General features: G+C 38.0%; 66 protein-coding genes, 1 pseudogene and 1 riboswitch (1 of these 68 only partly in view). Of the genes and pseudogenes, 39 read left to right on the top strand and 28 right to left on the bottom strand.

The features are described from left to right. Positions 1-1,239 carry the 3' portion of a sodium-dependent transporter gene (locus tag N178_RS07400; RefSeq protein WP_045291599.1) on the top strand. Its footprint begins 276 nt before the window's first position, so 1,239 of the gene's 1,515 nt are visible here — the last part of the coding sequence; its start codon lies off the left edge, out of view; the stop codon is at positions 1,237-1,239. Further along, positions 1,239-1,355, top strand: coding sequence for a methionine/alanine import family NSS transporter small subunit (locus N178_RS25790; protein WP_016765823.1), 117 nt, complete (start codon positions 1,239-1,241; stop codon positions 1,353-1,355). The genes N178_RS07400 and N178_RS25790 overlap by 1 nt, the downstream gene beginning before the upstream one ends. A 29-nt stretch (positions 1,356-1,384) precedes the next feature. On the opposite strand, the gene N178_RS07395 is transcribed toward N178_RS25790, so the two are convergent. Beyond that, a complete protein-coding gene (locus tag N178_RS07395; protein WP_045291597.1) occupies positions 1,385-2,386 on the bottom strand; it encodes a M23 family metallopeptidase in 1,002 nt (333 codons plus the stop codon). A gap of 316 nt (positions 2,387-2,702) precedes the next feature. Here N178_RS07395 and lipA point away from each other — a divergent pair, with 316 nt between their 5' ends. Continuing rightward, on the top strand, positions 2,703-3,602 hold the full coding sequence (gene lipA / locus N178_RS07390) for a lipoyl synthase (RefSeq protein WP_045291596.1): 900 nt from the start codon (positions 2,703-2,705) through the stop codon (positions 3,600-3,602). 344 nt (positions 3,603-3,946) lie between these two features. On the opposite strand, the gene N178_RS07385 is transcribed toward lipA, so the two are convergent. Then, positions 3,947-4,588, bottom strand: a complete 642-nt coding sequence (locus tag N178_RS07385; RefSeq protein WP_013085333.1) for a YhcN/YlaJ family sporulation lipoprotein — start codon at positions 4,586-4,588, stop codon at positions 3,947-3,949. A gap of 196 nt (positions 4,589-4,784) precedes the next feature. On the opposite strand from N178_RS07385, the gene N178_RS07380 reads away from it, so the two are divergent. Further along, positions 4,785-5,060 (top strand): YutD family protein, encoded by a 276-nt coding sequence (locus tag N178_RS07380; RefSeq protein WP_013059635.1) that lies wholly within the window; start codon positions 4,785-4,787, stop codon positions 5,058-5,060. Positions 5,061-5,107: 47 nt separating this feature from the next. Here the strand turns inward: N178_RS07380 and N178_RS07375 are convergent, their stop codons facing one another. After that, positions 5,108-5,374, bottom strand: coding sequence for a DUF3055 domain-containing protein (locus tag N178_RS07375; protein ID WP_013059634.1), 267 nt, complete (start codon positions 5,372-5,374; stop codon positions 5,108-5,110). Positions 5,375-5,536: 162 nt separating this feature from the next. Between N178_RS07375 and N178_RS07370 the strand changes: the two genes are divergently transcribed. Next, the gene (locus N178_RS07370) at positions 5,537-5,974 is read left to right on the top strand and encodes a DUF86 domain-containing protein (RefSeq protein ID WP_013085332.1); all 438 of its coding nucleotides are present in this window, start codon (positions 5,537-5,539) and stop codon (positions 5,972-5,974) included. Positions 5,975-6,048: 74 nt separating this feature from the next. After that, complete coding sequence (locus N178_RS07365; protein WP_013059632.1) at positions 6,049-6,819, top strand: TIGR01457 family HAD-type hydrolase; 771 nt, start codon at positions 6,049-6,051, stop codon at positions 6,817-6,819. Between the two features lie 36 nt (positions 6,820-6,855). On the opposite strand, the gene N178_RS07360 is transcribed toward N178_RS07365, so the two are convergent. Continuing rightward, positions 6,856-7,356 carry a phosphatidylglycerophosphatase A family protein gene (locus tag N178_RS07360; protein ID WP_013059631.1) on the bottom strand — a complete coding sequence of 167 codons (501 nt, stop codon included), beginning with the start codon at positions 7,354-7,356 and terminating at the stop codon, positions 6,856-6,858. A 176-nt stretch (positions 7,357-7,532) separates the two neighbouring features. Between N178_RS07360 and yutH the strand changes: the two genes are divergently transcribed. The 5 genes from yutH to thrB all read left to right on the top strand — a co-directional run bounded on the left by yutH (position 7,533) and on the right by thrB (position 13,153). Next, on the top strand, positions 7,533-8,534 hold the full coding sequence (yutH, locus tag N178_RS07355) for a spore coat putative kinase YutH (RefSeq protein WP_045291595.1): 1,002 nt from the start codon (positions 7,533-7,535) through the stop codon (positions 8,532-8,534). 117 nt (positions 8,535-8,651) lie between these two features. After that, positions 8,652-9,641, top strand: coding sequence for a 2-hydroxyacid dehydrogenase (locus N178_RS07350; protein WP_045291593.1), 990 nt, complete (start codon positions 8,652-8,654; stop codon positions 9,639-9,641). A 241-nt stretch (positions 9,642-9,882) separates the two neighbouring features. Beyond that, a complete protein-coding gene (locus N178_RS07345; protein WP_013059628.1) occupies positions 9,883-11,184 on the top strand; it encodes a homoserine dehydrogenase in 1,302 nt (433 codons plus the stop codon). After that, entirely contained in the window at positions 11,184-12,245 is a 1,062-nt protein-coding gene (thrC, locus tag N178_RS07340; protein WP_045291685.1) for a threonine synthase, read from the top strand. The genes N178_RS07345 and thrC overlap by 1 nt, the downstream gene beginning before the upstream one ends. Continuing rightward, on the top strand, positions 12,239-13,153 hold the full coding sequence (gene thrB / locus N178_RS07335; RefSeq protein ID WP_045291592.1) for a homoserine kinase: 915 nt from the start codon (positions 12,239-12,241) through the stop codon (positions 13,151-13,153). The genes thrC and thrB overlap by 7 nt, the downstream gene beginning before the upstream one ends. A gap of 89 nt (positions 13,154-13,242) precedes the next feature. Here thrB and N178_RS07330 read toward each other — a convergent pair whose 3' ends face one another. Beyond that, positions 13,243-13,473, bottom strand: a complete 231-nt coding sequence (locus tag N178_RS07330; protein WP_013059625.1) for a NifU family protein — start codon at positions 13,471-13,473, stop codon at positions 13,243-13,245. 193 nt (positions 13,474-13,666) lie between these two features. On the opposite strand from N178_RS07330, the gene N178_RS07325 reads away from it, so the two are divergent. Then, complete coding sequence (locus tag N178_RS07325; protein WP_028412620.1) at positions 13,667-13,993, top strand: YuzD family protein; 327 nt, start codon at positions 13,667-13,669, stop codon at positions 13,991-13,993. Positions 13,994-14,036: 43 nt separating this feature from the next. Here N178_RS07325 and N178_RS07320 read toward each other — a convergent pair whose 3' ends face one another. Then, on the bottom strand, positions 14,037-15,101 hold the full coding sequence (locus tag N178_RS07320; RefSeq protein WP_045291684.1) for an NAD(P)/FAD-dependent oxidoreductase: 1,065 nt from the start codon (positions 15,099-15,101) through the stop codon (positions 14,037-14,039). A gap of 381 nt (positions 15,102-15,482) precedes the next feature. Here N178_RS07320 and N178_RS07315 point away from each other — a divergent pair, with 381 nt between their 5' ends. The 4 genes from N178_RS07315 (at position 15,483) to N178_RS07300 (ending at position 17,988) form a co-directional block, all read left to right on the top strand. After that, the gene (locus tag N178_RS07315) at positions 15,483-15,722 is read left to right on the top strand and encodes a YuzB family protein (protein ID WP_045291589.1); all 240 of its coding nucleotides are present in this window, start codon (positions 15,483-15,485) and stop codon (positions 15,720-15,722) included. A gap of 302 nt (positions 15,723-16,024) precedes the next feature. Further along, a complete protein-coding gene (dapF, locus tag N178_RS07310) occupies positions 16,025-16,879 on the top strand; it encodes a diaminopimelate epimerase (RefSeq protein WP_045291683.1) in 855 nt (284 codons plus the stop codon). Positions 16,880-16,954: 75 nt separating this feature from the next. After that, complete coding sequence (locus N178_RS07305; RefSeq protein ID WP_045291588.1) at positions 16,955-17,320, top strand: HesB/IscA family protein; 366 nt, start codon at positions 16,955-16,957, stop codon at positions 17,318-17,320. A gap of 149 nt (positions 17,321-17,469) precedes the next feature. After that, positions 17,470-17,988: a hypothetical protein gene (locus tag N178_RS07300; RefSeq protein ID WP_045291586.1), complete on the top strand. Its 519-nt coding sequence runs from the start codon at positions 17,470-17,472 to the stop codon at positions 17,986-17,988. Between the two features lie 27 nt (positions 17,989-18,015). Here N178_RS07300 and N178_RS07295 read toward each other — a convergent pair whose 3' ends face one another. Further along, on the bottom strand, positions 18,016-19,008 hold the full coding sequence (locus N178_RS07295) for an NAD(P)/FAD-dependent oxidoreductase (RefSeq protein ID WP_045291585.1): 993 nt from the start codon (positions 19,006-19,008) through the stop codon (positions 18,016-18,018). 493 nt (positions 19,009-19,501) lie between these two features. Here N178_RS07295 and N178_RS07290 point away from each other — a divergent pair, with 493 nt between their 5' ends. From N178_RS07290 to N178_RS07280, 3 genes are all read left to right on the top strand, one after another. Further along, positions 19,502-20,716: an NAD(P)/FAD-dependent oxidoreductase gene (locus N178_RS07290; RefSeq protein ID WP_045291584.1), complete on the top strand. Its 1,215-nt coding sequence runs from the start codon at positions 19,502-19,504 to the stop codon at positions 20,714-20,716. Positions 20,717-20,839: 123 nt separating this feature from the next. Beyond that, positions 20,840-21,163: a YuiB family protein gene (locus N178_RS07285; RefSeq protein ID WP_013059616.1), complete on the top strand. Its 324-nt coding sequence runs from the start codon at positions 20,840-20,842 to the stop codon at positions 21,161-21,163. Between the two features lie 81 nt (positions 21,164-21,244). Next, on the top strand, positions 21,245-21,892 hold the full coding sequence (locus tag N178_RS07280; RefSeq protein WP_045291582.1) for a 3D domain-containing protein: 648 nt from the start codon (positions 21,245-21,247) through the stop codon (positions 21,890-21,892). Between the two features lie 42 nt (positions 21,893-21,934). On the opposite strand, the gene N178_RS07275 is transcribed toward N178_RS07280, so the two are convergent. Then, a complete protein-coding gene (locus N178_RS07275; protein ID WP_045291581.1) occupies positions 21,935-22,411 on the bottom strand; it encodes a divergent PAP2 family protein in 477 nt (158 codons plus the stop codon). 245 nt (positions 22,412-22,656) lie between these two features. Here N178_RS07275 and N178_RS07270 point away from each other — a divergent pair, with 245 nt between their 5' ends. Continuing rightward, entirely contained in the window at positions 22,657-24,150 is a 1,494-nt protein-coding gene (locus N178_RS07270; protein WP_045291579.1) for a leucyl aminopeptidase, read from the top strand. A gap of 267 nt (positions 24,151-24,417) precedes the next feature. Further along, positions 24,418-25,737, top strand: coding sequence for a Na+/H+ antiporter family protein (locus tag N178_RS07265; RefSeq protein WP_045291578.1), 1,320 nt, complete (start codon positions 24,418-24,420; stop codon positions 25,735-25,737). Between the two features lie 52 nt (positions 25,738-25,789). Here N178_RS07265 and N178_RS07260 read toward each other — a convergent pair whose 3' ends face one another. The 3 genes from N178_RS07260 to N178_RS07250 all read right to left on the bottom strand — a co-directional run bounded on the left by N178_RS07260 (position 25,790) and on the right by N178_RS07250 (position 27,179). After that, positions 25,790-25,981: a hypothetical protein gene (locus N178_RS07260; protein ID WP_013059611.1), complete on the bottom strand. Its 192-nt coding sequence runs from the start codon at positions 25,979-25,981 to the stop codon at positions 25,790-25,792. A gap of 116 nt (positions 25,982-26,097) precedes the next feature. Next, a complete protein-coding gene (locus N178_RS07255; protein ID WP_013059610.1) occupies positions 26,098-26,634 on the bottom strand; it encodes an HD domain-containing protein in 537 nt (178 codons plus the stop codon). A 176-nt stretch (positions 26,635-26,810) separates the two neighbouring features. Continuing rightward, positions 26,811-27,179, bottom strand: a complete 369-nt coding sequence (locus N178_RS07250) for a YuzC family spore coat inner layer protein (protein ID WP_033580462.1) — start codon at positions 27,177-27,179, stop codon at positions 26,811-26,813. Between the two features lie 106 nt (positions 27,180-27,285). Here N178_RS07250 and N178_RS07245 point away from each other — a divergent pair, with 106 nt between their 5' ends. After that, a complete protein-coding gene (locus tag N178_RS07245; protein WP_033580463.1) occupies positions 27,286-27,669 on the top strand; it encodes a hotdog fold thioesterase in 384 nt (127 codons plus the stop codon). Between the two features lie 346 nt (positions 27,670-28,015). Beyond that, a complete protein-coding gene (gene kapD / locus N178_RS07240; RefSeq protein WP_013085312.1) occupies positions 28,016-28,630 on the top strand; it encodes a 3'-5' exonuclease KapD in 615 nt (204 codons plus the stop codon). Between the two features lie 36 nt (positions 28,631-28,666). Here the strand turns inward: kapD and kapB are convergent, their stop codons facing one another. Next, a complete protein-coding gene (gene kapB, locus N178_RS07235) occupies positions 28,667-29,047 on the bottom strand; it encodes a kinase-associated lipoprotein KapB (RefSeq protein WP_045291577.1) in 381 nt (126 codons plus the stop codon). Positions 29,048-29,132: 85 nt separating this feature from the next. Here kapB and N178_RS07230 point away from each other — a divergent pair, with 85 nt between their 5' ends. Together N178_RS07230 and N178_RS07225 are read left to right on the top strand one after the other, a co-directional pair. Beyond that, positions 29,133-29,330 (top strand): hypothetical protein, encoded by a 198-nt coding sequence (locus N178_RS07230; RefSeq protein WP_045291575.1) that lies wholly within the window; start codon positions 29,133-29,135, stop codon positions 29,328-29,330. Between the two features lie 103 nt (positions 29,331-29,433). Then, entirely contained in the window at positions 29,434-29,958 is a 525-nt protein-coding gene (locus tag N178_RS07225) for a superoxide dismutase family protein (protein ID WP_045291574.1), read from the top strand. Between the two features lie 35 nt (positions 29,959-29,993). Here the strand turns inward: N178_RS07225 and N178_RS07220 are convergent, their stop codons facing one another. Further along, positions 29,994-31,166 (bottom strand): MalY/PatB family protein, encoded by a 1,173-nt coding sequence (locus N178_RS07220; RefSeq protein ID WP_045291573.1) that lies wholly within the window; start codon positions 31,164-31,166, stop codon positions 29,994-29,996. Between the two features lie 167 nt (positions 31,167-31,333). Next, positions 31,334-32,182: an alpha/beta fold hydrolase gene (locus N178_RS07215; RefSeq protein ID WP_045291571.1), complete on the bottom strand. Its 849-nt coding sequence runs from the start codon at positions 32,180-32,182 to the stop codon at positions 31,334-31,336. A gap of 158 nt (positions 32,183-32,340) precedes the next feature. Between N178_RS07215 and N178_RS07210 the strand changes: the two genes are divergently transcribed. From N178_RS07210 to yugI, 3 genes are all read left to right on the top strand, one after another. Beyond that, positions 32,341-32,841 (top strand): Lrp/AsnC family transcriptional regulator, encoded by a 501-nt coding sequence (locus tag N178_RS07210; RefSeq protein ID WP_013085306.1) that lies wholly within the window; start codon positions 32,341-32,343, stop codon positions 32,839-32,841. After that, the gene (locus N178_RS07205) at positions 32,841-34,001 is read left to right on the top strand and encodes an aminotransferase (protein WP_045291570.1); all 1,161 of its coding nucleotides are present in this window, start codon (positions 32,841-32,843) and stop codon (positions 33,999-34,001) included. Before N178_RS07210 ends, N178_RS07205 begins: the two co-directional genes overlap by 1 nt. Positions 34,002-34,208: 207 nt before the next feature. Beyond that, entirely contained in the window at positions 34,209-34,610 is a 402-nt protein-coding gene (yugI, locus tag N178_RS07200; protein ID WP_013059599.1) for a S1 domain-containing post-transcriptional regulator GSP13, read from the top strand. A 43-nt stretch (positions 34,611-34,653) separates the two neighbouring features. Here the strand turns inward: yugI and N178_RS07195 are convergent, their stop codons facing one another. Next, a complete protein-coding gene (locus tag N178_RS07195; RefSeq protein WP_013059598.1) occupies positions 34,654-34,884 on the bottom strand; it encodes a DUF378 domain-containing protein in 231 nt (76 codons plus the stop codon). Positions 34,885-35,104: 220 nt separating this feature from the next. On the opposite strand from N178_RS07195, the gene N178_RS07190 reads away from it, so the two are divergent. Continuing rightward, positions 35,105-36,268 carry an iron-containing alcohol dehydrogenase gene (locus tag N178_RS07190; RefSeq protein WP_042991836.1) on the top strand — a complete coding sequence of 388 codons (1,164 nt, stop codon included), beginning with the start codon at positions 35,105-35,107 and terminating at the stop codon, positions 36,266-36,268. 44 nt (positions 36,269-36,312) lie between these two features. On the opposite strand, the gene mnhG is transcribed toward N178_RS07190, so the two are convergent. The 7 genes from mnhG to N178_RS07155 are packed head-to-tail and all read right to left on the bottom strand — an operon-like array spanning position 36,313 to position 42,066. Beyond that, a complete protein-coding gene (gene mnhG, locus N178_RS07185; protein WP_045291568.1) occupies positions 36,313-36,675 on the bottom strand; it encodes a monovalent cation/H(+) antiporter subunit G in 363 nt (120 codons plus the stop codon). Beyond that, positions 36,659-36,943 (bottom strand): Na(+)/H(+) antiporter subunit F1, encoded by a 285-nt coding sequence (locus N178_RS07180; protein WP_013059595.1) that lies wholly within the window; start codon positions 36,941-36,943, stop codon positions 36,659-36,661. The genes mnhG and N178_RS07180 overlap by 17 nt, the downstream gene beginning before the upstream one ends. After that, positions 36,944-37,420: a Na+/H+ antiporter subunit E gene (locus tag N178_RS07175; RefSeq protein WP_045291567.1), complete on the bottom strand. Its 477-nt coding sequence runs from the start codon at positions 37,418-37,420 to the stop codon at positions 36,944-36,946. A gap of 6 nt (positions 37,421-37,426) precedes the next feature. Further along, a complete protein-coding gene (locus tag N178_RS07170; protein ID WP_045291566.1) occupies positions 37,427-38,911 on the bottom strand; it encodes a Na+/H+ antiporter subunit D in 1,485 nt (494 codons plus the stop codon). Then, positions 38,901-39,242: a Na(+)/H(+) antiporter subunit C gene (locus tag N178_RS07165; protein WP_013059592.1), complete on the bottom strand. Its 342-nt coding sequence runs from the start codon at positions 39,240-39,242 to the stop codon at positions 38,901-38,903. Before N178_RS07165 ends, N178_RS07170 begins: the two co-directional genes overlap by 11 nt. After that, a complete protein-coding gene (locus tag N178_RS07160; RefSeq protein WP_013085301.1) occupies positions 39,242-39,664 on the bottom strand; it encodes a Na(+)/H(+) antiporter subunit B in 423 nt (140 codons plus the stop codon). The genes N178_RS07165 and N178_RS07160 overlap by 1 nt, the downstream gene beginning before the upstream one ends. Further along, positions 39,661-42,066, bottom strand: a complete 2,406-nt coding sequence (locus N178_RS07155) for a Na+/H+ antiporter subunit A (RefSeq protein WP_045291564.1) — start codon at positions 42,064-42,066, stop codon at positions 39,661-39,663. The genes N178_RS07160 and N178_RS07155 overlap by 4 nt, the downstream gene beginning before the upstream one ends. Before the next feature lie 213 nt (positions 42,067-42,279). Here N178_RS07155 and N178_RS07150 point away from each other — a divergent pair, with 213 nt between their 5' ends. The 3 genes from N178_RS07150 (at position 42,280) to N178_RS07140 (ending at position 44,628) form a co-directional block, all read left to right on the top strand. Next, positions 42,280-42,528, top strand: coding sequence for a hypothetical protein (locus N178_RS07150; protein WP_080890159.1), 249 nt, complete (start codon positions 42,280-42,282; stop codon positions 42,526-42,528). A gap of 245 nt (positions 42,529-42,773) precedes the next feature. Further along, complete coding sequence (locus tag N178_RS07145) at positions 42,774-44,123, top strand: glucose-6-phosphate isomerase (RefSeq protein ID WP_045291561.1); 1,350 nt, start codon at positions 42,774-42,776, stop codon at positions 44,121-44,123. A gap of 100 nt (positions 44,124-44,223) precedes the next feature. Next, the gene (locus tag N178_RS07140) at positions 44,224-44,628 is read left to right on the top strand and encodes a YugN-like family protein (RefSeq protein WP_033580473.1); all 405 of its coding nucleotides are present in this window, start codon (positions 44,224-44,226) and stop codon (positions 44,626-44,628) included. A gap of 9 nt (positions 44,629-44,637) precedes the next feature. On the opposite strand, the gene N178_RS07135 is transcribed toward N178_RS07140, so the two are convergent. The 3 genes from N178_RS07135 to cdaS all read right to left on the bottom strand — a co-directional run bounded on the left by N178_RS07135 (position 44,638) and on the right by cdaS (position 46,601). Further along, a complete protein-coding gene (locus N178_RS07135) occupies positions 44,638-45,426 on the bottom strand; it encodes a potassium channel family protein (RefSeq protein ID WP_045291560.1) in 789 nt (262 codons plus the stop codon). 67 nt (positions 45,427-45,493) lie between these two features. Next, the gene (locus tag N178_RS07130) at positions 45,494-45,877 is read right to left on the bottom strand and encodes a VOC family protein (protein WP_045291558.1); all 384 of its coding nucleotides are present in this window, start codon (positions 45,875-45,877) and stop codon (positions 45,494-45,496) included. A 97-nt stretch (positions 45,878-45,974) separates the two neighbouring features. Continuing rightward, positions 45,975-46,601: a sporulation-specific diadenylate cyclase CdaS gene (cdaS, locus tag N178_RS07125; protein WP_045291556.1), complete on the bottom strand. Its 627-nt coding sequence runs from the start codon at positions 46,599-46,601 to the stop codon at positions 45,975-45,977. Between the two features lie 312 nt (positions 46,602-46,913). After that, positions 46,914-47,016: riboswitch (SAM riboswitch) on the top strand. A 254-nt stretch (positions 47,017-47,270) separates the two neighbouring features. On the opposite strand from cdaS, the gene N178_RS07120 reads away from it, so the two are divergent. The 7 genes and pseudogenes from N178_RS07120 (at position 47,271) to N178_RS07090 (ending at position 53,141) form a co-directional block, all read left to right on the top strand. Next, positions 47,271-47,984: a phosphoadenylyl-sulfate reductase gene (locus N178_RS07120; RefSeq protein WP_045291555.1), complete on the top strand. Its 714-nt coding sequence runs from the start codon at positions 47,271-47,273 to the stop codon at positions 47,982-47,984. Positions 47,985-48,003: 19 nt separating this feature from the next. Beyond that, positions 48,004-49,084: pseudogene (locus N178_RS07115) on the top strand (inorganic phosphate transporter). A 52-nt stretch (positions 49,085-49,136) separates the two neighbouring features. Next, entirely contained in the window at positions 49,137-50,288 is a 1,152-nt protein-coding gene (sat, locus tag N178_RS07110; protein WP_014457931.1) for a sulfate adenylyltransferase, read from the top strand. A gap of 12 nt (positions 50,289-50,300) precedes the next feature. Beyond that, positions 50,301-50,900, top strand: a complete 600-nt coding sequence (cysC, locus tag N178_RS07105) for an adenylyl-sulfate kinase (protein WP_045291553.1) — start codon at positions 50,301-50,303, stop codon at positions 50,898-50,900. Positions 50,901-50,991: 91 nt separating this feature from the next. Continuing rightward, positions 50,992-51,771, top strand: coding sequence for a uroporphyrinogen-III C-methyltransferase (gene cobA / locus N178_RS07100; RefSeq protein WP_045291552.1), 780 nt, complete (start codon positions 50,992-50,994; stop codon positions 51,769-51,771). Positions 51,772-51,784: 13 nt separating this feature from the next. Beyond that, on the top strand, positions 51,785-52,552 hold the full coding sequence (locus N178_RS07095; RefSeq protein WP_045291551.1) for a sirohydrochlorin chelatase: 768 nt from the start codon (positions 51,785-51,787) through the stop codon (positions 52,550-52,552). Continuing rightward, on the top strand, positions 52,533-53,141 hold the full coding sequence (locus N178_RS07090) for an NAD(P)-binding protein (protein WP_045291550.1): 609 nt from the start codon (positions 52,533-52,535) through the stop codon (positions 53,139-53,141). The genes N178_RS07095 and N178_RS07090 overlap by 20 nt, the downstream gene beginning before the upstream one ends. A 27-nt stretch (positions 53,142-53,168) precedes the next feature. Here the strand turns inward: N178_RS07090 and N178_RS07085 are convergent, their stop codons facing one another. The 3 genes from N178_RS07085 to N178_RS07075 all read right to left on the bottom strand — a co-directional run bounded on the left by N178_RS07085 (position 53,169) and on the right by N178_RS07075 (position 55,990). Next, the gene (locus N178_RS07085; protein ID WP_013059577.1) at positions 53,169-53,846 is read right to left on the bottom strand and encodes an MgtC/SapB family protein; all 678 of its coding nucleotides are present in this window, start codon (positions 53,844-53,846) and stop codon (positions 53,169-53,171) included. Between the two features lie 119 nt (positions 53,847-53,965). Next, on the bottom strand, positions 53,966-55,552 hold the full coding sequence (locus tag N178_RS07080; RefSeq protein ID WP_045291549.1) for an AMP-binding protein: 1,587 nt from the start codon (positions 55,550-55,552) through the stop codon (positions 53,966-53,968). Between the two features lie 243 nt (positions 55,553-55,795). After that, a complete protein-coding gene (locus tag N178_RS07075) occupies positions 55,796-55,990 on the bottom strand; it encodes a hypothetical protein (protein WP_013059575.1) in 195 nt (64 codons plus the stop codon). Between the last annotated feature and the right edge of the window lie 278 nt (positions 55,991-56,268).

Raw genomic sequence — 56,268 nt, 5'->3', positions numbered from 1 at the left:
ATTTCCTTTTTTATTTCAGTTTACTATTCCGTTATTATCGCGTGGGCGATGTCGTATTTTATCTTTTCATTTAAGTTAAGCTGGGGAAAGGATACAGAAGCGTTTTTATATGGAGATTACTTAAAATTAGCTGAAGCACCAGGACAAACAGGAAGCATCGTATTACATGTTTTAATTCCGCTTGTACTTGTATGGATTGTCACGTTAGGTGTGTTATTAAAAGGAATCAAAAAAGGAATTGAAGCGGCAAACAAAATCTTTTTACCAACACTAATTGTTCTATTTTTAATCATCGTCATTCGAGCAGTAACATTAGACGGAGCAATGGAAGGTCTGCACGCTTTCTTTAAACCAAACTGGAGCGCAATTGGAGATGGAAAGGTTTGGATTGCGGCATATGGTCAAATTTTCTTTAGTTTATCTGTTGGTTTTGCTATTATGATCACTTATTCCAGCTACCTTCCAAAAAAATCTGATTTAACTAATAATGCGTTTATTACTGGATTCGGTAATTCCGCTTTTGAATTACTAGCAGGAATCGGTGTGTTTAGCGCACTTGGTTTTATGGCTACTCAGCAAGGTATCCCAATCGATAAAGTGGTTCAGGGAGGGGTAGGACTAGCCTTTGTTGTTTTCCCGCAAATTATTAATGAATTTCCGGCCTTTAAACAGCTGTTTGGAATGCTATTCTTTGCTTCCTTAACATTAGCAGGATTAACATCGCTTATTTCAATTATTGAAACCTTTGTAGCAGGCATTCAAGATAAATTTACTATCTCACGTACAAAATCTGTATTAATAGGCGGAGGAATCGCTTCAATTTGCTCGCTGTTATTTGCAACACAAGGCGGACTTTATTTCTTAGATGTGGTCGACTATTTCATTAATAACTTCGGAGTTGCTTTAGCAGGCTTAGTAGAAGTTGTATTAGTTGCTTGGGTATTTAAAAAGCTGAGCAGCCTTCAGCAGCATGCAAATGAAGTCTCTGATATCCGAATCGGATCATGGTGGAAGATATGTTTAGGAGTCGTTACACCACTTGTACTTGGGTATATGATGTTTGATAACTTCCGGAAAAATATTTCGGAAAATTACGAGCAGTATGCAACGACTTTTGTAGGTCCTTTTGGTTGGGGCGTGGCAGCTCTGGCTGTTATTTTAGGAATTGTTTTCTCTTTTGCACGATGGAAAGATGGGACGATCCGTTTGTCAGTTAAAGAGAAGGGGGTTTCTAAATAATGGATGGAAGTTCAATTACAATGATGGTTGTAGGGATGGTCATCATATGGGGCGGCTTGGCCGCGAGTATTGCTCATGCTGTGAAAAAAGCAAAAGAAAGCAAAGCATCAGGATAAAAAACAGGAAGCGTCGGCTTCCTGTTTTTTTATTTTTTCTTTAGTTCTAAACGATCATTTCTTTCCCACGTTCTTAACTGAGGATATGGGTCAAACGACCACTCATTTTTGCCGTTATCTTTATACATTCCATAATGCAAGTGAGGAGGGAATTTCCCAGAAGTTCCAGGAGGTCCATAACCGGAACTTCCTACTCCGCCAATGAGTGTTCCTGGTTCTACAATTTGCCCTACTTTTAAATTTTTTGCAAACCCGCTTAAATGAGCTAAATAATGATAGTTATTATGAAGGTCACGAATACCGATTCGCCAGCCTCCATATTTATTCCATCCTTTAAGCTCAATAATGCCATAGCAAGGGGATTTTACTGGAACTCCGTAATTTGCAAAAATGTCTGTTCCTTCATGGATTCGTTTTCCACCCCAGCCGCGCGCATCTCCCCATGTACTGCGATAACTGTAGTTCGCACGGAGAGGCACAGGAAATGAAGAACCTTTTAAATCAATGCGACCGTAATGGCGAAAAATTTTAGCATTCCCTAAAATAATATCAACCGCTTTAGCCCGGTGATAATAGTTCCAAAGCGCAATTTTAATATAGTCTTCGGATACCCCGAACGTCCGAATATAATCTGCCATGGTAAAAAGCATATCTTCATCATTAAATTGGTCTGCTTTTTTGTCTCCATTCCCATCTTTACCTATTCCCCCGAGGAGAGAAATAGTTAGTGGGTTTGTATCTTCCAAATTTGGATTTAGAGAACCTGACCATTTTTCTGGAGGATAATAAATGGCGATCGCACCTTTTTCTCTTGGAATATCTTTATGAGAGCGTCGAATATTTCGTTCATACTGGTCAATTCCAGCAAAGTAATACCAAGGAATTGTAGTAGCGGCTTCCATTTGTTTATACAGCTCTAATCTCTTTTGAATAAGCATTTTTTCTTGATCTGCTGAAGATTCAGCTGTTACGTGGTGCCATCCTGTGAATATAGACATGAACATAAAAAGTAAGATAATCGTTTTGCGCATCGTGTTTCCCCCTTTCTAAAAATAGTGTGTAACCCTAGTTTGCAGCGAGAAAAAAGATTTCATAAATATTAATTAATGGAAATCGCTTCAAAACTTTTTTAAAGAATTTTATTCAGAAGATAAATGGAAATTATACGGAGGATGAAAACGCACACATTCGGATGGAAAATAGAAGAAAACTCAGGAAAATAAAGAGCAGACAACTTGTCGAATCTCACTTTTTTATGATAAAGTGACATATAGTTATGTTTTTAATATGTAGTTAAAATTAAGCATATAGGTTATAGACATTTTCTAGATTGGTGGAGTTGATAATATGGCAACAAAAGAAGAGCATGTCCGCAAACCCGAGTGGCTGAAGATTAAGCTAAACACAAACGAAAATTACACAGGCTTAAAGAAAATGATGCGTGAAAAAAACCTTCATACAGTTTGTGAAGAAGCAAGATGTCCGAATATTCATGAGTGTTGGGCTGTTCGTCGTACGGCAACTTTTATGATTTTGGGAGAAGTATGTACACGTGCCTGTCGTTTTTGCGCGGTTAAGACAGGTTTACCAACAGAATTAGATTTAGAAGAGCCAGAACGCGTAGCGGATTCTGTTCAGCTAATGAACTTAAAACATGCGGTTATTACAGTAGTAGCTCGCGATGATTTAAAAGACGGAGGAGCAAGCGTATTAGCTGAAACAATTCGTGCGATTCGTCGTAAAAATCCATTCACAACAATTGAAGTATTGCCTTCTGATATGGGCGGTGTGGAAGAGAACTTACGTATTGTAATGGACGCACGTCCTGATATTTTAAACCATAATATTGAAACAGTACGCAGCCTTACGCCTCGTGTTCGTGCTCGTGCTAAATATGAGCGTTCTCTTGAGTTCCTTCGCCGTGCAAAAGAAATGCAGCCGGATATCCCTACAAAATCAAGTATCATGCTTGGTCTAGGAGAAACAAAAGAAGAAATTATTGAAACGATGGATGATTTGCGTGCGAACAATGTAGATATTATGACGCTAGGCCAATATCTACAGCCAACTAAAAAGCACATAAAAGTTCAGAAATATTACCATCCAAATGAGTTTGAAGAGCTAAAAGAAATTGCATTATCAAAAGGATTCAGCCATGTCGAAGCAGGTCCTCTTGTACGTTCTTCTTACCATGCAGATGAGCAAGTTAACTCTGCTGCAAAAAACAAAGCACAAGAAAGCAAGTAAGGTAAAAAGAGGCTGGAACAAAAGTAGTTTAGCCGAAGTGAAAAACGAACCACTAATCAAACTGTTTGATTAGTGGTTCGTTTTTTTTTTGTTACGGTTAACGTAAAATTTATCTGTTTTGTTCCTTCTAGCAGTTGATTGGAGGGCAAGGCGAAGACTCCTGCGGGAACAGCGGAACAGGTGAGACCCCACAGGAGCGCAAGCGACGAGGAGGCTCAGCGCCCGCCCGCGGAAAGCGAAGCCTTGCACGGAAATCAACTGCGGTGTCACAAGCGGTTCAGCTCATGTGTCTCATTTCTTCGTCTTTTGATTACATTCTTTTAGTTACGTCTCAACTTTTTTGTTTATTCCACCATATCTTTGTCCGTCATCGGTTCATTCAATTCGTTTTTCTCTCTTCCATTTGCATCTTCTCCGCCGTTCATTTTACGCCCTTGGGGAGATTTTAGCATTTGTTGAATAACGGCATCGATTCGTTTTCTAGCATCATTTGTTTGTGTATTCATTTCACTAATATTTTCGATTTGGTCCATATGTTTCGGATTATCTGAGACGTATACATGATAATAACGAGGGACTACAGACATAGCTGTACGTTTTACCTGATCGGCTGCGTTATTCCTATTTTTAGCATCTGTTTTATAAGCAACAAGCACATCTTTATCTGTTACTAGCGTAGCGGCTTGTTTAATATTTGGGATAGCGGTGCTCAGTTTACTAATATTGTCGGCTGCTTCTTCTCGATTAAATGTTCCTACTTGGTTCATATTGGAATTTTGTTCATTTGTGTTTTTAGTGTATCGGACATATCCATAATTTGTGCCGCTATTATTATTTGGATTATAATAATGATTAGGCTCGTTTACATTAATGGCATCTGGGTTGTTTGGTGATAAATTTTCATTTTCAGCTGTGTTTTTATTTTGACAGCCAATGGTTAAAATACTTGTTATCAAAGCGATTCCAAGAATAGATTTCTTCACCATTTCCACCTCCTGTAGTTAAATATCGTACGCCAGGTAAACCGGCGAACCTTCATGTGGAGCATAAAAGATCAGTAGGTATACCGATAAAACTCCTACAGGATTAGAGTGCTGCTTATACGTGAAAAATTTCATGTTAATTGATGGTTTCATCATCATAATTATGGTATGGTAAATTTTAAGAGAAGAGGTGTGAGCAATGGTCTGTATCAATAATATTTGTTATGAAGTATTAAAAGATGAGCGCGAAGCATTTAATGAAGAGGCGTTTAGAGGTCGCTTTATTGACGTGCTGAGCCGCTATGACTATATTGTGGGAGATTGGGGATACAATCAGCTTCGACTGCGAGGCTTTTTTGATGACCGAAATCAAAAGGCAACGTATGATACGAAGATTAGTACGCTTCAAGACTATTTACATGAATATTGTAATTTTGGCTGTGCGTATTTTGTCTTAAAAAAAGTCCATAAGTAAAAAAAGGCAAGCCGAAGACACTAATTGTCCTTCACGCTGCCTTTTTTTTAGATGATTTCATATAAAAATTCGCGAAGTTCCTGACCGTCTTCACTGTTTAATTTAAATACTTCTTCAAGATAGTTTGGTTCTTCAAGGTCATCTTGTCCAATGATGGCAAAGCGTCCTCCTTGAATATCAAGAACAACTTGTTTGCCATAATAGCGGTCGGTTTGGATAATAGCTAAATCAAATCGTTGATTTTCGCCCATAAAGCTGACAAACCGGGTCTTTGTAGATACGACATCGTCATATAGATAAAAGCGTTCGCTCATAGGTATACTCCTTTCATAGGTTGTATTTGTATCATATCAAATAAGGTCAAAAACAAAAATCAATTTATCAAATGGATAATGGGTCATGATAAAATAGAACAGGAACCCCGTTTGTTTATGAAAAAAGATTTATAGAGAGCTGACAACTAGGGAGGAAATAATATGTACTTTGTAGATCGTGAAAAAATAGAAGCCACGCTTGTTTTTTTTGATGAACATGTTCGTTTGTTTGCTGAGCATTCGAGCTGGAACACAGAAATAGAGAAAAAGGCATTAGAGAGAATTGTACATCTTTTAATTGAAAACGTTTTAGATGTAGGAAATGCAATGATTGATGGATTTATTATGAGAGATCCAGGCAGTTACGACGATATCATTGACATTTTAGTTGATGAGAAAGTGGTTAAAAAAGAGGAAGAAACGCCATTAAAAGAGATCGTTCAATTGCGTAAAAGCCTTGTCCAAGAATATGTGGATGTTAATCATCAGGATATTTATCAAAAAGTGATGCAGCATAAAGACGTACTGGCAGCATTTTCAGAGCGCGTAAGGACATATCTAGAGACAGAGTTAGGGCCTGTGTCTGCTTTTCGTAATTAAAGGCAAGCAAGTTGTAGTTGTATAAAAAATAAGCTATGATTTCAAGTATGACACTTGAAAGGAGATCACACAACATGAAGGAATATAAAGGATATTTGATTGATTTAGACGGAACAATGTACAAAGGAACAGAGCTAATTGCCGAGGCGCGTGATTTTGTTATTAAATTAAAGGAAAAAGGAATTCCTTATTTATTTGTAACAAACAACTCAACAAAAACGCCCGATAAAGTAGCTGAAAAGCTAGAGGCATTTGGCATTCCTGCAACAGAAGAGCAAGTTTTTACAACGAGTCAGGCAACAGCTAATTATTTGCATGAACGAAAAGCAAACGCTTCAGCTTATGTAATTGGTGGAGAAGGAATTCGACATGCGCTGCTTGAAAAAGGATTTACCATTGAAGAGGAAGATACGGATTTTGTAGTTGTTGGTTTGGATCAGGAAATTACATATGAAAAATTAGCAAAAGCATGTTTAAACGTTCGAAACGGCGCCTTTTTTGTTTCAACGAACGGAGATATTGCGATTCCTACTGAAAGAGGCTTACTGCCTGGTAATGGCTCTATCACGTCCGTTATTACGGTTTCTACTCAAACAAATCCAGTATTTATTGGCAAGCCAGAAAGTATTATTATGGAGCAAGCCCTTGAAGTCATCGGTACGCCAAAAGAAGAAACAATCATGATTGGTGATTACTATGATACAGATATTTTAGCAGGGATGAATGCAGGCTTAGATACATTATTAGTCCATACAGGGGTAACAACAAGAGAGTTACTAGAAGGATATGAGAAAAAGCCAACTTATACGGTAGATTCACTAAAAGAGTGGATGGAGCGAATTTAAAAAGCTGTCAATTGACAGCTTTTTTGTTTTTAAAGGCTATTCTTGGCTAGCAGCCCGATGCGCTAACCGGCTAGAAGCAGCGGCAGCAATTGCGCCTACTAAATCATCTAAGAAAGTATGGCACTCTCCAGTCGATTTATCGTTTAATCTTTCTAAAATACCCGGCTTTTGTTTATCAATATACCCGTAATTGGTAAAGCCGATTGATCCGTAAACATTTACAATCGATAATGCTAAAATCTCGTCGATACCGTATAAACCTTCGTCTTTCTCAAGAATGTCCAACAGAGGCGGCTCAATCACTTTTTTTTCCGTGAGGACATCTAGTTGAATACCCGTTAAAATAGCATTTTGAACTTCTCGTTTAGAAATGACGCGCTCAACGTTATATAAACAGTCTTCGATTGTTAAGTTTGGGTGATACTTTTTTTGCAAGTAATAGACCAGTTCAGCAATGTCCGTAAGAGCCACGCCGCGTTCTATTAACCATTCTCTTGCTTTTTTTTCTAACTCACTTTGTGTATGTTTTTTCTCCAAGTATCATCACCTGTTTTCTATATATTTTTAAGTCTAAAGTTGTTTCATACTACTAACCCGGAGTAAATAACTATAAATGGTGTATTTCTAATCTATTCATTCCTCCGTAAATATTATGACAAGTAATGTTGTTTTCCATCATATAATTTCTTGAATGAATGAAGAGAGGGATTAAAATGATACAAACCATTTATGAGCATTACGGATTACGTCCAAACGAATTTATGCCCGTTGGTAAATTTGAAGGTTTTCAGTATCGAGATATTTTATATACGATCATTAATGTAAAGCAAATGGAACAAGACGAGTTAAATGAACTATATCAAATGAGTCAATTTCTAATGGGGCAAGGTGATCGCCATGTGGCAACATTTATGCCTAATTTGAATGGTGAAATGATTACAGAAACTGAAACTGAAAAATTTATCATTTGCCGCTGTCTTGCGGAAGAGAAAAACCCCAATTTTTCACCTGGGCACGAGCTAGCTGTTTTTCATCAAAAAGGGAGGCTGTTTCCTTATGAAGTGGAACAAGCAAACCGGCTAGGGCAATGGAAGTCCATGTGGGAGAAGCGTCTCGACCAGATGGAGCAATTTTGGTATGGAAGATTACGTGCTTTACCTAATCAAGAGATGGAAAAACGTTTTTTAGAAACGTTTCCTTATTACCTAGGATTAACGGAAAATGCTATTCAATACCTAGTAGACACGGAAATTGACGATTTGCCCCGGTCAGTTGACGCTGCGACGATTTGTCATCATCGGTTCGGCCAAAAAACATGGGGGGAAGACTACGTTTACAAGCTCCCGGCAGACTGGGTCTTCGATCACCCTAGCAGAGATATAGCTGAATATATAAGGGAACAATATTTATTAACATACGCTGTCGATGAAAGGCACATGCATCAGTTTTTAAGTGAATATGAAAAGGTAAATCCACTTTCTTCTTTTTCATGGAGACTGTTATATGCTAGACTTCTTTTTCCTGTTCATTATTTTGAGGTCATTGAAGGATACTACAGTGTACAAGATGAGCGGCAAAAACAAAAGTATTATGAGAAGCTGGAAGGAGTATTAGCTCATTCTTCTCACTACGAAGCGTTTCTCAAGCGCTTTTATCAGTCGGTGGGCATTTCAACGTCTCGTTATCACATTCCTGAATTAACATGGATTCATTAAAAAGCGATTACTATAGAATATGATAAAATAGAAAAATAGGTGTTGGATAATCCAAACCCGTTTTTCTATTTTGTTTTTGTGCATGCAGTTTAAAAAGAATAAAGAGGTGGCGTACATATGGACAAGCCGTTTGTATTTATTGCGAGAAAAATACCCAATGAATTAATTGAACCTTTACAGGCAGTAGCGAATGTGGAAATGTGGGATAAAGAAGATGAGGCAGTCCCTCATGAGCTGCTTTGTGAAAAAGCTAAGCACGCACATGCTCTATTAACAATGCTTTCAGACCGTATTGACAGTGAATTGCTTACGCAAGCTCCTCATTTAAAGCTTGTAGCTAACTTGGCGGTTGGATTCGATAATATTGATATAGAAGCGGCAACTGAACGCGGAGTGATCGTTTCTAATACGCCCGATGTTTTATCTGATACAACAGCGGATTTAACGTTTGGTTTGTTAATGAGTGTAGCTAGACGTTTAGTAGAAGCTGCTGAATACGTGAAAGAAAATCAGTGGAAAAGCTGGAGTCCATTTTTGTTAGCGGGTAGAGATGTTCACCATAAAACATTAGGTATTGTTGGAATGGGGAAAATTGGAGAGACGCTTGCGAAACGTGCTACAGGTTTTGATATGGAAATTCTGTACCACAACCGGAGTCGCAACCTTCAAGCAGAACAAAAGCTCGATGCAGTTTACTGTGAGTTAAATGAGCTGCTTGAACGATCTGATTTTATTGTTTGTTTGACACCATTAACGGACGAAACCAAACATTTATTTAATGCTGAAGCATTTGAACAGATGAAAACAACAGCGATTTTTATTAATGCTTCAAGAGGAGCAGTGGTTGATGAGCAAGCACTGTTACATGCAATTGAATCCGGTGAAATTGCTGGAGCTGGCTTGGATGTATTCGATCAAGAGCCTGTTTCCGCTTCTCACCCTCTTCTTCAACTGCCTAATGTTGTAGCGCTGCCTCATATCGGCAGTGCGAGTATTGAAACGCGTACGGAAATGATTTCTTTATGCGTAAAAAATATTAAAGCAGTGCTCACAAACGAGTCTCCTACTACAATTGTAAATAAAGAAGCGTTTGCGAAAAAATCATAATGAAAAAAGGCAATTTCATTTCGGTGAAATTGTCTTTTTTTTATTAAAAAACAGTGGTAGCCATGTTATGATAATAAAATGAAATATTTTAAAAATTTACATTTATCTTTATATACCAATTTTTTTAACAAGTTTACGAGAAAAGATGGCAAGTAAACCTTGTAAAAAAGAAAAATAAGGTCTATAATGTCCTCTATAAGAGAACAAATGTATACGTAGAAAGAACACAGAGGTGAGGAATATGACAAAAAGTATTTCAGTAGGATTATTAGGATTAGGAACGGTAGGAAGCGGAGTAGTCAAAATTATTGAAAATCATCAGGATAAATTAAGTCATCAAGTCGGGTGTCCTGTAGAAGTTAAAAAAGTAGTAGTTAAAGATATTGATAAGAAACGTGACGTGGAGATCAGTGAAGATAAATTAACAACGAATGTTGAAGACGTTTTACATAACGCGGAGATTGACGTTGTCATTGAAGTAATGGGTGGCGTTGAAGAAACAAGAGATTATATCTTAACAGCCCTTCGTAATAAAAAGCATGTTGTGACGGCAAACAAAGACTTAATGGCGGTTTACGGCTCAGAATTGTTAACAGTAGCTTCTGAAAATAATTGTGATTTATTTTATGAAGCAAGTGTAGCTGGCGGTATTCCAATCCTTCGTGGATTAGCAGATGGGTTAGCATCTGATCGTATTACGAAAATGATGGGAATTGTAAATGGGACAACAAACTTCATTTTAACGAAAATGACAAAAGAAGGAAGCGCCTATGATGAAGTGTTAAAAGAAGCGCAGGATTTAGGGTATGCTGAAGCGGATCCCACTTCTGACGTAGGTGGTTTAGATGCTGCTCGTAAAATGGCAATCTTGGCTACATTAGGATTTTCAATGAAAATTGACTTGGATGATGTTCGTGTTCAAGGTATTACAGAAGTAACGGAAGAAGACTTGCAATATAGTAAACAACTAGGCTATACGATGAAACTGATTGGATATGCACATCGTGACGGTGACAATGTAGAAGTTAGTGTTCAGCCAACTCTTTTAGCAGATACACATCCTCTCGCTTCAGTAAGCGATGAGTACAACGCTGTATATGTATACGGAGAAGCTGTTGGAGAGACTATGTTCTATGGACCAGGAGCGGGAAGCCTGCCAACTGCAACTGCTGTCGTATCCGATTTAGTAGGCGTTATGAAAAACATGCGTTTAGGTGTAAATGGTAAAAGCGCGGTAACACCTCAGTATCCAAAACAGTTAAAAGCAGAAGATGAAATGTTCTCGAAGCATTTCTTGCGTATTCATGTAAAAGATCAGGTTGGAGCATTTGCAAAATTAACAACGCTATTTTCAGAGCGTGGTGTGAGCTTCGAAAAAATTATCCAACTTCCTGTGAAAGGAAGCGAATTAGCTGAGATTGTTGTGGTTACACACAAAACATCTCAAAAAGATTATGAGGAAATCCTTCAGCAGCTTCGGGATTTACCAATTGTAGAAAATGTAAAAAGCAGTTACCGCGTAGAGGGAGTTGGCACAGTATGATGTGGAAAGGTCTATTAGCTGAATATAAAGAATTTTTACCTGTAACAGATAAAACACCTATGCTTACACTACATGAAGGAAATACGCCTTTAATTCATCTTGCTCAGTTATCAAAAGAGCTAGGCATTGATTTACATGTGAAAGTAGAAGGGTTAAATCCAACGGGGTCATTTAAAGACCGCGGAATGGTAATGGCTGTAGCAAAAGCAAAAGAAGAAGGAAGCAATACGGTTATTTGTGCATCTACAGGTAACACATCCGCAGCTGCCGCAGCCTATGCATCACGCGCTGGCATGCGCTGTATCGTTGTTATTCCAAATGGAAAAATTGCGATGGGGAAATTAGCTCAAGCTGTTATGTATGGTGCAGAAATTGTAGCGATTGAAGGAAACTTTGACCAAGCGCTTTCTATGGTTCGTAAGCTAAGTGAAACATCACCGGTTGCACTTGTAAACTCCGTGAACCCATACCGTATTGAAGGGCAAAAAACAGCTTCTTTCGAGATTTGTGAGCAGCTTGGAAAAGCGCCGGACGTTTTAGCTATCCCAGTGGGGAATGCAGGGAACATTACAGCTTACTGGAAAGGATTCAAAGAATACAGTGAGCGTCACCAAACGTCTCTTCCTCATATGCATGGTTTTGAAGCAGAGGGTGCAGCGGCGATCGTGCGTAATCAAGTTATCGAAAATCCAGAAACAATTGCAACCGCTATTCGAATCGGAAATCCAGCAAGCTGGGATTATGCTGTAAACGCAGCAAAAGAATCAAACGGAAAAATTGATGAAGTGACAGATGAACAAATCTTAGAAGCATATCGTACAATTGCACGCAAAGAAGGCGTATTTGCAGAGCCAGGTTCTTGCGCTTCAATTGCTGGTGTATTCAAAGATGTAGCTTCTGGTAAAATTGCAAAAGGTTCAACGGTTGTAGCTGTACTAACAGGTAATGGATTAAAAGATCCAAACGTAGCAATCGATGCTCATAACGTAAAGCCAGTGGTTTTACCAAATGATGAAGAAAAGGTATTTGAGTATATCCAAGGTGTCGTTGCTTCATGCTAGAAAATGAGCGTTTTGTCATTACGGTCCCAGCTAGCTCTGCTAATTTAGGGCCAGGGTTTGATTCTATTGGAGTGGCTTTATCCCGCTACTTAAGATTAACAGTAGAGCGTTATGATGAATGGATTTTTATCCCTGAGACAAAAGAAGTGCAAAGCATTCCGACAGGTACAGATAATTTAATGTATGAAGTGGCACAAAACGTAGCTCGTCAATTTAACATTGACCTTCCAAGTGCGAAGGTATCTGTTTGGAGCAACATTCCGTTAGCAAGGGGACTTGGAAGCAGCGCATCGGCTATCGTAGCCGGAATCGAGCTGGCAAATGTATTATGTGGCTTGCGTTTATCTAAAAGAGAAAAGCTTCGCATCAGCAGCTTGATGGAAGGACATCCCGATAACGTCAGTCCTTCTATTTATGGAGGAATCGTTGTTGGTTACCACCATGAAAATGAAACATATATTGCTCAAATACCTGAATTTGATGTCGATATCGTGATGGCTATTCCAGAATATGAATTAAAAACAACGGATGCCCGTGATGTGCTGCCTTCCGATATTAATTATCGCCATGCAGTAGAAGCTGGAGCCATCGGCAACATGCTAGTAGCAGCCCTGTTGAATAAAGATTTGCCTCTGATAGGCGAATTTATGGAGAAAGATTTATATCACGAACCTTATCGCATGAGACTCGTGCCAGAGCTTTCTCTTGTGCGAAAAGAAGCAAAAGCTCTCGGCGCATACGGTGTGTCACTAAGCGGAGCCGGTCCGAGTGTATTATGTTTAGCACCAAAAGGAAAAGGAAAAGCGATTGCTGAACATATGTATGCTTTACTGCCGAACTGCGAAATAGATGTTTTACAAATTGACCGCAAAGGTGTATTTGTAGAAGCTGAAGTCACAACGAGCTAATAAAAAAATCCTCATTCAGTTGAATGAGGATTTTTCATTCGCAAGCCCCAATAAAATGGAAGGTTGCTTTTATAATAAAATCAAAGAGATTAGAATACTTGTTCTACTTCAACTACACCAGGTACTTCTTCTAAAAGGGCACGTTCGATACCAGCTTTTAGCGTAATTGTTGAACTTGGGCAGCTTCCGCAAGCGCCTAAAAGACGTAATTTTACAATACCATCCTCTACGTCTACTAGCTCACAGTCTCCACCGTCGCGAAGTAAAAACGGACGAAGTTTTTCTAATACTTCTTGAACTTGCTCGTGCATTTCTGACATAACTATCGACTCCTTTCTTCTACTCTTATTATAAACGGTCTTTCATGAAAAATCTATCGGAGTATACATCGTAATGTTACCTTAAAAGAAAAAGATGTGCAATGAATCAGTTTTGTGTAAAATAGTATTCATAATGAAGTAAAAGTGTGAATAATCTTACAGTTTATATGTAAAGATTCAAGGGGGATGTGCTATGCAGTCAACTGAGGTAGAAGTGTGTATTTATGGAGCTGAAATTGTTTGTGCAAGCTGTGTTAACCTGCCGTCTTCAAAAGACACCTATGATTGGCTAGAGGCAGCTATTTCTCGCAAATATCCGAATCAACCGTTTGCTATCACGTATGTAGATATAAACGAGCCGCATACGGATCCAGAAAAAGCAGCTTTTGCCAAACGTGTGATTGAAGAAGATTTATTCTATCCTGTAGTGGTCATTAATGGAGAAATTGTTGGTGAAGGCAATCCGAAATTAAAGCGCGTATTTGAGGAAATGGAGAAGTATGGTTTCCGCGCATCATAACGAAAAAAGCCGTTAGATTGTCAGTCATCTAACGGCTTTTGTTTTATCCACTGTGGTGTTTATACATCCAAAGAATACCTGATTTCAATAATCGGGCTACGCGTCCTGTAATCGGACGTTCGGCAACTAAGCCAAATCCATGCTTTTTGCCTAATGAACCAAGTATGCCTTTTAATTTAATAGTTGGCAATTCATCTGGAAGCGCTTCGCCTTTCCAGCGGTGAAGAAGCACTTGCACAATTTGTTCAGCCTGACCTTCTGCAAGCTGAGCACTTGGTGCATGCGGTAGGCTTGCACAGTCACCTAAAATGTAGACATTTTCATCGTCAGGCAAGTTATGGTATTTTGTCAATACGACGCGTCCTTGAGGATCTTTTTCTACGTCTAAATCGCGTACCACTTTATTTGGCTGAATGCCTGCTGTCCATACGATTGCATCGCTTTGAATGGGCTCATCATGATTATAAAGAATGTTAGGTTCTACTTTTGTAATATTAGCACTATTTACAATTTCGACACCGTTTGAAGTAAACCAAGTTTGAACGTAATTGCTTAAACGTTCTGGGAAAGCAGATAAAATTAATTTACCGCGGTCAAATAAGATGATTTTTAAATCCGGGCGGCTTTCTCTTAGTTCACTTGCCAGTTCTACTCCGCTTAATCCAGCTCCGACAATTGAAACAGTAGCGTGGGCCGGCAAGTTGTTTAATGTCTGATAAGTTGCTCGTGAAGCATCAATGGATTGAATGCTGTATGTATGCTCAAGAGCTCCGGGAACTCCATGATATTTATCTTCACATCCGAGTCCTACAATCAGGTCATCGTAAGCAATCATTTGATCATCCACATAGACGCATTTCTCTTTCAAGTCTATGCGTTTTACACAGCCGTAGCGGATTTTTAAACGAGGGTGTTCAGGAAAAGCAACACGGACATGCTGATCAGAGATTGTTCCAGCTGCAAGTGCATAGAATTCAGTTTTCAGTGAGTGATAAGGTGCTTTGTCAATAAGCGTTACTTCTACATCGTTAGGCAATTGATTCGGAAAAAGGCGCTGCAAAATGCGCATACCACCGTATCCGCCGCCCAGTATGACAAGGTTCTTCATGTGAATTTCCCCTTTAGCTTCATGCATTTTTGTTTTCTCTCTATTATTCTTGCTTTTAAGAATAGGAGGGTACAAATTACCGTTAATAAGGATGGTTGCCAAAAAGATATGAAAGGCTATATAAGATAACATATTTTACTTAAATAATAATTTAATATAACCTCGTTTGGTTTTCTATACATAAAAGTATAACTAAATTAATAAAAAACCACAATATGTTTCAACATAATTTCAAGCTATCCACGTAATAAAGCTTATTTATGCGTTTTTGAAAAAAGTCTATAAAGCTAAAAAGCGTGCGCGAAATGAACGTGAATTTCTAAAGTTGACGTTGAAAATGAAAGGAGATAGGATAAACTAATAGTAGAGAGGTGAAAAAACGTGATACAGCCAATTATTGAATTTTGCGTTAGCAATTTAGCCAGCGGTTCTCAAAAGGCTTTAGAAAAGCTTGAAAAAGATCCAAATCTAGATATTATTGAATACGGATGTTTAGGTTATTGCGGGAAATGTTCACAATCTTTATTTGCCTTGGTAAATGGAGAGATTGTTACGGCGGAAACACCTGAACAGTTAGTAGATAATATCTACATTCATTTAGAAGAAAATCCAATGTTTTAAACTATCCCCGCTGTCGTATCCCTTTTTATCAGGAGAGTGACATGAGGCTAATAGAATAGATGATGTAAGCACGGGCTAGTTTTGCCGTGCTTATTTATGCGTTTTTGAGCAAATATATGCGCTTTAATCATCCTCTTTGCAATCATAATGCTTATTTTGTTTTTTAATACTTCAAAGGAGGACAAAATAAAAACCCCTTAATCTTTATGATTAAGGAGCTAAAAAAACGGGGGATGATATTATTGTGTACAAAAGAGAATCACTTTATACTAGAGCTACATAAAAAAATAATGGGTGATAATATGAAAAAATTTCAGTTTACAAAAATGCATGCGCTTGGCAACAACTATATCTACGTAAATATGTTTGAAGAACATATAGAAGAGCAAGAGTTAGCACCGCTTGCTGTAAAAGTCTCAAATGTTTATACGGGAATCGGATCGGATGGAATGATTCTTATTTGTCCATCTGAACGTGCAGATGTGAAAATGCGCGTATTTAATAATGACGGCTCGGAAGCAAAAAACTGCGGAAACGGTTTAAGATGTGTAGCTAAATATGCATATGAACATAATTTAGTAACAAGCGAAAGATTTTTTATCGAAACGCTTTCTGGAGTTGTAGAAGCAACGGTGCATCCGCAGGGAAATGAAGTTCCAGAAGTAACAATCGATATGGGAGAGCCTATTTTAGCTAGAGAACAAATTCCAATGATGGGAGCAAGCCAGCACCAAGTTGTTGATGAAGAGATGGAATTTGGAAAAGAACGGTTAAAAGGGACGGCTGTATCGATGGGAAATCCTCACGTCGTCTTTTATGTAAATGATATTGAACAAGCGCCTCTTACTACATTAGGCCCTGTGGTTGAAAAAGATTCGCGTTTCCCAGAAGGAGTGAACGTTGAATTTGTTGAGGTAGTGAACGAAAGAGAGCTGAACTTTCGCGTATGGGAACGAGGTTCGGGCATCACTCAAGCATGTGGGACAGGAGCATGCGCTGCTGTTGTTTCTTCCGTGTTAAATGAGAAGACGAAAAAAGATGTTCCTACTGTCGTACACCTCGCTGGAGGAGATTTAACGATTGTTTGGCAAAATAAAGGCAATGTGTTAATGACAGGTCCAGCCAATGTGATTTGTGAAGGCACGTATTATTATTAAAAAATGAAGAAGCAGACGATTTGTCGTCACAGACATTTCGTCGTATACTAAACAAAAAAGGAGGTCTGTTTAAAAATGAGTCAAGATATCCTAACAATTACAGAAGCTGCAAGCTTTCAAATAAAAGATATGATGAAAGAACATGAAGAAGAAAATGCTTATTTACGTGTTAATGTAAATGGAGGAGGCTGCTCAGGTCTTTCTTACGGCATGGGTTTTGCACACGAAGTAAATGAAAACGATACGCTGTTTGAACAACATGGCATTAAGATTCTTGTAGATAGTGAAAGTGCTCCAATTTTAAGAGATGTAAAAATTGATTACAAGCAATCTATGCTAGGCGGAGGGTTTACAATTGATAACCCGAACGCCATTGCAGCATGCGGCTGCGGCTCTTCTTTCCGTACAGCAAGCAACGCAGGTGCTCCTGAAGAGTGCTAAGTATATGTTTATAGGAAAGCTTTCTTCACCTCATCTGATGAAGAAAGCTTTTTTAGTGGGAAATTTTTGTATGTTACATCATCTATCAAATGTGTTGACTGAATAATCAGTCTTTTTTATACTCAATAAAAAAGAGGAGATGAACGGATTTGATAGATGCGACTCATTACGACAGGGAACAAGTAAGAGGTTACGGAAGTTTTCGCAAAAAAAACACCCTGCCTATTCTATGGAAGGGGTTTATAAACTGGTTAAAAATTGAAAGTAGGAAAATGGAGTCTAAGGATGCAAAAAGTATTCACTTTAGTGAATCGCATTTATTTGTTCAACATTTGCCTTTTTCCGCAGGTGAAGCCTGTCATCAAAACTCGTCCTCTGCGCCTCTTAACCATTCTGAACCTTACATTCGCTATTATGAAAATGCTAACGCATCTCTGGCTGAAACCTACGGAGCAGTTGAAGGAGAGCATATTTTACTTATTGAACGTATTGTCGGTCAATCAGAGGTAGTAAAATATTTAAGCAAGCTCGAAGGTTTGAAGGCCTACAGAATGAGCATAACTAGTCAAGAAGGAAACCATTCCTTTTATGAAATCTGTTTAATAAGCAGTGATGCAGAAATGATGAGTGAAATCATTCATCGAATGGTCACACCAATCCAGCAATGAAAAAAAGCAGGCGAGAGCCTGCTTTTTTTATGAGAACATTGACGTACTGTGCATAGGCTGTAAGCGAGCCTTTGGATCAATGTATGCTTTAGCGTTATTAACGGCAGTCGGACCTTCTCCAAATCCTGCCACAATGAGTTTTACTTTTCCATCATATGTGCAGACATCACCTGCTGCATAGATGCCAGGAATATTTGTTTCTTGCTTTGAGTTAACAACAATTGCATTTTTCTCTAAATCTAAGTCCCATTCTTTAATCGGACCTAGAGAAGAAACAAATCCAAAGTTTACAATAACATCATCTACGTCTACTATTGTCTTTTCTTCACCTTTTGTATTTTCTAACACAACTTGTGTAATACGGTCATCTCCAATAAATTCAACCGGTACATATGGTGTTTTAATATCAACTGATGAGTTATGCAAGTTTTCTACGCTATGTTCATGAGCGCGGAACTTATCTCGGCGATGCGTTAACGTTACTTTTTCTGCGATTGGCTCTAACATAAGAGACCAGTCTACAGCAGAATCCCCGCCCCCGCATACTAATACTTTGCGGCCTTTGAATTTATTCATATCATCCACAAAATAATGAAGGTTCGTTTGCTCGAACTGTTCTGCATTTTCTAGCTCGATTTTACGGGGCTTGAAGGCACCGTTTCCAGCCGTAATAATAATTGTTTTTGAATAGTGGACTTCAGAATTAGTAGTTAATCGAAATACGCCGTCCGCTTGTTTTTCTACCTTTTCTACGGCTTGCTCTAGCGCAACTGCAGGTTTAAATTGATCCATTTGCTCTTTTAGGTTATTGACTAATTCTTGAGCGCGTACTTTTGGAAAACCAGCTACGTCATAAATATATTTTTCAGGATATAAAGCAGAAAGCTGTCCACCAAGCTGTGGTAAGCTTTCAATAATTTTTACGCTCGCTTGACGCATACCGCCATAAAATGCTGTAAATAAGCCTGTAGGGCCGCCTCCGATGATGGTAATATCATATACTTGTTTATCTTCTTTCATTTATAATCACCTCTAGATTGTTCTGTGCCAATGCATATTCTACTTTATGATAGCATAGTAAATTATAAAATATCATTAAAACACGCTGGAATGTTTGAGAAACTTTCTCAACTTAAAGATCAGTATTTGCAATCATTAACATAACCACACGTTTTGGTCAAATATAAAACTGGGTATACAGGAAAGTAATTGAAAATTTAAAAGCTTGTAAATACAAAGTGAAGGGTTGAAAAACCGATGAAAAAAGCATAAGATGTTTGTGTAAATCAAGCTAGGACTTATGCTTACATTTTTTTGAAAAAGAAAAAATGTATTTTTTTAAAAAAGAACGTGAAGTGATTCACATTGTTTTTCTTATATGAATAATAAATGGATAGCGATGATCGTTCTTGCTCAAACTAACATAAAAAAGCAAACTAAATAAAATTGCTCTTATCATTATATTTGTAAGACATACTTGTGACTATAACTAAAAAAGGTGGATGACATTCCTATGAAAAAGCCTAAAATCGTCATTTTGGGTGCCGGGTATGGCGGCATTATGACAATTGTTAATTTACAAAAGAAACTGGGTGCTAGTGATGCGGAAATTGTTTTGGTAAATAAAAACGATTACCATTATGAAACGACATGGCTTCATGAAGTATCAGCAGGTACAATTCATCAAGATCGCTCTCGTGTTCCTGTTAAAAATTTAATTAACACAAATAAGGTTACATTTATTAAAGACACGGTCGCAGATATTAAGTTAGATGAAAAGCGTGTTCTTCTTGAAAACAGTGAGCTAACATACGATTATTTAGTTGTTGCTTTAGGATATGAAGCAGAAACTTTCGGAATTAAAGGTTTAAAAGAACATGCATTTACCATTACGAGCATTAATGCAGCACGTCAAATTCGTGAACATATTGATTATGTATTTGCGACGTATAACAATGAAGTGGAAAAAAGAGACGAACTTCTGACAATTATTGTTGGAGGTGCTGGCTTTACCGGCATTGAATTTGTGGGAGAACTAGCAAATCGAGTCCCTCAGCTTTGCAAAGAGTTTGATATTCCGCGTGAAAAAGTACGCGTTATTTGTGTAGAAGCAGCGCCTACGGCTTTGCCGGGTTTTGATCCAGAACTTGTAGAATATGCGGTAACACAGCTAGAACGAAAAGGAATCGAGTTCAAGATCGGAACAGCGATTAAAGAGTGTACAGAAGAAGGAATTATTGTATCAAAAGATGACCAAGTGGAAGAAATCAAATCAGCAACAGTTGTATGGGCTGCAGGTGTTCGAGGCAGTCACGTGATTGAAAAGGCTGGATTTGAGAACATGCGCGGACGCGTAAAAGTAAGCAATAGCTTGCTGGCACCAGGGCATGAAGATGTGTTTGTTATTGGAGATTGTTCACTAATGATTAACCCAGAAACAGAACGCCCTTATCCTCCAACAGCTCAAATCGCTATGCAGCAAGGCGGTACCTGCGCTGAAAATATTAGCCGTTTGATGAAAGGTCAAAAAGAATTAAGCGAGTTCAAGCCAGATATTAAAGGAACGGTATGTTCGTTAGGGCATGATGACGCAATTGGTGTTGTATATGGTCGAAAACTATTTGGTTCAAGCGCATCTTTTATGAAAAAAGTTGTTGATAATCGCTCACTTTTCCTTCAAGGCGGAGCAGGTCTTGTATTGAAAAAAGGAAAATTTAATTTCTTTTAAAACAAAAAGCAAAAGGTCTTTGAACCTTTTGCTTTTTTTGGTATTAACTTACTTTTCTGTGATTGACGCCTTGATTACTCTTAAGTAAACTGAGAGTATAAAGAGTAACGGAGGCGAAAAGCAATGGAAATGAGTGTGCCTGTCCTAATTATCTCCATCTTGTTGTTTTTTGTTTTGTTTTTTGGAATCGGTTTCTTGTTGAATATGCTGCTTCGCATGTCTTGGATTATGGCCATTATTTATCCCGTGATTTTTATTTTTATTATTGATGATGTAAGAGCGGTTGATTACATTCAGCATCCCGCTCACTCCTTTCAGCAGCTAGGTACAAAAGTGCTATCTTTAGCCACAGCTGACATTGCGATTTTAATGGCTGGTTTTATAGGTGCACTAGCTTCAGGCATTACCATTAAATCTTTACGAACAAGAGGGTACCAAATGTTTTAAATGTAAATTCTTCTCGCAAACGAATAATTTGTTTTTATGTTGGAAACAAATAGATTCGTGAGAGGAGTTGTGGAAATCACAATGATTGGAAAAATAGCAAAGCGATTCATTATGTGCCTACTACTGGTCGGAGCGCTGTTTACAACATATGAAGCAATTACCGGCGTCCCAATAACCACAGTCATCAAATATATGCCTTTTTTAAACAGTACAGGGCATCCTCTAATGAATGAAAGGCTCTTACCATCATTTCTAAAACCACTAAGAGCTGAAGCGGCTAGCAATGACAAAGAGCGTCTGACGATTGAAGAAGCATTTGATTGGTCGCGTTATCCATCTAAGAACGTATTGGCTACGGGTTACACAGCTGGTTACGAATCAACTGGGAAAAATCCCAATCATCCAGGTTATGGTATTACATATTCAGGCGTTAAAGTAAAACGTGACTTGTATTCAACCATCGCTGCTGATTTAACCATATTTCCAATCGGCACGATCTTGTTTATTCCGGGCTATGGCTATGGAGTGGTAGCAGATAAAGGTGGGGCTATTAAAGGCAATCATCTTGATTTATATTTTGAGACTGTTTCCGATGTGTACAACATATGGGGTAAGAAAGAATTAAATGTCTATGTAGTGAAATCAGGAGACGGCCGTTTAACTGAAGACGAGTTAACAATGCTGAATGAAAAAAAATCAATGCAAGTTTTTCGTCAGCAGGTGAAATAAACGAGAAACACATGAAGAATGCTTCATGTGTTTTCTTATGTTTTATGGCCATACATAATACATGACAAAAGCAACTGCTATTCCTGTTAAGGCTCCAAAGAAAACTTCAATGGGTTTATGTCCAAGCAGCTCTTTTAGCTTCACTTGTTTTTCGTCTTCTTCATTGGTCGTCCACAGCTTTGCCTCTTTTACCGCGCGCTGAAAATCTTCAACCAAACGATTTAAAACCGTTGCTTGCTCTCCTGCGTGTCTTCTTACTCCTTTAGCATCGAACATGACAATGATGGCAAAAATAGCGGAGAGAGCAAAAATAGGGGATTTAAGACCTTCTGCTAGCCCAATGGCAGTTGCTAAGGAAGTTACGGCTGCGGAGTGAGAGCTTGGCATGCCCCCCGTACTAAAAAATAAGCTTCCGTCTATTTTTTTAGTAGCTACAAAAGAAAGCGGAATCTTAATAAATTGAGCAAAGAAAATAGCGATTAATGAACTCCAAAGTGGAAAATTTGAGAATAACTCCATTGAGATGTCCTCCCTAAACTTAAAATGTCTAAAAAGCTAAACCCGTATGATGAAAACAGTGGTAGATGAAAGTATATGTGTGAAACTAAGGTTTTTGAACTGTGATTAAAAATTGTATTTCTGCTATCATATGTATATAGATGAAAACAGTGGTGAATATGATATATATTCCACTTGCTGAATAGATTAAACAAAGCAGAGGATAAATAAAAATAAAATATCTATACGTAAAAGGGAGGAATTTTATGTTTTCGCACGTAGAAACATATGGTGTTGATCACCAAACAGAAGCGCTCGTAATTGGTTTATTTAATCAAAACCAACAGTTTGAAGGCTTTCTAAAAGAAATTGATGATGCTTTAGATGCACAGCTCATTCATTTGATTAAGGAAGGAGATATTCGCGTACAGGAAAAGCGTATATCAACAATTCATACACTAGGGAAATTAGGAGCAAAACGTCTTTATTTTGTAGGGCTAGGACGAAAGCAAGCGTTAACTAAAAATGGGCTCAAGGAAAGCTTTGGACTTTTATTTAAAAAGTTAAAAGAAGCAAAAATTTCAAACGCGTCGGTCGTCCTTCCTACATTTGATACAGGAGGGTGGTCAGAGCAAGAAACTGCAGCTTTACTAGGAGAAGCTCAACAGCTTGCTATGTATGAGTTTGAAAACTACAAAAAGAAATCAAATGAACCTGACAAGCAGCTTAAGAAAATTGAACTTTTTTCTTGTTATAAAGACGTTTTACAATCTGCGTTGGTTGGATATACGTACGGTAAAGCAACAAACTCAGCGCGCACCCTCGTTAACTTACCAAGCAATATGCTAACGGCTACAGATTTAGCCAATTATGCAGTAGAAATGGCACATACATATGGTTTTGAATATGAAATTTTAGAAAAAGAAGAGATGGAAACATTAGGAATGGGCGCACTGTTAGCAGTCAATCAAGGTTCCGCAGAGCCTCCTAAAATGATCGTGCTGAAATATCAAGGCAAAGAAAAATGGGAAGACGTTATTGGGTTGGTAGGAAAAGGGATTACCTTTGACACAGGTGGTTACTCTATTAAATCTAAAGACGGGATTGTAGGCATGAAAACAGATATGGGTGGAGCTGCATCTGTTCTTGGTGCAATGGAAGCGATTGGAGAATTAAAACCTCAGCAAAACGTAGTAGCGGTCATTCCATCAACTGACAACGTTATTAGCGCGCGTGCCTTTAAACCAGATGATGTTATTACAGCAATGAATGGAAAGACAATAGAAGTGCTGAACACAGATGCTGAAGGGCGTTTAGCACTAGCTGATGGCATTTCATATGCCAAGCATCATGGAGCAAATTATTTAGTAGACGTGGCGACATTAACGGGTGGTGTAATTGTAGCTCTTGGTACACATACAACTGGGGCAATGACGAATGATTCTGCTTTATTGCAGCAAATAGCGAAAGCGAGCATTGAGACAGGCGAACCGGTTTGGGAGCTGCCTATTACAGAACGAGACAAAAAGCGTGTTCGGGGAAGTAAGGTAGCAGATTTAAATAACTCTCCTGGACGAGAGGGACACGCAATTATGGCAGGAACTTTTATTGGTGAGTTTGCAGAGCAAACACCATGGGTTCACTTGGATATTGCTGGAACTGCAACATCCGCTGCTTCTCATGAGTTAGGACCTTCAGGTGCAACAGGCGTGATGGTGCGAACACTAGCTGCAATGGTTTGTTCATTTGAAGCCAATTAATGAAAAGAACATAGCAGTAATAGAAAGAAACGTAAAAAGAAGCATCGAGGATGCTTCTTTTTTAATATGTTTACATAATGTTTTTTCTTTTTAGTAAAAAAACATTATGTGAAAAAATCCTTATATTGTTGAGGCTGTAGAGAAGTTAAACAAACGTTTATTTAGTAAGATGATTGACTTTTTTTCTATACCTAATATAATGAACATGTTGTTTATCTCTCTACTGTTTTAATGAGATAAAGTAAAAAGAAAAATGGAGGTTTCAAAATGAATGCAGTATTAATAGCTGTGCTCGTGATGCTGATTTTGAGCTTATTGCGTATCAACGTTGTCTTTTCTTTAGCGGTCGGAGCGCTAATTGGAGGACTTGTTGGCGGTATCAGCCTCACAGACACAGTAAGTATATACACAGATGGTCTTGGAAACAGTGCTTCTGTTGCATTAAGCTATGCTTTGCTTGGAGGATTTGCAATGGCTGTTTCGCGGACAGGGCTGCCTGATGCGGTTGTTCAGCTAGCGTTAAAAATAGTAGGGAAAGAAGGAGAAACGAAAAAGAAGTCACTGTCAAAAGTACTAATTTTATTAATCATCCTTATTATTTCATGTTTTTCTCAAAACGTTATTCCAGTTCACATTGCATTTATTCCGCTTTTAATTCCACCGCTATTAAAAGTATTTAATCAGTTGAAAATAGATCGCCGATTAGTCGCAACAGTTATTACATTTGGATTGGTTACACCTTATATGTATTTGCCGGCAGGATTCGGTAAGATTTATCACGACATTTTATTTACTAACATCAAAGAAAGCGGATTGACAATTGATAAAGGAGATATTACCACGGCAATGGCTCTTCCAGCTTTAGGAATGGTAGCGGGCTTATTGTTTGCTGTGTTTATTTCGTACCGTAAGCCGCGCAGTTATGAAGACATTGACATTGATCAAGGCGCAGAGGAGCGTACAGGTTACACAACAAGGGGAATTATAGTAGCTTTACTTGCGATTGTAGCGGCTTTAACTGTGCAGCTCTTAGTAGATTCTATGATTTTTGGAGCGCTTGCAGGCATTGTTGTCGTTTACTTCAGCGGGGCTTTGAAGTGGAACGAAGCAGATCCAGTATTAACGAACGGAATGAGAATGATGGCTTTTATCGGATTTGTTATGCTGTCAGCCTCTGGTTTTGCAAAAGTTCTTCAAGAAACTGGAGATGTAGAAGCGCTTGTAAAAGCCTCTGTTGCTCTTATTGGCGGAAACCAAATGCTCGGTGCATTTCTTATGCTTGTCATCGGGCTTTTAGTCACAATGGGCATTGGTTCTTCTTTCTCTACCATTCCAATTATCGCGACAATTTTTGTTCCTCTTTGCTTAGAACTTGGTATGAGTCCAATGGCAACGATTTGTATTGTTGGTACAGCGGGAGCGCTTGGAGACGCTGGTTCACCAGCTTCAGACAGTACGCTTGGACCAACATCTGGATTAGCAGTCGATCGTCAACATGATCATATTTGGGATACGTGTGTACCAACTTTTCTTCACTATAACATTCCACTCATTATTTTTGGGTGGATTGCCTCAGTTATCTTGTAAATAGAGGGTCTATAATGAAAAAAAGCAGCCGATCAAAACCGGCTGCTTTTTTTCATGCTTGAGAAAGAGTAGAAGCAGTGCTGTCACAAGCTCCTAATGCTTGCTCTACAGCCTGAAGAGATTGTTCAATACGTTCGCGATTTGAATCTTTCTCTACTGTTTGAAGAGCTTGTTCAAGGCTTGCTTTTGCCTGATTTAATGACGTACAAGAATCCTGCACGTAACCTCTAGCGTTTTTAGACATTCTTCTTCCTCCTAACTAACCAAAAATGAGAATCAATAAATAGTATGAGTAATTTGCAGGGAATTATGAGGAGAAATAATAAAAAGGATTAACTCTTATGAAAGGAGTTAACCCTGTCAGCCTAACTGTTTAAATTGGTTGGAATGTAGAAGTTCAAGCACTTTCTTATCAAGCTCCTTAATTTTCTTTACAGCCAAATTATATTCCATTTCACGGTAATGATGTTTGCCGCCTGGCTCTTCATCAGCTTCATCAGCTAGTTTGACTACTTTTTGAAGAGGGCGTTGTTGAATGGTTCCTTCAGGCAAATATGAGTCTGTGTGCAGTAAAATAGCTAAGGCAATTTCTTTTGCCGCCTGAGGTTCCTCACCTAAACGAATGAGTAATTTATGTGCACGTTCAGCACCTTTAATAGCGTGAATATCATTTTGACGATACTTTTCATAATCCCACTGACCATTTGTGTACCATTCGTAGTGGCCAATATCATGAAGCAGCGCTGCTTTTGTAGCTAAATCGGGGTTTACATTATGCTGTACAGATAGACGAAACGCATGATAGGCGACGGATACAGCATGCGCAACGCCAGAGCGAGTTAAATATTTTTGAGCGATAGGATGCGTAAAAATTTCTACTAGCGTAACATGTCTCATCATGTCATCCCTCCTAAAGAAAAAATATATTTCCAAATACAATATCATATTTATTTCTTAAATACAATTATCGTGTAATTTGTTTTTACATCCAAAAATGTCATATATTATAATATTCGAAACAAAACAACATGTACATCTTTTTTAAAAGAAAATAAGACTTTTTTCCTTGTGTTTTACCATTTAATATTTAACGAAACGTGACAGCAGTCAAATTGGTTATCAGGATGAATAAACGTAATTTTAATATAGTCTGGCGTATAAAAAACATCAATTTTTGCCTTAACGCCCGTTGAAAGAATGAGTCTTTTTACTTCACTCATTTTAGATTCTTGAGCAGCAGCTTTTATTTTTTTTATTAAAGCTGGCGAAGCGTTAGCTCTTTGAATAAATATGGTAGCGCTTTGCATAGTAGAGGGAATCACTTTAAGAGATTGCTGGAAAGTCGCTATGTCCGCCTCAGGTAAGCTAGGTACCCTGTATGTATAAGGGTGAGGCATGTAGTACGATGGCCAATAGTAAGACAAGGGAGCAAATGGTTTCATATAAGAGTCCTCCTAAAAAACGGATTTTTATTATGTATATGTAGAGGGTTCGTATATGTTGTAGCAAAACCGTTATTGTATACTAGATACAAAGGGAGGTATGTATATGAAAACAAAAGATACGCTGTTAGAAGCATTAGGAATTGAGATTATTAGCGCAAGTGAACAAAGAGTGGAAGCGACGATGCCTGTTGATGAGCGAACGCGTCAGCCATTCGGGCTTTTGCACGGAGGAGCATCGGTGGCGTTAGCCGAAACTGTGGCTAGTCTAGGTGCTATTAAAAGTGTAGATATTGAAAAAGAAATCTGCGTGGGTTTAGAGATTAATGCCAATCATATCAAAGGGAAAAAAGACGGAACAGTTACAGCTATAGGCGTTCCTTTACATAAAGGAAAAAAAACAGCGGTTTGGGAAGTGAAAATTCAAGATGAAGAAGAGAATTTAATCTGTATATCCCGGTGCACGCTTGCTATCCTGCCTAAAGCTTAAATATAAGAAAGGCTTAGTCTAAAAGGTGTGAGGTATGCTTTTGGAGTCAGAAGCAGCTACCTCACACACTGACGTGAGAGCTTAAAGAGAATTTGGAAGAGCGGATACATAAAAAAGTGAAAAAATAGGTAAAAAAAAGAAGCAAAATTATGTCTATTCGTGACAGTTACCCTGCGCATAGAGACATGCTCTAGAATATAGTAGTAGTAAAGTATTCTTTTTATTCAGCAACTAGAATATTCATAATATTAAAAATAATAACAGGAAATAGACCTTCCGATTGTTCAATCGTGCTATAATAGCATTAATATAGTAGGGCGGTTTATTTTACAAAGGGGTGATAATATTGGATAAGAACTCTCAGTATTTATTCATTGATTTTGAATTTACAATGCCAGAGTATAAAGGTTTTCCAAAAGGCTTTTTTCCGGAAATCATTGAAGTTGGTTTGGTGTTTGTTAAAAATCAAGAAATCATTGATCGTTTCTCCTCTTACGTACAGCCTACACACTTTACAAAATTAACTGAGCGCTGTAAATCATTTCTCCATATCGAACAAAATCAAGTAAATGAAGGAATTACGCTAGAGCAGCTTGTACAGCGACTGGGCATGTATAAAAACAGCACGATTATTACATGGGGGAACATGGATATGAAAGTATTAAGGCAGTGCTGTCAAAAAAATAAGGTGCCGTTTCCGTTTACAGGTAAAGAAATTGATCTTTCGATGGAGTATAAGCGCTTTTTTGGAGATCAAAATCAAACCGGCCTTTGGAAAGCTGTGCAAGAGTATGGTAAAGAAGGAACTGGAAAGCACCACTGCGCGCTTGATGATGCGATGACGACACTCAACATCTTTAAGCTTGTAGAAAAAGATAAGAGGTACCTTCAAAAGCCGGAACCAACGACCATAGGAGATCGAATCGATTTTTCAAAAGTATTAAATAAATTTGCATTATAAAAGCCAAATCACTTCTATGTGAATTTGGCTTTTTGCTTAATGAATACCGTACTCTTTTTTTAACTCTTCTAAACATGCAATACTTGCTTGAGCAAAAGCGCTATCTTTGGCTTGTTGTTCAGCTATCTTTAATTCAAGGGCTTTTTTTAGTGAAAGCTTATAATCAGGAACGCTGTCTTCATAGAGATGAACCATTTTTTGAGGAATGTTGGCCTGCTCTCGAAACGCAAGTGCTTTTCGCTCGTGAAAAAAAGGTACGTCCACTTGTCCAGGGTTATGTAAGTCACCTTGTTCTGGATGCTTCAACACAGCTTGAATTCGTACAACATAATGCAAATCTCGAACTTGTGTAATTTCACCGATGTATTTCCCGGTTTTATAAAGTGCCTTAACGGTTTGACCAATTGTAAATGTCATATTGCCAGATCTCCTTTAAGTAAAGTGTTTGTTATAAACAGTATAAATCAAAAACCACTACCGTTTCTATGAAAGGATGTTGTACATGATGTATTTAATGTTTTTGCTTTATTTTCCGGAAGATAAAACAGAATATATTCCTGCTTTTGCTACAATGACGATTTTTGTACTAGCGGCAGTTGCAGTCTGGCGGTTCATCATCAAGGTGTCTAAAAAAGAAGAAGAAAAAACAAAGGAATTAGAATCAAAGCTGAAAGAACAAGAAAATAAGAAATCACTGTAATGAAATGCAAATAAAATGTAAGCGTTTAAAATGATATGTTGCTGGACAATCTATGGAAAGACATCTAAAACTTTCGCTAGTGCATATGCGATTGGAGGGCAACATGAAAAAACTACTACTCATTGGAACCGTGCCTTTTTTCTTGTTAACGGGGTGTATGGAAAAAGAAATATCCAATAAAGAAGTCAAAGTCTATAACGCAGATGGAGATAGCATCGGTACAGTCAAGTTGAAAGAGCAGGCTGATGGAATTGAGTTTACTTACGATTTAAGCGGACTTCCACCTGGAGAACACGGCGTACATATTCATGAAATCGGAATTTGCAAAGCTCCTAACTTTAAAAGTGCAGGAAATCACCTTGATCCTGATAAAAAGAAACACGGACTGTTAAATCCAAAAGGACCGCATTTAGGCGATATGAAAAATATTGTGGTAGAAGACGATCAGACGTATACAGGAACGGATATGGTTCCTCAAGTCACGTTAAAAGAAGGAAAGACATCTCTCGTTAAGCGTATGGATGGTTCTTCCCTTGTTATTACCGAACAAGGTGATGACGGAATGACAGAGCCATCAGGTAATTCTGGCAAGCGAATCGCGTGCGGAGTTATTTCAAAAAAACATTAAAAACAGCGTTCTTTCGTGAGAAAGAACGCTGTTTTTTACGTTAAAGCTATTTTTAAGCGATTTAATCCTTCTTGAAGTTGTTCATGTGAACAGCCAATGTTCAAGCGGATAAAACCTTTTCCATATGTGGAGCTGTATTTTTCGCCTTTTTCTACGGCAATTTTGCCTTTTTCTAATAAGCGTTCATGTAATTCTTCTTCTGATAAGTGCAGCTTGTTACAGTCAATCCATAATAGATAAGTTCCTTCTGGCTGAATGACTCGCAGTTCAGGTAAGTTTTCACTTATAAACCCCGTCACGAGATCTACATTTTTCTTCAGATACACAAGCAACGCTTCTAGCCACTCTCCACCTTCGCTGTAAGCTGCTTCTAATCCAATGATTCCAAATGTATTTAAATTAGAGAACCCTTGTTTTTGCTGCTGCTGAACATACTGTGTGCGCAGCTTCTCATTTGGAATAATAATGGCTGAAGCTTGAAGTCCGGGTATATTGAATGTTTTGCTAGGGGCCATACACGTAATGGTTCGATTGGCTGCATCTTCACTCACCATGCTAATGGGAATGTGTTTATAAGGATGGTAAATTAGATCAGAATGGATTTCATCTGAAACAATTAATACATTGTATTTTTGACAAAGATCGGCAAGCTTCTTCAGTTCTTCTTTTGTCCACACGCGTCCTACTGGATTATGAGGACTGCAAAGAATCATTAATTTTACGCCTTCCGCAAATTTTTTCTCTAAATCTGCAAAATCAATTTCGTATTTATCGCCTGCAAGTTTTAACGGATTTTCAACAACTTCTCGATCATTTACCTGTATCATGTTAAAAAATGGAGTATAGACTGGAGGTTGAATTAAAATTGAATCTCCGGGTTCCGTAAATGCTTGAATAGCCATACTCAGGGCAAACACAACTCCTGGACTGTATGTAATCCATTCATGATCAATGGTCCACTGATGCTTTTTTTCTACCCAAGATGATAAAGCATTTGCCGTAGATTCAGTAGGGGAAGTGTAGCCGAAAATACCGTGTTTGACACGCTCATTAATGGTTTGAAGAACATTAGGCGGCGCTTGGAAATCCATATCAGCTACCCAAAAAGGCAGAACATCTTTTGCTCCAAAAACGAGATCAGTTTTGTCCCACTTTACGGACTGCGTACCTGTACGGTTAATTAATTGATCAAAAGAATAAGTAGACAATAAAAGTACCCCCTTTTTTAATATAATAGTTTGCTTATTTTTAATACGTTTGTCAACGAAGTTAACTCGTGAAGTCAATAAAGAAAGTGAAAAATTGCTGAAGCGCCACTACTAAATTTTTTATTAAAGTTAGCGCCTCTTGTGACATATACGAATTCGCCCCGTCATTATTGAGACAGGGCCTGTTCATCGTACAAGAAATCGACCATATGAGACTGCACAATGTCGGGACATTCTTCTGGTAAAAGATGTCCAATTTCCTTTAAAGAGACAAAGGTAGAATCTGTTAAATCATCTTTTAACTTACGTCCGAGATGTAAAGGGACAACTCGGTCTTCTTCTCCCCAAATGAGTAAACTTGGTTTTTTTATGTGCTGCAAATCCTTTGAGGATAGGTCTCCTTCTCGATCACGAATCATTCTTGTCAAAGCCATAAACGTACGGTCATCCAAAAATGGTTCAGTATAGCCATCAATCATTTCTTCGTCGATTAACTGATGATCAAATACGACATTTTGCAAGTTACCTAATACACCTTTGCGAGATAGCCACGTTTTTACCCACAGATAAAAGAAGGGAACATAAGAAGACATGACCAACCCATAATGTGAAGGGCCTAAATAAGCTGAGCTGCACAGAAGAACGAGTTTTGATACGCAAGAAGGCTTTAATTTTGCTACGTTCAAACAAACCTGTCCTCCCATTGAGTGTCCCGATAGTACAACGTCTTTTAATTTTAAATAGTCAATCAACTCGATGACAATTTTGGCTAAGTTTTTATACGAGTATTGAAAGGTTAACGATTTTTCACTTCGCCCAAATGGCGGAAGGTCCAGCGTAATGATAGAAAACGTATCTTCAAATAAAGGAATTAAACGCCGAAAACTAAAACTGGATGATAAAAAGCCGTGAATAAATACAATAGCTGGTTTATCAGGGTGATAGTTATGGCATTCGTAGTAAACATTGACTCCATTAAAAGTACGCTGGTGGCAAGTAATTTTAGATTCAGTCAATTTGTTTCACTCCATCTTTTTCTTTCTAGTCTGTCCTAATTTCCAGCAATCTATAAAATGAAACTCAATTACCGGTATAGATTTCACATTAAAGATGTGTTTAAATTTGATATAATGGAAAAAGTGAAAAAATTTAATCGGTGTAGGAGGGGAACGCGGTGTTCTTAGAAGAAAAAGAGTTAGAAATTTTAGAAATTCTAGAAAAAAATAGCCGTATTTCAATAGATAGTATTTCAAAAATGGTGGATTTAACGTTTGACGAAACCTCTAATATTGTTAAAAAGCTAGAGAGAGAAAAAGTAATTGTGCAATATTCAGCTGATATTAACTGGAGACGAGTAGATGGACATGAGGGCGTCACCGCTATGATAGATGTAAAAGTTGCACCAAAGCGAGGAGTAGGCTTTGACGAGATTGCGGAGCGCATCTATCGTTTTCAAGAAGTGAAATCTGTGTACCTAATGTCAGGAGCATATGACTTGTCTGTTATTATTGAAGAAAAATCAATGTCTGAAGTAGCATTTTTTGTTTCTGAAAAGCTTTCTACGCTAGACTCTGTTTTATCTACAACGACTCACTTTATCATGAAAAAATACAAGCACGATGGTACCATCTACGACCAAGGCGATGAAGATCGCAGAATCGTGGTGTCTCCGTAATGAAAGAGCGCTTGTCAACAACTGTACAACAGCTGAAACCTTCAGGTATTCGCCGCTTTTTTGATTTAGCAGCAAGTATGGATAACGTCATCTCTCTTGGAGTAGGTGAACCTGATTTTGTCACATCTTGGGCTGTTCGAGAAGCGAGTATTTTATCATTGGAAAGAGGATATACCTCTTATACAGCAAATGCGGGGCTTTTAGAGCTCCGCTTTGAAATTATGAAGTATATGAAAAGAAATTTTAACGTCTCGTATGATTATCAAGATGATATTATCGTGACCGTTGGAGGAAGTCAGGCTTTAGACATTACAATGCGAGCTTTGATTAACCCTGAAGATGAGATTATTGTCGTGGAGCCAAACTTTGTGTCTTACAGTCCGTTAATTTCTCTAGCAGGAGGAGTTCCTGTGGCAATTGAAACAACGGCAGAAACAGAGTTTAAACTGCAGCCTAGACAGATTGAAGAAGTCATTACAAGCAACACGAAAGCCCTTCTTTTATGCTCTCCTAATAATCCAACAGGAAGTTCACTATCTAAAGAAGAGCTGCAGGCTATTGCGGATATTGTCATCAAGCATGACTTGCTTGTTATCACGGATGAAATCTATGCAGAATTAACATATGATGAAGAATTTACATCTATTGCTTCTTTAGAAGGAATGAAAGAACGAACCATTATTATTTCTGGCTTTTCTAAAGGGTTTGCTATGACTGGATGGCGTCTTGGGTACATATGTGCACCAACTGAGATTGCTAAAGCAATGCTGAAAATTCATCAGTATACAATGATGTGTGCGCCTACCATGGCACAGTATGGAGCAATTGAAGCACTGCAAAATGGGCAGCATGACGTAGAAGAGATGAGAAAAAGCTATCGCAGAAGACGGAACTATATGGTGAAGTCGTTAAATCAAATTGGTCTGGAATGCCATTCTCCGGGAGGAGCGTTTTATGTGTTCCCGTCTATCAAGAAAACTGGATTGTCATCGGAAGAATTCGCTGAGCAGCTGTTGCTTGAAGAGCGAGTAGCCGTGGTGCCAGGCAATGTATTTGGAAAAGGCGGAGAGGGACATATTCGCTGTTCATACGCCTCTTCAATGGAATCATTAGAAGAATCCATAAAACGGATTAGCCGTTTTGTTGAAAATAAGTTATAATAAAAATAAGATATTATGTCATATCGTATAGACGGTTTGATATAATATCTTTTTTGCTATGATGAAATGTAGTGTTAGTTTATATTTGTGACGAAATTGGTAAATAATAAATATAGTATAACTACTTTTTGATTCAATCTATGAACTGTGCTATAATTTTAAATTGGCTATAATGGTGAAAATAATAAGGTATCTAGGAGTGTTTATATGTCAAAATTTGAAATCGGTACTGTTACAAAAGGTAAAGTAACAGGAATTCAACCATACGGTGCATTCGTTGCATTAAATGAAGAAACTCAAGGATTAGTTCATATCTCAGAAGTAAAACATGGCTTCGTTAAAGATATCAACGAACATTTATCAGTAGGAGACGAAGTAAACGTTAAAGTTTTATCTGTTGATGAGTCAACTGGTAAAATTGGTTTATCTATTCGTGCAACTGAGCCAGCTCCAGAAAAAACTGAAGCTTCTGCACCTAAAAAACCTGCTAAAAAGCGTCAAGGTCAAGCAACAGTTCATACTGAATCTACTCAAGGATTCAACACATTAAAAGAAAAATTAGAAGAGTGGATTGAGCAATCAAACCGCGAAGATCTAATTAAGAAATAAGAAATAAGAAAAAAAGAAGGATAGCTCAGCTATCCTTCTTTTTTTAATGTTCCGTTCTAGGTTCTGTACGCTCTACTTCAGCAGAAGGTTTAAATAATAGACCTAGGTTAATCAGTCCTGCGATTCCAACCAATCCATAAATAATGCGGGAGAAAGCAGATGTTTGACCGCCGAAGATTGCTGCTACTAAATCAAATTGAAAAAAGCCAATAAGTCCCCAGTTAATTGCTCCAATAATCGTTAATACGAGCGCAATACGTTGAATACCACTCATGATGAACCCTCCTTGTTTTGTAGTTCACTTATTAGCCTGCTTTTTTTAGAGGAAAATATGCATAGTTACTTTTGGAAGATACAGACAAATAAACGTTCATTTGGATGGGGTGAGCGTCTAGTCAACAGGGAATAATCTTTAGGAAGTCAATTTTCTTTACAATCAAAAATTTGTTCTTCATAATGATGCATGTACTCAAGCTCGTAAGGAGGAGTTTATAGTGAACAATTTTACATTTTATAACCCTACAAAATTAATTTTTGGTAAAGGCCAATTAGAGCAATTAAAAACAGAAGCAAGTCGCTTTGGTAAAAAGATATTATTAGTATACGGCGGAGGAAGCGTAAAACGCAGCGGTTTATACGATCAAGTAATGGATGTACTGAATGACATGAATGCAGAAGTACATGAGTTAGCGGGAGTAGAGCCGAATCCACGTCTGACAACTGTTCGCAAAGGAATCGATATTTGTAAAGAAAACGGTATTGAATTTTTACTTGCAGTAGGTGGAGGAAGCGTAATCGATTGTACAAAAGCAATCGCAGCAGGCGCAAAATATGATGGAGACGTATGGGACATCATTAACCGCGACGCATTCGCAGCTGAAGCTCTTCCGTTTGGAACAGTGCTAACATTAGCAGCAACGGGTTCAGAAATGAATGCTGGTTCTGTTATTACAAATTGGGAAACACAAGAAAAATACGGCTGGGGCAGTCCGGCAACCTTCCCTCAATTCTCTATTTTAGATCCCGTTAATACATTTACTGTACCAAAAAATCAAACAGTTTATGGCATGGTCGACATGATGAGCCACGTATTTGAACAGTATTTCCATGCTGCAACAAATACGCCGCTTCAAGATCGCATGTGTGAAGGAGTACTGCAAACGGTTATTGAAACGGGACCAAAATTATTAAACGACTTAGAGAACTACGAGTTACGTGAAACGATTTTATACAATGGTACCATCGCATTAAACGGTATGTTACAAATGGGACACCAAGGCGATTGGGCTACTCACAATATTGAGCATGCGGTATCAGCTGTATATGACATCCCACATGCGGGTGGACTCGCAATTTTATTCCCGAACTGGATGAAACACGTAATGGATGAGAACGTAGATCGCTTCAAGCAAGTAGCTGTACGCGTATTTAACGTAGATACGGAAGGCAAGACGGATAAAGAAGTAGCACTTGAAGGTGTTGATAAGCTTCGCGAATTCTGGTCAAGCCTAGGTGCACCAACTCGCTTAGCTGATTATGATATTGGTGAAGACAAATTAGATCTTATGGCTGATCGTGCGATGGCTAAAGGTGAATTTGGTAAATTTAAAAAATTAAACAAAGAAGATGTACTAGCAATCCTACGCGCTTCTTTATAAGATTCTCGAAAAAAAAACGCCGTGCAAAAGACACGGCGTTTTTTCTATTCATGATGGGTAAGCTTTTTCTGCTGTTTGGTTTTCAAATCATCCCGAACGGTTTTATCAGAAAGAGGAACCCCGCTGTAATAAGCGGCTCTTCCTAGTAAATGCCCAGCAATAGGAGAGGTGATAAACACAAAGACAATCGCTAAAATTAGCCGTGCACTAATATGGCCAGTGTCAATCCAAAAGTAGAGTAAGCAGCCCACTAATACAAACAGGACACCTAAGGTAGCACTTTTGGAGGCAGCGTGACTTCTTGTATACGTATCAGGCAAGCGAATAAGCCCAATCATGGTCACAACTGTCAGAAGAGACCCTATTAGTACGAAAGCTCCTACAATGATTTCACTGATCACGTTCATATTCAATCACTTCTCCTTTCTCTAAAAACTTAGAAAAAGCAACGGTACCTACAAAGGCTATGATGCCTAGCAGTAAAATGACTTCGAAAAAAGCCTGGGTTCGAAAAATAATCGAGATGATGGCCGTGATAGCAATGATGTTAATTCCAATAGCATCAAGGGCCATTGCTCGATCAGCAGTTGACGGACCTTTTACCACTCGATAAACAAACCCAATAGTTGAAGCAGAAATGAGAATGAGCGAAACGTTTAAAAAAATATCGAGCATTTAACGACTCACCTCCATAATAGCTTTTTCGAATGTTTGCTGAATATCTGTAATAATGTCATCAATATCGTCTGTATTGATTGCATGAATATAGATAGTAGAATTATCATCTGACACATCTATTACCAGTGTGCCTGGCGTTAGCGTAATTAAAAGAGAAAGAATGGTAATTTCCCATTCACTCTCCAAACGGGTTGGCATTGCAAAGATGGCTGGCTGAATATTTAATTTAGGGCGCAATACGTCTTTAGTAACTGCAATATTGGCTTTGAATAATTCTCGTATGAAAATAAACAGCAGCTTAATGATCGCATACACTTTATGCAAGTAAAAACGGCTGTGAAAAAAACGGCGGAAAACAAACAGCAGTACCGCTCCCCAGAAAAATCCTATAATAAAGGAAGGTAGTGTCCAAATCCCTCTCAAAAACATCCATGTGAATGCAATGGTTACGTTTAATAATAGTTGAAATGACATGCAGATCTACTCCTTTAACACCGAGTGGATATAAATTGAAGGATCCATAAGCGTTTGAGCGGCTGTTGACACATAAGGAATAACAGCTTCTGCACCTAGTCCTAAAAAGACAGAAACAGCAAGTAAGATAGCGGATGGGTATAGAATTCCTTTAAGGGATACTTTTTCTTGACCAGAAGAAAGCGTAGGTTCACCCCAGAAGCAGCTCATGAAAATCTTAATGGCAGAATATAAAACGAGCAGGCTTGAAACGAGTAAAACTCCTACAAACGTGTAGCTCTCTGATTCTAAACCGCCTTGAACTAAAAGAAATTTTCCAATAAAGCCGCTTAGGGGAGGAATTCCTGCCAACGAAATAGTAGCGATAAAAAACATCCAGCCAAGCAGCGGATAGTCTTTAATTAACCCACCCATTTTCTTTAATTTTGTTGTTCCAGTTATTCGAATGATGCTTCCAGCAAGAAGGAAGAGAGCTGCTTTAATAATCATGTCGTGAATTAAATAATAGATGGCTCCTTCAAAGCCTGCTTTTGTTGTTAAAGTCACACCATAGACAATGACTCCGACAGCAATAATAATGTTATAAATTAAAATTTTATTCATATCCGAATACGCAATGGCGCCTACTGCACCAACAACGATAGTCAAAAGCGCAACGTAACCGATAATTTGATGAGTGAATTCAGGATGGTGATAAAACAGTAAAGTGAAAGTCCTGAAAATAGAGTAAACTCCTACTTTTGTTAGCAGCGCACCAAACAATCCGATAATAACCGGTGGAGGCGCACTGTACGAACCTGGAAGCCAAAAATACATTGGAAATAAAGCTGCTTTTAATGCAAATACAATAAATAAAAGCATGCCAATAGTTGTTAAAATTCCCGGCTGATTAGCCTCTGCAATTCGTTGCGAAAGGTCTGCCATGTTGAGAGTTCCTGTTACAGCGTACAAATAAGCAACAGCAATTACAAACAAAGCGGATGAAATTACATTAACTAAAATATACTTAAGAGACTCTCGAAGCTGTGCTTTTGTACCGCCAATTACAATAAGAGCATACGAAGACATAAGCATGACTTCAAAAAAGACAAATAAGTTAAAGATATCACCTGTCAAGAAGGCGCCAAATACGCCTACTAATAAAAACTGCACAAACGAATAAAAGTAAAAGCGTTCACGTCTTTCGCCAATTGTATGAAAAGCAAAAAGAACGCAGCATAGTGTTACGATACTAGCAGTAAGTACGAGAAGGGAAGCGAACATGTCCGCTACTAGAATAATTCCAAAAGGAGGCTTCCAGTTCCCAAGCTCGTGAGTTAAAACACCTTTTGATTGAACCAACTGTACTAAATATGCAGCAAAAGCAGTGGTGGTGATTAACGATAAAACACTGATTATCCTTTGAAGTTTAATATTGTCTTTGAAAAAAATGAGCACAACACCTACAACAAACGGGATAAGCAGTGGGATGATTACAAAATTACTCGTCATGTTCATTTCCCCTTAACTTGTCCATATCGTCTGTTCCGAGTTCTTGATAAGCCCTGTAAGCTAGTACAAGGAAAAAAGAAGTGACGCCAAAGCTTATGACAATGGCAGTTAAAATTAGTGCCTGAGGTAAAGGATCTGTATAAGAAGAAGCCTTTTCTCCCAGAAGGGGAACACTACCCCCTTTTAATCCGCCCATCGTTAAAATCAATAGGTGAACACCGTGGCTTAATAAGCCTGTTCCAATAATAATTCGCAGTAAACTGCGGGATAACATGAGATATACAGCGGCAGTGAATAGAATCCCTGCCACTATGGACATTAATATTTCCACTATTCACTCTCTCCAATCGTTTGAATAATGGTCATCGTAACACCAACAACTACTAGATATACGCCTAAATCAAACAGTACAACGGTAGCTAAAGATGTTTTCCCGAGAAGGGGAAGGTTAAAGTAGCTGTACGTGTGAGTGAGAAAGGGAACTTTGAAAATAAATGATCCCAGCCCGGTTAAAATAGCTAGCAGCAGGCCGGAAGCCGCAACCTTCTTATAATCAAATGGGATGACTTTCGATACGGTTTTTATATCGAAAGCCAGCAGTAGTAATACAAGGGCAGCTGAGGTAGTAAGCCCCCCAACAAACCCTCCTCCAGGTGTATAATGACCTGCAAAGAAAAGATGAATGGCAAAAATGATAATAATGAATGTGACTACTTTTGTTGTGGTTTGTAGTATCAAATCATTTTTTTTCACTCTTCTTCCTCCTTTGTTAACCGAAGACGAATCATGCCATAGATAGCAAGAGCTGCTATACAAAGTACGGTAATTTCAAATAATGTATCAAATCCGCGGAAGTCAACAAGGATCACGTTCACCATGTTTTCGCCGCCTGCTTTTTCATAACTGTTTTCAATAAAGTAATGTGAAATGGATTCAAATAGTTTTGTACTGTTTGCTGATATGCCAAGCAATGTAACGGTCGTTCCTACAAGAAGAGCAACCAGTAAGTTTGGCAGTTGAAACTTCACCCTTACTTTTCGCTTCCGAAACTCCGGCAAGTAGTAGAAACATAGTAAAAACAGTGATACTGATACAGTTTCAATCACTAATTGAGTCAAAGCTAAGTCAGGAGCACGGAATAATACGAAAAATAAAGAAAGTGTATACCCGACAACTCCCAGCGAAATAATGGCTGTGAGGCGTGATTTTGCCAATAAAGTCGTAATAGTAGCCGCAACCATTACAACTGCTAGTATGGCTTCATAAACACCGATAGAAGCAGTATCTTTTAAATCAATCGCAAAGGCATTCTGAGAAAAGAGCGTTACGAGAATTAAAATGCCTATGAAAGTAAAAATGATTAAAAGATAGTCTCTAATAAATCCTGTCATTAATGTTTTCATAATACGTGTTGAGCCTTTTTCCATCCCTTTAATTCCATAATTATATCCGTTGTTAAGCGTTAAAGAAGAAGGAAATCGTGTATAAATTTTTGACCACTTCTGAAGCGTCATAAATAACAAGATACCAAATGTGATGACCCCTAGCGTCATAAATAATTCTGGCGTAAAGCCGTGCCAAAATTTAATATGCACTTGATATTCTTTACCTTCAGCTAGCAGGCTAGGTGCGATAGATGCCATTGTTGGCTCAATAAGGGTTGATTCTAATAAATTAGGAGCAAAGCCAAAAATAACAACCAGTGATGCTAAAATAACAGGTGAAATAAGCATGCCTACTGGTGCTTCATGCGGCTTCTTCTCCAATTTTTCGGGCTGGTATTTGCCTGTAAAGGTTTTAAAGACAAGAATCATACTATAGACGAAAGTGAAAATACTTCCCACCCAAGCGATGATAGGCAGCAAAATTCCCCACGTCTGCATGCTATACATATCCATTTTTGTCACGTTTACCATGCCTGTAAAAAACATCTCTTTACTTAAAAATCCATTAAAGGGAGGAAGACCTGCCATTGCAAATCCCCCGATGATAGCAATGGTAAATGTCACAGGCATGAAGCTCATTAACCCGCCTAACTTTCTAATGTCACGCGTGCCTGTTTCATGATCGACAATGCCTACTACCATAAACAAGCTGCCTTTGAAGGTAGCGTGGTTAATCAAATGGAAAACCGCTGCAGTAAGAGCCACTAAGTAGATATTATCGTCTAAAAAATCATAATGAATAGCTGCGCTGCCTACTCCTATAAGTGACATAATCATCCCAAGCTGACTAATTGTTGAAAAAGCTAAAATCCCTTTCAAGTCTTGTTGCTTTACGGCTGAAAACGAGCCCCAAAACAGTGTAATTAGTCCTGTGATGGAAATAACAAAAAACCAAGTGGCGCTTATAGCAAAAACAGGGCTGAGTCTTGCTAAAAGATAAATTCCCGCTTTTACCATTGTAGCTGAATGAAGGTATGCACTCACTGGGGTTGGAGCTTCCATAGCATCTGGCAGCCAAATATGAAAAGGAAACTGAGCAGATTTTGTAAAGGCCCCTAATAAAATGAGGACTAGAGCTGGAATAAATAGATGACTTGATGTGACCACATCTACGTTTGAGATAATTTCGCGTATGCTGAAAGTACCTGTCATGACGTATAAAAGCACAATTCCTGCTAATAGGGAAAGTCCTCCGAATACGGTAATGAGCATAGATTTTAAGGCTCCGTATTGAGATTTCTCTCGTTTGTACCAATAACCAATCAATAAAAAAGATGAAAGGCTTGTTAATTCCCAAAAGCTGTAAAGACTCATTAAATTGTCTGATAATACAACTCCAAGCATAGATCCCATGAAAAGAAGCAAATAGACATAAAACGAATGCAGCGCTTCTTTTGTCTTAGAAAGATAATAAATGGAGTAAAGAATAACAAGTGTCCCAATTCCGGTGATTAACAGAGAAAATAGAAGACCGAGTCCATCCACATAAGCATCAAAGTTAATGCCCAGACTAGGTATCCATTTCATTGAATGTAGGTAGGTTTCCCCTTTAGAAACACCACTGATATATTGTGTGAAATAAATGAACAACACAAGTGGAAGAGGCAAAACGAACCACCCTGTATGAATACGCTGGAATTTTCTATACAGAAGCGGGACAAAAAAGGCTAATAAAAAAGGCGATAAAATCACCAAGTGCAACCACGACAAAAGACAAACCTCCTTGTGATATTCAATTCTGTAACCGATTATATAATAATTTAATTATGCATGCATCCATGCTAATTCTTAGTATCAGCAGAATTTTCAAGGCTTATTAAATAAATAGAAACTCGTCACAAAATCCATAAAAAAAACATAAAAAAATTTTTTTGACGTATAAAAATCATGTGGAATTGTCACTCTAAGAGTGAGGTGATGGAAATGTATAGGAAACAAATAGCCATCAGTTTTCTCATTTTTACCGCACTATGTATCAGTGGATTTGTGCTGAATAATCACTTGGAAATGAAAGAAGAAAACAGGATGCTAATCACTTCTAAAAGTGAAGCTGAAAATTCAATATCAATAGACTCTTCCCTGTTAAAAGCTTCTTATAAACCGAGACAATATGTAAAGATAGGTGAAATGAACTATATTGCACCATCCGGTAAGCAAATAGAAAACGATTGAAGACCACTCTTTAGTCGTTTTTTATTTGCTTATTATTTGTGTAATCGTGCATGAATTACGTTCTGTAATCAAAGAACATTAGTTGACTTCATAACTGAATTTATCGTTAAATAAAAGGGTACATACAATGATTGCAGTTTCAACAAACTATAATGATTGTGTCAAATTGTAAGTGGATTCACTTGAATTCAGCTAACAGTTTCGATAAAGTGGAAAATAAAGATATTTTAATGGAGGAACAGACTATGACACATGTTCGTTTTGATTATTCAAACGCGTTATCATTTTTTGGTGAACATGAACTTACATACTTACGTGATGCCGTGAAAGTAGCTCACCATTCAATTCATGAAAAAACAGGTGCTGGGAACGACTTTTTAGGATGGGTAGACCTTCCTACGGAGTATGACAAAGAAGAATTTGCACGCATTCAAAAAAGTGCAGAAAAAATTAAATCTGATTCAGATGTATTGATTGTTATTGGTATTGGAGGATCTTACTTAGGTGCTCGTGCTGCTATTGAAATGCTTCAGCATTCATTCTATAACACATTATCAAAAGAACAGCGTAAAACGCCGCAAGTTATTTTTGCTGGTAACAACATCAGCTCAACATACATGAAAGACTTAATGGATGTTTTACAAGATAAAGATTTCTCTATTAATGTTATTTCAAAATCTGGTACAACAACAGAACCGGCGATTGCTTTCCGTATCTTCCGTAAATTATTAGAAGAGAAATACGGCAAAGAAGAAGCACGCAAGCGTATTTATGCAACAACAGATAAAGAGCGCGGCGCATTAAAAACATTAGCGGACGAAGAAGGCTATGAAACATTTGTTATTCCAGATGATGTAGGCGGCCGTTATTCAGTATTAACAGCAGTTGGCTTATTACCAATTGCCGCTGCAGGTCTTGATATCGAACAAATGATGAAAGGAGCAGCTGATGCTCAAGAAGCATTCTCATCATCAGAGCTAGAAGAAAACCCAGCTTATCAATATGCTGTAGCTCGTAATGTTCTTTATAATAAAGGAAAAACAATTGAAATGCTGATTAACTATGAGCCAGCTCTTCAATACTTTGCTGAATGGTGGAAACAGTTATTTGGTGAAAGTGAAGGAAAAGATCAAAAAGGTATTTACCCTTCATCTGCTAACTTCTCAACGGATCTTCATTCTTTAGGTCAATATGTACAAGAAGGTCGTCGTGATATTTTTGAAACAATTGTACAAGTTCAAGATTCTCGTCATGAGCTAACAATTGAAGAAGACGCAGCAGACTTAGATGGACTAAATTACTTAGCTGGGGAAACAGTTGACTTTGTAAATAAAAAAGCGTTCCAAGGTACAATGCTTGCTCACACAGACGGAGGCGTTCCAAACTTAGTTGTAAACATTCCGGCGTTAGATGAGTATACGTTTGGATATGTTGTATATTTCTTCGAAAAAGCATGCGCAATCAGCGGCTATTTATTAGGAGTAAATCCGTTCGATCAGCCTGGAGTAGAAGCATATAAAGTAAATATGTTTGCTCTTCTTGGAAAACCTGGTTTTGAAGAGAAAAAAGCAGAATTAGAAAAACGTTTGAAATAAATAAAAAGTTCACCTTCTTCTTAGAAGGTGAACTTTTTTGCTTTTGAGATAAAGGATAAAAAGCTGGAAAAAGGACATGTTAAAACAGAGGAGGGATAAGATGATTGAATTATCTTCAAGATTAGATGGCACATTATTCAAGCTTTATGAATTAGAAAAAACGCTTAAGCCGCTTGGGTATAACATTGGAGGAAATTGGGATTATGATCATGGTTCATTCGACTATAAGATGAATGATGAAGTCGGCTATCAGTTTTTACGTATCCCGTTTACAGCTACGAATGGAGAACTGGATTCTAAAGGAACAACCGTACAGATTGGTACGCCATTTTTACTTTCACATAAGTATCAAATTGGCCTAGATGACAATGTACACAATGGAAACGTGGGTGCTTCATTTAATCAGTTTGCAGAACCCCAAGACGCAGACGCTTCATTTCCAGAAAAGTATATCAGCTTAGGAGAAGAGCTAATTAGAGAGGCAGAAGAGGCGCTGCTTCAGTAATTGAAGGGACTATTCTTTTCTTAAACTCTCTAATTTTTTTACAAAAATATGTTCGTACATGACTTGACTAATCAACTCGTTTGTTTTAATCATTTCATTTACCCCTAAATTTTGCGCATTTTGAATATGCTTTTTTGTTAACAGTTCAACGATGCTGTAAATAGAAGGGTTCAATCCTTGCAGAGCGACTAGCGTAACAATAGTATTCATGTCTGCATATTCTTCTGTCTTATGCTGATCCGCAGTAATCAGCACTTTTTTTGCGTACCGAGCATTGGCAAGTTCTAATACCTCATAGTGAGAGGGACTTCCTTTAATAAAATGAACGCGATCACAGATCATGGGGTTTTTAGTCAGAGAGTCGTCGATAAGAACAATGTCTTCTTTATGAAATGCGTCGCGATAAGACTCTAATACGAGTTTGGCGCGCTCATTCCACCCAACAATGATGAAGTGATCTTTTCCATAAAACTTTAAATTCCCTTCCAAATAAGCGCTCTCAGCGGAAACAGCAATTTTAGAAAGCGTGACAAAATAAGTAGTAATAAATCCCGTTCCAATCAGGACTAAAATAATTGCAGCTAACCTTCCAATTGTAGTGGTGGGAGCAAAATCACCGTACCCTATAGTAGAGATTGTAATAATAACCCACCAAATTCCTTCAAACACATTCCCAAACGTTTGCGGCTCTAAGAAATGTATAAGCATGCCAAAAAGTAAAACAAGGCAGCCGATAATAAAAAGAAGCCGCACTAAAATAGAACGACGAAAAAGTCGAAATAATAGCCATTCCATCATAAAAAAACCTCCAGTGATTAGTCATAGCCACAGTATGACCATTTTTTACTGAAGGTATAAGATATCTTTATCTTTTTACTTCGTAATATTCAATCCATTCTTTGTCTGGACCGTAGAAAAATAAGTATCTTGCTCCATTTGGCAAAGTTACAATGTTTTCTTCCACAAATGAAACGCCTGCTGATTTTAAACGCTCAAACTCCTCTTCAATTCCGTCTACTGCCAGCGCAAAATGATGAACTTTACCTTCATTCGGTAAGCTTGAGTTATACCCTTGAATTAACTCTACGATTACATTGCCTTCTAAGCCTAGAAAAGCTAGCTTCAAAGACGGATCGGTATGTGGTAGTGTTTCGATGAGCTCTAATCCCACTTTTTGTGTATAAAACTCAATAGATTCTTCTATATTCTTTACTTGAACGCCTACATGTTCAAATTTTAAAATTGCCATATGCATCACCCGTATCTATAGTATGTAAAAACTATGAAATATATTAAAGAGAAAGGATAGAGAAGTCAAGATAGGGCTGCTTATCAGGAAAGAGCCCTTAAATCATATTTTTGCTGGAGTGAATAGGATAGAGGCTTCCATCAAGAGCAAACGAAATTTTACCTGTTTCTTCGGATACAACTAAAATTAATGCATCCGATTTTTCCGACATTCCAATGGCTGCACGGTGACGTGTTCCCAATTTTTTGTTCGTTGAAATAATAGACGAGAGAGGTAAAACATTAGCAGCTGAAATAAGCTGATTATTTCTAATTAGGACGGCTCCGTCATGTAAGGGTGTCCCTGGATAGAACAGTGTCTCAACTAGCGTAGCGCTGACAGGAGCCTGAATAGGTATTCCTTTTTGAATAAGAGGATCTACATTTTGTTCCCGTTCAATGACAATTAAGGCGCCATGACGTTTCTCAGAGAGGTTATGAATAGCTAAGGACAGAGCAGCATATTCAAATGTATAAGGCGATAAGTAATGACGCAAGTAATAAGAGGCGGCCGTAGCTTGAACATCTTGAAATAACCTTCTCATCTCCTCAAAATCACATAGGATACAATGATCACTCGTGTCTAAATGTTTAATTAAATTAGAGGCTTCAGTTGAAATCTGCTGTAAATATGTTTGCACATTATTTTTAATTGTATCGTCTAATTGAAAGGATTGTCTCTCCATCGTATATAGCTCCTATCTGTCAGTCAGTGTTATCTGTAATGTGTGCTAATGCGGATGAATTATCCGTAAAGCTTATAAATCCGTTATTAATTTTATAGAGAGGTTTTGCATTTTATTTAGTAAGAGAACATCAAAAGTTGGAGAAAAAAGAAAGCGTTTTATAAACTGATATGTTCACATTTGGGTTAAATTTACATATGTTGTTTTAAATAAAAGTATAGATATTTCTGTGAATTTAAAGTATAGTTTTCTTATCGGATATATGATTTTTAATGTTGACAAATATTCTAAATATGCTAAATTTTTAAAAAATGCTTATCAAGAGTGGTGGAGGGATCTGGCCCGCTGAACCCCGGCAACCTGCTTAGCAAGGTGCTAATTCCAGCAAAGTGTGTATCATTTTGAAAGATAAGGTGAAAATCTATTGCCTACCCAGTCTTTCAATACGGAAGACTTTTTATTTTGATATAGCGCAAGCGATAATTTGAGTAGGGAAACTAGTGACTGTAACCCCCGACTTAATACAAATCTTTGAACACGTCGAAGCAAAGTAAGAAGTAAATAGTTTCGCTGACTAGACACACTAGAGGCGGTTTTATCCAATTCTAGTGGGTAAAACCGTCTTTTTTTATTGGATAACGCGGATAACTAAGAATTGGAGTGAAGAAAATGGCAGACTTATATACGTACGAAAACTGGAATGATACATTTCCAGAGTTCGACAGTGAAGATGAAACAAAAGGAGCCCTTTCAGCATTGCAGTGGGCGTATGATACCTACGGAGATTCAATCATTTATGCATCAAGCTTTGGGATCGAAGGGATCGTGTTAATTGATTTAATTTCAAAAGTGAAAAAAGATGCTGAAATTGTCTTTTTAGATACGGGCGTTCATTTTAAAGAAACATATGAAGTGATTGATGCAATTAAAGAACGCTTTCCTGATTTGCGTATTCATATTAAAAAACCGGATTTAACGCTTGCAGAACAAGCCGAGAAACATGGAGATGAGCTTTGGAAGAGTCAGCCTAACCTATGCTGTCAAATTCGAAAAATCATCCCGCTAAGGGAATCTCTTGCTCCTTATGATGCGTGGATTTCTGGTTTGAGACGCGAGCAGTCTGAATCTCGTGCCAACACGAATTATTTTAATAAAGATGAGAAATTCAAGAAAGTTAAAGTCTGCCCGTTAATTCATTGGTCTTGGAAAGAGGTTTGGCGCTATGTGTATAAGCATGATTTACCATATAACAAACTTCATGATCAAGGATACCCAAGTATCGGCTGTGAGCCCTGTACCGCACCTGCCTACAATGTAGACGATTTACGTTCAGGAAGATGGGCAGGTACACAAAAAGTTGAATGCGGATTACACGAATCTTAAATACGAAAGAGCTGAATAAATGATGCTTTTATATGTTGCCTTTATCATTGCACTTTTTTTTGCAATGAATATTGGGGCAAGCGGTGCAGCAGCTGCTATGGGCGTTTCATACGGCTCCGGTGCGATTAAAAAGCGAAGAGTAGCCCTTTTCATCTGTGCTGTAGGTATTGTGCTCGGAGCCATTATCGGAGGCGGTGAGGTGGTAAAAACTATCAGTTCAGGTATCATACCTGAAAAATTGCTGTCAGTAGAATTAGTTATTATCATTCTGGCTGCTGCAACGCTGTCACTCTTTTTCGCAAATTTAATTGGTATCCCTCTATCAACAAGTGAAGTAACGGTTGGCTCAGTTGTTGGAGTAGGAGTAGCTTATCAATCTCTGTATGTGGAAAAACTTTTAGTTGTAATGTCTTTTTGGATTATTGTTCCGCTGGTTTCATTTGTCATTGCTTTTTTGATTGGAAAAGTGATGAAACGCAGAGCCTATAAAAAGGAAGCAGAGGGAAATTGGAAAAGAGTTTTAACGATTTTAGTTATAGCGACGGGATTCTTTGAAGCCTTCTCAGCTGGAATGAATAACGTGGCAAATGCTGTCGGTCCGCTGGTAGGAGCTGGATTAATGGATGCTACAACGGGTGTCATATCAGGAGGATTGGCAGTGGCGCTTGGAGCTCTTTTATTAGGAGGCCGAGTTATTGAAACAAACGGAAAAAAAATTAACTCGCTATTCTGTAGGAGAAGGTTGTATTATCTCGGGTACTGGTGCTTCTCTTGTTACAGCAGCTTCATTTTTTGGTTTGCCAGTACCGCTTACACAGGTCACTACATCTTCTATTATTGGAATAGGGGCAGCGAAAACGGGATTTACGAAAGAACAGCGCGAAGTGGTCATTCAAATGTTAAAGGTTTGGGTGGTATCCCCTGTATTTTCACTCGTAATCTCATATGTTCTTGTGAAATTAGTACTTGAAAGCGACTTATATTCATTTGTGGTGCTAGCTAGTGGCTGCATTGCCACAGCAGGTGTTCTAAGCTTAGCTAGAACGACTAGAAGAAAAAGAGCAAGCTTGCAGTCGGAAAAAGAAAAAATGACTGCGTGATTCAAGTGCTTTTTATTATATTGCGTTAATTACTTAAGGAGGATTTTACAAAATGACAACAATTCAAGCACACGGTGGAGAATTAATTAATTTATATCAACCAACATATGACTACACTTCACTAACAAAAGAAATTGAAGTAGACAACATGGCCCTAAGTGATTTAGAACTAATTGGAATTGGTGCTTACAGCCCAATTACAGGGTTTTTAGGAGAGAAAGATTATCAATCAGTTGTTGAAAATATGCGTCTAGCAGATGGAACTGTATGGAGTATTCCTATTACTCTTCCCGTAACAGAAGAGCAAGCTAAAGAATTAAACATTGGCGACAAAGTAAAGCTAGTTCAAAGCGGTGTGACATATGGGGTTCTAGAAGTTTCTGAAGTATATACGCCAAATAAAGAAAAAGAAGCGGAAAATGTGTACCGCACAGCAGAACTTGCCCACCCTGGTGTGAAGAAAATGATGGAACGCCCAAATGTATATGTAGCAGGTCCAATCGTACTTGTAGAACGTACGCCTAAAACGCGTTTTGAAAAATATTATCTAGATCCGACTGAAACAAGAGCAGCATTTGAAGAGCGCGGTTGGAAAACGGTTGTTGGATTCCAAACTCGTAACCCTGTTCACCGTGCGCATGAATATATTCAAAAAACAGCATTAGAAATTGTAGACGGCCTGTTTTTAAATCCACTTGTAGGAGAAACAAAGTCAGATGATATCCCAGCAGATATCCGTATGGAAAGTTATGAAGTACTTTTAGAGAACTATTATCCTAGCGATCGTGTAGCTTTGGCAGTTTTCCCTGCTGCAATGCGCTATGCTGGACCTAGAGAAGCTATTTTCCATGCAATGGTTCGAAAAAACTTTGGATGCACGCATTTCATTGTAGGCCGTGACCACGCTGGTGTTGGCGACTACTATGGAACATATGACGCACAAAAAATCTTCAGTAACTTTACGGCAGATGAATTAGGAATTACACCTTTATTCTTTGAACACAGCTTCTACTGCAAGAAGTGTGAAGCGATGGCATCAACGAAAACATGCCCTCACAGCAAAGAAGATCATATGATTCTATCTGGAACAAAGGTACGTGAAATGCTTCGTAACGGAGAAGTGCCACCAAGCACATTCAGCCGTAAAGAAGTAATTGAAGTGTTAATTAAAGGATTAGCAAAACAAAAAGTATCTTCAAAATAAGGAGCGGTTGAAGTGAGCAAATCAACAAACATTACGTGGCATGATGCTGGAATTACAAAAGAGGAAAGACGCGAGCAAAATAATCATCACAGTTTTGTATTATGGTTTACGGGTCTTTCGGGTTCAGGTAAATCTACCGTGGCAAACGCAGTGGCAAAAGCGCTTTTTGATAAAAATATTCGCAATTATGTATTAGATGGTGACAATGTTCGTTTTGGCTTAAATAAGAATCTAGGGTTTTCTGCTGAAGATCGTACAGAAAATATTCGCCGTATCGGTGAGGTTTCTAAGCTGTTCGTAGACAGCGGTCAAGTGGTACTAACAGCATTTATCTCTCCATTCCAAGAAGACCGCGCTCAAGTGCGTGAGATCTTAGAGGGGAATGAATTTTTGGAAGTATATGTGGAGTGTCCGTTAGAAGAATGTGAAAAAAGAGATCCAAAAGGCCTTTACAAAAAAGCAAGAAGCGGAGAAATTCGTGATTTTACAGGAATTGATTCTCCGTATGAGTCACCGGCTAATCCTGAAGTAACAATTAATACAAGCACACAGTCTGTAGAAGAATGTGTACAAACTGTGATTGAATATTTAGCTAACCGAAAATTCATCTAAATGACAGCGGACTTTGTCCGCTGTTCTAATTCAAATTAAAATGTGGGAGCGCTGCGGAGACGTGGAAATGATGGAAGGGTGAAAGGCATTCATGGGGAAAGTATATCTAGTCGGTGCAGGACCAGGAGATCCAGATTTAATTACATTAAAAGGGTTAAAAGCAATTCAGCAAGCAGATGTTATCTTATATGATCGTTTAGTGAATAAGAACCTGCTGGAGTATGCTAAAAGTGATGCTGATATTATTTACTGCGGAAAGCTTCCAAACTACCATACCCTCAAGCAAGAAACAATCAATAACTTTTTAGTGAAATTCGCTAAAAAGGGAAAAATTGTAACGCGCTTAAAAGGCGGGGATCCATTTGTTTTCGGACGCGGAGGGGAAGAAGCAGAAGCTCTCGTGCAACAGGGCATTTCATTTGAAATTGTTCCAGGAATTACATCAGGTATCGCAGCCGCTGCTTATGCAGGAATCCCTGTCACTCACCGGGAATACAGCGCAAGCTTTGCTTTTGTAGCAGGACACCGTAAAGACAGCGAGCATGATGCAATCAAATGGGACAGCCTAGCCAAAGGTGTAGATACTCTTGCCATTTATATGGGAGTGAGGAACTTACCGTACATTTGTCAACAGTTAATGAAACATGGAAAAACCTCAGCTACGCCAATTGCATTGATTCACTGGGGCACATGTGAGGACCAGCGCACTGTAACTGGAACTCTTGGTACAATTGTTGATATTGTTAAAGAAGAACAAATTGAAAATCCCAGTATGATTATCGTTGGTGAAGTTGTGAATTTTCATGATCGGTTGAATTGGTTTGAGAAGAATGGACAGCATTACTATTCGTATGCACAAGAAGCTTACTAAAGAGGTTGATTATATGGATGCAGTTTTATATGTTTGCCATGGCAGCCGCGTAAAAGAAGGCGCTGATCAGGCAGTTGCTTTTATTGAAAGGTGTAAAAAAAATCTAGATGTACCGATTCAAGAAGTTTGTTTCCTAGAACTAGCTTACCCTACTATTGAACAAGGATTTGAAGCGTGTATTGAACAAGGTGCTACTCGTATTGCAATTGTGCCGCTGCTGTTATTAACAGCTGCGCATGCAAAGCATGATATACCTGAAGAAATACACAAAGTATATGAACGCTATCCACAGGTAGAAGTGCTGTACGGAGAACCGTTCGGCGTAGACGAACGAATTGTTGATATCTTAGTAGAGAGAATCAATGAAACCAACGTGGATAAGCATGAAGATTCGATGGTATTGCTGGTCGGCAGAGGAAGCAGTGATCCTGCTGTAAAAAAAGATTTTAACGAAATAGCTCAACTGCTAAAAGGTAAAGGAGCTTTTAAAGAAGTGAGCACATGCTATTTAGCTGCCGCTGCTCCTAATTTAAAAGAAGGCCTGCACCTTGCTAAACAAACTTCGTATAAGCAAGTATTCGTTCTTCCTTACCTTTTGTTTACCGGTATTTTAATGAACGAAATTAAGGAAGAATTGGAGCAGTTATCAACAGATGACCAGCAGTTTATCTTAGCCAACTACCTAGGTTATCATGATGGACTTGCACACATTTTAAGTCATCAAGTAAAAACGTTATTATCGAGCAAAGGAAATCAATACGATGTATACCGTTATGCTTGATTTAAAGGATCGTTCGGTCTTAGTAGTTGGAGGCGGAACAATCGCAACTCGTAGAATTAAAGGTTTTTTACAAGAAGGAGCAGCCATTACAGTGGTTGCTCCAACTGTTTCAGCCGAAATAAGTGAGTGGGAAGCTAAAAATCAGCTCCGTGTAAAAAGAAAAAAACTAGGAGAAGAAGACTTACTTAATGTTTTTTTTATTGTTGTAGCTACAAATGATAAAGCTGTGAATAAGTTTGTTAAACAGCATATTAAAAATGATCAGTTGGTTAATATGGCCAGCAGTTTTTCTGATGGAAATATTCAAATTCCTGCACAGTTTTCTAGAGGGAGATTATCGCTAGCAATATCCACAGATGGCGCTAGTCCTTTGTTGACAAAACGAATTAAAGAAGAATTATCTTCAACTTATGATGAGAGTTACACACAGTATACACAGTTTTTGTATGAATGCAGAGTTCTTATCCACAGATTGAATGTATCAAAGAGCCGTAAACATGAGTTATTAACAGAAATTATCGATGATCAATACCGGCTGTCTCTAGTAAAACAGAGGGAATTTTTACAACAGATTGAAAAATATAAATAAAAAAACGGCCAATTGGCCGTTTTTTATTTATACATTTTCAACTTCAATGCTACGAATACCGCTGATTTTTTGAATCTCGTAATACACTTCTGTAGTAGGACGCTGATTATTAACTGACACTTTCATACGTATATATAATTCATTGGTGTCTAAATCTTTGATTCGAATATTTTTTATCGTAATATTCTTTTCTCTAATGCTGTTAGTTGTATCAAAAATATTGTGCTTATCAGCCAGCTTGAGTTGAAGAATAAGCTCTTTCTCGCGCAGTTGCCTAGGCCCTAGAATAGTAATAAGGAAAGGAAGAAGTTCAACGCTGATGATGAGCAGTACAACTCCGGTAATAGCTTCAGGATAAAACCCTGCACCTACCGCAATGCCTATACCTGCTGCTCCCCAGATAATAGCCGCTGTTGTAAGCCCGGAGATGCTGTCATTTTCTTTTCGTAAAATAACACCCGCTCCTAAAAAACCAATTCCAGAAACAATTTGAGCAGCCAGACGAAGCGGGTCCATTGTGATATGGTCACCTTTATTAAAAATTTGAGAAGACTCAATCGAAACAATCGTGAGTAAGCAGCTAATAATGGAAATTACGAGAGATGTTTTTAAACCAACAGGCTTTCGTTTTAGTTCCCTTTCAATTCCAATAATAAGGCCAAGTACAGCAGAAATACCTAATTTAAGCAACATTTCATTTTCCATTATTTTCACCTATTTCAATAGACATTGTTGTTTATATCTGTATGAAAGAAGAAAAACAGATATGTATCAGTATAGTAAACTTTTCTTCATAATGACAGGTGAAATTCAAAAAAATCTGATTATTTATAAAGCGCTACGATCTTTTCTTTTAATTTATATTTTTGAATCTTGCCGGATGCCGTCATGGGAAAGTCGTCTATAAAATAAATATATTCGGGAATTTTGAAATGAGCAAGCTTACCTTTGCAAAAGTCTTTGATTTCTTGAGCGGTAAGAAAAGAATGTTGCTTGAGTTTAATGCATGCAGCAACTCGTTCTCCATACTTTGGATCAGGAATACCGACAATTTGCACATCTTCTACCTCGGGTATTCTATATAAAAACTCTTCAATTTCTCTTGGGTAAATATTTTCTCCGCCTCTAATAATCATATCTTTTAGGCGTCCTGTAATTTTTACATAGCCATCTTTATCGATGGTAGCTAAATCACCTGTATGTAGCCAGCCTTCTACAATTGTTTTTTCTGTTTCTTCCGGCATTTTGTAATATCCTTTCATTGTTAAATATCCTTTTGCACAAAGTTCTCCTTGTTCTCCGAAAGAAGCTTGTTTACCTGTAACTGGATTAATAATTTGAATCTGTACATGATCATGCACTTTGCCAACCGTTTGTACTCGCCGCTCGATCGAATCAGTTGGAGTTGTTTGGGTGATTACGGGAGATGTTTCGGTTTGACCATAGGCGATGGTAATTTCGTTGATACCCATGTCATGTATAACTCGCTTCATTACTTCTGCTGGACAATTAGAACCAGCCATGATTCCTGTGCGAAGAGTAGATAAATCATATTGATTAAACTCAAGTGCATTTAATTCCGCAATAAACATAGTTGGTACACCGTGAAGAGCTGTACATTTTTCTTTCTCTACGGTGCGTAAAACAGAGGAAGGCTGAAATTCAATAATCGGTAGCATAGTAGCACCTACGGATATGCATGCTAGAACGCCCAGCACACATCCAAAACAATGAAAGAAAGGAACTGGGATGCATAAGCGGTCTTCGTTAGTCAGTTTCATAGACTGAGCAACTAAAAAGCCGTTGTTTACTATATTATGGTGACTTAGCATAACTCCTTTTGGAAAACCTGTTGTTCCGGAAGTATATTGCATATTGATAACTTCATGGATATGTAAGGATTGCTCATACTTATCGAGAATCTCATCCGATACCATTGAGCTACTCATTAAGAACTCGTTCCAAGAAGTATGTTCGCTTGATCCACTTAAGTTTATAAGATGTTTTAGTTTGGGAAGATTATGTTCAATGTTGGTGATAATAGACGTATAAGAAGTGCTTTTAAATTCATCAATGAAAAATAGCGCTGCTGTATCAGAATGACTCAATACATACTCTAATTCAGAGGACTGGTAGCTTGTATTAAGGGTAACCAAAACAGCGCCTATTCTAGCGGCTGCGAATTGCAGAAGTAACCATTCTGGCACATTGGTAGCCCAGATAGCGATATGATCGCCTTTTTTGAGACCGGTGGCTAGAAGTGCCTTTGCAACTCGAGAGGTTTCTTGATAAAACTCTGCGTACGTATAGCGAATATTTTGTTCAGAGTAGATAACCGCTTCTTGATGCCCAAACTTTTTTGTACTTTCTTTTAAAAGTTCTCCAACCGTTAATTCAAGCAATGGTTTCATTTGGTTTCCTCCTTGAATAATGTTAAAGTATATATGAAAGCGTTTTCTAAAAGTAGTTTATCAAATTTAAAGAAAGTGTTCCAAAAAATCATTCGACAAATTCCTTCACTGTCCACCGCACGTATGAAGAAGGGGGGAACTAAATTTATCGTATTGATTTCAATAAGTAAGTATACCGAATGCGAATATTGTAATAAAATAAAGAAATGTCTCCTTATTATAAGAAGACAACGTAACATCATGTTAATAAAGAATGGTATAAAAATATGAAGTAAACAAACAAAAAATCATGCTGAATGTTGAAAGTGAAATAAATGAAAGGCCGTTGACTTTGCCTTCTTTATTAGACATTTGAATTGATTCCCAATAAGCAAGTGAAATTAAGAGAATAGACATACAAAAGGACAAATAGAGTGCAGCTGCAATTAAGGTATCCAAGTGAACGCCTCCTTGGCGGATAATGATTTAATAGACATTATGCTAGTTTGTATCTAGATATGCTAGTATCTATTAATTGGCTAACGTTTCGTGTACAAGAAAATAGTTTTTAAAAATATATAGAAAAACTATTGCACAATAAAAGAAGGCATGGTATATTATTAAATGTCGCTAAGATGAACTGCTGAAGCAAACATCGAAGTGATAAATAAATAAAAAAACTTGTTGACAACTAGGTTGCAACTTGTTATGATAGTAAAGTCGCTTAAGAGCGGCGG

It is taken from the genome of Priestia aryabhattai B8W22 (assembly GCF_000956595.1).
In the GTDB taxonomy this organism is placed as follows: Bacteria; Bacillota; Bacilli; order Bacillales; family Bacillaceae_H; genus Priestia; species Priestia aryabhattai.
The sequence above is the reverse complement of the archived record's forward strand: the minus strand, read 5'-3'. Positions and strand labels throughout refer to the sequence as shown.

What these genes read in the sequence shown, in the direction of transcription:
- N178_RS25790 (WP_016765823.1), top strand. Translation starts at nt 1,239, where the DNA reads ATGGATGGAAGTTCAATTACAATGATGGTTGTAGGGATGGTCATCATA.
- N178_RS07395 (WP_045291597.1), bottom strand. Translation starts at nt 2,386, where the DNA reads ATGCGCAAAACGATTATCTTACTTTTTATGTTCATGTCTATATTCACA.
- lipA (WP_045291596.1), top strand. Translation starts at nt 2,703, where the DNA reads ATGGCAACAAAAGAAGAGCATGTCCGCAAACCCGAGTGGCTGAAGATT.
- N178_RS07385 (WP_013085333.1), bottom strand. Translation starts at nt 4,588, where the DNA reads ATGGTGAAGAAATCTATTCTTGGAATCGCTTTGATAACAAGTATTTTA.
- N178_RS07380 (WP_013059635.1), top strand. Translation starts at nt 4,785, where the DNA reads ATGGTCTGTATCAATAATATTTGTTATGAAGTATTAAAAGATGAGCGC.
- N178_RS07375 (WP_013059634.1), bottom strand. Translation starts at nt 5,374, where the DNA reads ATGAGCGAACGCTTTTATCTATATGACGATGTCGTATCTACAAAGACC.
- N178_RS07370 (WP_013085332.1), top strand. Translation starts at nt 5,537, where the DNA reads ATGTACTTTGTAGATCGTGAAAAAATAGAAGCCACGCTTGTTTTTTTT.
- N178_RS07365 (WP_013059632.1), top strand. Translation starts at nt 6,049, where the DNA reads ATGAAGGAATATAAAGGATATTTGATTGATTTAGACGGAACAATGTAC.
- yutH (WP_045291595.1), top strand. Translation starts at nt 7,533, where the DNA reads ATGATACAAACCATTTATGAGCATTACGGATTACGTCCAAACGAATTT.
- N178_RS07350 (WP_045291593.1), top strand. Translation starts at nt 8,652, where the DNA reads ATGGACAAGCCGTTTGTATTTATTGCGAGAAAAATACCCAATGAATTA.
- N178_RS07345 (WP_013059628.1), top strand. Translation starts at nt 9,883, where the DNA reads ATGACAAAAAGTATTTCAGTAGGATTATTAGGATTAGGAACGGTAGGA.
- thrC (WP_045291685.1), top strand. Translation starts at nt 11,184, where the DNA reads ATGTGGAAAGGTCTATTAGCTGAATATAAAGAATTTTTACCTGTAACA.
- thrB (WP_045291592.1), top strand. Translation starts at nt 12,239, where the DNA reads ATGCTAGAAAATGAGCGTTTTGTCATTACGGTCCCAGCTAGCTCTGCT.
- N178_RS07330 (WP_013059625.1), bottom strand. Translation starts at nt 13,473, where the DNA reads ATGTCAGAAATGCACGAGCAAGTTCAAGAAGTATTAGAAAAACTTCGT.
- N178_RS07325 (WP_028412620.1), top strand. Translation starts at nt 13,667, where the DNA reads ATGCAGTCAACTGAGGTAGAAGTGTGTATTTATGGAGCTGAAATTGTT.
- N178_RS07320 (WP_045291684.1), bottom strand. Translation starts at nt 15,101, where the DNA reads ATGAAGAACCTTGTCATACTGGGCGGCGGATACGGTGGTATGCGCATT.
- dapF (WP_045291683.1), top strand. Translation starts at nt 16,025, where the DNA reads ATGAAAAAATTTCAGTTTACAAAAATGCATGCGCTTGGCAACAACTAT.
- N178_RS07305 (WP_045291588.1), top strand. Translation starts at nt 16,955, where the DNA reads ATGAGTCAAGATATCCTAACAATTACAGAAGCTGCAAGCTTTCAAATA.
- N178_RS07295 (WP_045291585.1), bottom strand. Translation starts at nt 19,008, where the DNA reads ATGAAAGAAGATAAACAAGTATATGATATTACCATCATCGGAGGCGGC.
- N178_RS07290 (WP_045291584.1), top strand. Translation starts at nt 19,502, where the DNA reads ATGAAAAAGCCTAAAATCGTCATTTTGGGTGCCGGGTATGGCGGCATT.
- N178_RS07285 (WP_013059616.1), top strand. Translation starts at nt 20,840, where the DNA reads ATGGAAATGAGTGTGCCTGTCCTAATTATCTCCATCTTGTTGTTTTTT.
- N178_RS07280 (WP_045291582.1), top strand. Translation starts at nt 21,245, where the DNA reads ATGATTGGAAAAATAGCAAAGCGATTCATTATGTGCCTACTACTGGTC.
- N178_RS07275 (WP_045291581.1), bottom strand. Translation starts at nt 22,411, where the DNA reads ATGGAGTTATTCTCAAATTTTCCACTTTGGAGTTCATTAATCGCTATT.
- N178_RS07270 (WP_045291579.1), top strand. Translation starts at nt 22,657, where the DNA reads ATGTTTTCGCACGTAGAAACATATGGTGTTGATCACCAAACAGAAGCG.
- N178_RS07265 (WP_045291578.1), top strand. Translation starts at nt 24,418, where the DNA reads ATGAATGCAGTATTAATAGCTGTGCTCGTGATGCTGATTTTGAGCTTA.
- N178_RS07260 (WP_013059611.1), bottom strand. Translation starts at nt 25,981, where the DNA reads ATGTCTAAAAACGCTAGAGGTTACGTGCAGGATTCTTGTACGTCATTA.
- N178_RS07255 (WP_013059610.1), bottom strand. Translation starts at nt 26,634, where the DNA reads ATGAGACATGTTACGCTAGTAGAAATTTTTACGCATCCTATCGCTCAA.
- N178_RS07250 (WP_033580462.1), bottom strand. Translation starts at nt 27,179, where the DNA reads ATGAAACCATTTGCTCCCTTGTCTTACTATTGGCCATCGTACTACATG.
- N178_RS07245 (WP_033580463.1), top strand. Translation starts at nt 27,286, where the DNA reads ATGAAAACAAAAGATACGCTGTTAGAAGCATTAGGAATTGAGATTATT.
- kapB (WP_045291577.1), bottom strand. Translation starts at nt 29,047, where the DNA reads ATGACATTTACAATTGGTCAAACCGTTAAGGCACTTTATAAAACCGGG.
- N178_RS07230 (WP_045291575.1), top strand. Translation starts at nt 29,133, where the DNA reads ATGATGTATTTAATGTTTTTGCTTTATTTTCCGGAAGATAAAACAGAA.
- N178_RS07225 (WP_045291574.1), top strand. Translation starts at nt 29,434, where the DNA reads ATGAAAAAACTACTACTCATTGGAACCGTGCCTTTTTTCTTGTTAACG.
- N178_RS07205 (WP_045291570.1), top strand. Translation starts at nt 32,841, where the DNA reads ATGAAAGAGCGCTTGTCAACAACTGTACAACAGCTGAAACCTTCAGGT.
- yugI (WP_013059599.1), top strand. Translation starts at nt 34,209, where the DNA reads ATGTCAAAATTTGAAATCGGTACTGTTACAAAAGGTAAAGTAACAGGA.
- N178_RS07195 (WP_013059598.1), bottom strand. Translation starts at nt 34,884, where the DNA reads ATGAGTGGTATTCAACGTATTGCGCTCGTATTAACGATTATTGGAGCA.
- mnhG (WP_045291568.1), bottom strand. Translation starts at nt 36,675, where the DNA reads ATGAACGTGATCAGTGAAATCATTGTAGGAGCTTTCGTACTAATAGGG.
- N178_RS07180 (WP_013059595.1), bottom strand. Translation starts at nt 36,943, where the DNA reads ATGCTCGATATTTTTTTAAACGTTTCGCTCATTCTCATTTCTGCTTCA.
- N178_RS07175 (WP_045291567.1), bottom strand. Translation starts at nt 37,420, where the DNA reads ATGTCATTTCAACTATTATTAAACGTAACCATTGCATTCACATGGATG.
- N178_RS07170 (WP_045291566.1), bottom strand. Translation starts at nt 38,911, where the DNA reads ATGACGAGTAATTTTGTAATCATCCCACTGCTTATCCCGTTTGTTGTA.
- N178_RS07150 (WP_080890159.1), top strand. Translation starts at nt 42,280, where the DNA reads ATGTATAGGAAACAAATAGCCATCAGTTTTCTCATTTTTACCGCACTA.
- N178_RS07145 (WP_045291561.1), top strand. Translation starts at nt 42,774, where the DNA reads ATGACACATGTTCGTTTTGATTATTCAAACGCGTTATCATTTTTTGGT.
- N178_RS07140 (WP_033580473.1), top strand. Translation starts at nt 44,224, where the DNA reads ATGATTGAATTATCTTCAAGATTAGATGGCACATTATTCAAGCTTTAT.
- N178_RS07135 (WP_045291560.1), bottom strand. Translation starts at nt 45,426, where the DNA reads ATGATGGAATGGCTATTATTTCGACTTTTTCGTCGTTCTATTTTAGTG.
- N178_RS07130 (WP_045291558.1), bottom strand. Translation starts at nt 45,877, where the DNA reads ATGGCAATTTTAAAATTTGAACATGTAGGCGTTCAAGTAAAGAATATA.
- cdaS (WP_045291556.1), bottom strand. Translation starts at nt 46,601, where the DNA reads ATGGAGAGACAATCCTTTCAATTAGACGATACAATTAAAAATAATGTG.
- N178_RS07120 (WP_045291555.1), top strand. Translation starts at nt 47,271, where the DNA reads ATGGCAGACTTATATACGTACGAAAACTGGAATGATACATTTCCAGAG.
- sat (WP_014457931.1), top strand. Translation starts at nt 49,137, where the DNA reads ATGACAACAATTCAAGCACACGGTGGAGAATTAATTAATTTATATCAA.
- cobA (WP_045291552.1), top strand. Translation starts at nt 50,992, where the DNA reads ATGGGGAAAGTATATCTAGTCGGTGCAGGACCAGGAGATCCAGATTTA.
- N178_RS07095 (WP_045291551.1), top strand. Translation starts at nt 51,785, where the DNA reads ATGGATGCAGTTTTATATGTTTGCCATGGCAGCCGCGTAAAAGAAGGC.
- N178_RS07090 (WP_045291550.1), top strand. Translation starts at nt 52,533, where the DNA reads ATGTATACCGTTATGCTTGATTTAAAGGATCGTTCGGTCTTAGTAGTT.
- N178_RS07085 (WP_013059577.1), bottom strand. Translation starts at nt 53,846, where the DNA reads ATGGAAAATGAAATGTTGCTTAAATTAGGTATTTCTGCTGTACTTGGC.
- N178_RS07080 (WP_045291549.1), bottom strand. Translation starts at nt 55,552, where the DNA reads ATGAAACCATTGCTTGAATTAACGGTTGGAGAACTTTTAAAAGAAAGT.